The following is a 53,801-nucleotide window of genomic DNA, read 5'->3' on the forward strand; positions in this document are numbered from 1 at the left end:
ATGGTCTTCGTCTGCGTCCCGGCGGCCCTGTCGCCCGCCGCGAGATCGGCGCCGTCGGTCGTCGTGAGCGCGACGACCGTGGCCTGCTCCCCGGCCGCCGCGCCGCTGCGGCCGAGCTTCTGCCAGTCCGCGAGCGAGGTCCAGACGACCGGGGTGTGACTGTAGGAGGCGTCGCCCGAGACCGCCGCGACCCGCGCCTCCAGGGGCCCGAGCCGTACGGTGTCGCCCACCCCGACGCCCAGCTCGGCCGCGGCCGACTCGGCGAGGACGACCCGGCCGGGGCCCGGCTTCGGGCCGGCGGGCGCGATCCCCGCGTCCGGATCGGTGCCGAAGGCCGACACCGCCGCCGTACGGTCACCGGCGGTCGCGTTGGTCGTCCGGATGCCGAGCGGCGCGGCGCTCGTCACCCCCGGCCGCCCCTCCCACGCCCGCCAGGCGTCCTTCGTCACCACGGAACTGGTGAAGGAGACCCCCTGCCCCGAGGGCGGGGCGGCGAAGGCCAGGTGGTCGGCGGGCAGCCCGGTGATGGCCGAGATGTTCTCCCGCGCCAATCCCGCCGTCAGCCCGGACAGCAGCCCCACGAGCAGTGTGATCAACACGATCACCGTGCCCATCAGCGTGAACCGCCCCTTGGCGAATCTCAGATCTCTCCATGCCACGAACATGGTCACCAGAGTGCTGCGCACGGGCGGGCCCGGGCATCGCGCCACGGATGGCTCCGCAATCAATCTTTCGGTTGAGTGCGCGCCCTCAGGTCCCGCCTACGCTGGTCGGACCATGGATCCCCGTTCGCTCACCCCTGTCCTGCGCGCCCTGCGCCTGTGTCTGCATCTGCTGATGGCGGGCCTGCTGGCGCTGACGGTGATACGGGCCGTGGCCGACGGCTCCCCCCGAGCCGCGGCGATCGTCGTGGCCGCCGCGCTGATGGGCGCGGCCTACGCCGCGGGCTCCTTCCTCCCCTCCGTACGGGTCTCCCCGAGGGCGGCCGGACTGTGGCTGGGCGTCCTGTGCGCCGCCTGGCCGGCGCTGCTCTGGCTCACTCAGGACGCGCTGTGGGTGGCGTTCCCGCTCTACTTCCTCCAGCTGCATCTGCTGCCCGCGCGCTGGTCCCTGCCGGCCGTGGCGCTGACCGCGTGCGCGGCGATCCTCTCGTACGTACGCCATGGCCAGCCGCTCAATCCCGGCGTCTTCATCGGTCCGCTCCTCGGCGCGGCCGTCGCGGTGGCGACCGTGCTCGGTTACCAGGCGCTGTACCGGGAGAGCGAGCGGCGGCGCCGGCTGATCGAGGAGTTGATCGCGACGCGGGCCGAACTGGCGGCCGCCGAGCGCCACGCGGGCACACTCGCCGAGCGTGAGCGTCTGGCCCGGGAGATCCACGACACGCTGGCGCAGGGGCTGTCCTCGATCCAGCTCCTGCTGCGGGCGGCCGAGCGTGTGCTGCCGGACGGCTCCCCGGCGGGCGCCCATATCGACCGGGCCCGACGGGCGGCGCAGGACAATCTGGCGGAAGCCCGGCGTTTCGTCCGGGCACTGAGCCCGCCCGATCTGGAGCACGGGTCGCTCGCCGCCGCGCTGGAGCGGCTGTGCGAGCCGGGAGCGGGGCCTGATCCGGGGCCCCGCGTGAGGTTCTCGGTGAGCGGGACGCCGGCCGAGCTGCCGACGCCGTACGAGGTGGCGCTGCTCAGGACCGCCCAGTCGGCGCTGGCCAACACGGTCCGGCACGCGGGCGCCGAGCGCGTCGAGATCACCCTGACCTTCATGGACACCTCGGTGGCCCTGGACGTCGTCGACGACGGCAAGGGGTTCGACCCGGCGGCCGCCCGGCCCTCGTCGGACGGCGGGTTCGGGCTGCCGGCGATGCGCTCGCGCGCCGAGTCTCTGGGCGGCACGTTCGCCGTCGAGTCCGCGCCGGGCCAGGGCACCGCCGTGGCCGTCACCCTTCCCCTGCCCGCCACAGCCGCCGGAGGCGCCCTATGACCGTCCGACTCCTCCTCGCCGACGACCATCCCGTCGTTCGGGCGGGGCTGCGCGCGGTCCTCGACACCGAGGCCGACTTCGAGGTGGTCGCGGAGGCGGCCACGGCCGAGCGCGCGGTCGAGCGGGCCACCGCCGGGGGCGTCGACGTCGTGCTGATGGACCTCCAGTTCGGCGCCGGGATGCACGGCTCGGAGGCGACGGCCGCGATCACCGCGCTGCCGGGTGGGCCCCGGGTGCTGATCCTCACGACGTATGACACGGACGCCGACATTCTGGCGGCGGTCGAGGCCGGCGCGAGCGGCTACCTGCTCAAGGACGCCCCTCCGGAGGAGCTCGCGGCGGCGGTGCGCACGGCGGCGGCGGGCCAGTCCGCGCTGGCCCCGGCGGTGGCGCACCGGCTGATGGACCGGATGCGGACCCCCGCGGAGGCCCTGACGAAACGGGAGCTCGAAGTGCTCCAGCTCGTCGGCGAGGGGCTGTCCAACCAGCAGATCAGCAAGCGGCTGTTCCTCAGCCAGGCAACCGTGAAGTCGCATCTGGTGCATGTTTACGCCAAGCTGGGCGTCGACTCGCGCACGGCGGCGGTGGCGACAGCGACGGCCCGGCGGCTGATCCGGCGCTAGGGAGCGTCCGGTCCTTTGGATCAGGCCGGCGGAAACCGGGGCGGGGGCCCGCGCGGTCAGTCCCGGGGCAGGCGGCCCGTGCGGCCGGTCCCGCGGGTACAGCGGCCCGTGCGGCATGTCCCGCGGGTACGGTGGCCCGTGCGGCCGGTCCCCCAGGGCAGGCGGCCCGTGCAGTCAGTCCCGCGGGTACGGCGGCTCGCCGAAGAGTTCCACGGCGTTGCGCACCTCCGTGAGCGCCGCTCCGAGGGCGCTCACCGAGCCGATCGCCCCGGCGACGAGCAGCAGGGAACGGCGCAGCCGCCCTACCTCCGGAACCCCGCCGGCCGCCATCGCGGCGAGCGAGGCCAGTTCGTCCTCGGCGATGCCGCGGTCGGTGAACTCGGCGCGGTGACCGGCGAGTTCGCGGCGCAGCCGGGAGACGGCAGCGCTCAGCTCCGTCACTCTCGGGTCCTCGCCGCTGCCCGTCACACGCCTCTGCCCCATGCTCCGCAACACAGTTGTCTCCCCCACACGTTCTGGCGTCCGAACTGGCCCGTGGCGCGGTGGTCAGTCGCTGGGGGCCGCGGGCAAGTTACGCCATCTCGCGTCGTGGGCGCCACTTGGCGGACGGGTGGGGACCGGCAGGCGGCCGAAAAGCAGGGGCTGGTCAGGGGCCCGTGATGAGGTAAGCAGTGCTCATGACTTCTTTGACACCTCCCGTGGCCGGACTCCTGCTCGCGGCCGGCGGCGGCCGGCGGCTCGGGGGCCGCCCGAAGGCTCTCCTGGAACACCGCGGCCGCCCCTTGGTGGAGCACGCGGTCCGGGTGCTGCGGGAGGGCGGCTGCGAGGTGATCCATGTGGTCCTGGGAGCCTCGGCGGCGCTCGTCCGGGAGCGGGCCGCGCTGCCGGGCTGCGTCCTGGTCGACAACCCGCGGTGGGAGGAGGGCATGGGTTCGTCGCTGCGGGCGGGGCTCGCCTCGCTGGCGGGGACGGACGCCGGCGCGGCGCTCGTCAGCCTGGTGGACCAGCCGGGGATCGGAGCCGAGGCGGTGGCGAGGGTCAGGGCGGCGTACCGCTCGCGGGACGCGCTGGTGGCCGCCTCGTACGCCGGGAAGCGCGGGCATCCGGTGCTCTTCGGAGCGGACCGCTGGGAGGGGATCGTCGCGGGGGCGCTCGGCGACCGGGGCGCGCGGGACTATCTGGCCGAGCACCGGGATGCGATCACGCTGGTGGACTGTTCGGATGTGGCCGAGCCCTATGACATCGACACGCCGGAGGATCTGGAGCACCTTGAGTGAACGAGGTGGCACTCAGCGCCAGATTCTGTCGATCCAGAGAATCTCGATGTCAACAAACCATTGAACTTCCACTATGAGGAAACTAGTATCCACTGTTCAGAAGCGCCTGAGAGTCCTGACGGCGCCCGCGGCCGTATCTCGGCGCCTGCGGCACTGCGTGCCGCCTGAAGACGCTCGGCGGCCGCTCAGCACCGCCCGTGAAGTCCGCTGAAGGAAGTGACAGTTCATGTCCGCACCAGCGCCGTCCCCGTTGGCCGTCGTTGAAGCCGAGCCCCTGCCCCGCCAGGAGGAAGTGCTCACCGACGCGGCCCTGGCCTTCGTGGCCGAGCTGCACCGGCGGTTCACCCCTCGCCGGGACGAGCTCCTCGCCCGCCGGGCGGAGCGCCGCGCCGAGATCGCCCGCACGTCCACGCTCGACTTCCTCCCGGAGACCGCACAGCTCCGCGAGGACGACAGCTGGAAGGTCGCCCCGGCCCCGGCGGCCCTGAACGACCGCCGCGTCGAGATCACCGGCCCGACGGACCGCAAGATGACCATCAACGCGCTGAACTCGGGCGCGAAGGTCTGGCTCGCCGACTTCGAGGACGCCTCCGCGCCCACCTGGGAGAACGTGGTCCTGGGTCAGCTGAACCTGATCGACGCCTATGAGCGCAGGATCGACTTCACCGACGCCCGAACCGGCAAGTCGTACGCCCTCAAGCCGGCCGAGCAGCTCGCGACGGTCGTCATGCGCCCCCGCGGCTGGCACCTCGAGGAGCGCCACCTGCGCTTCGACGGCCGCCCGGTCCCCGGCGCGCTGGTCGACTTCGGTCTGTACTTCTTCCACAACGCCAAGCGTCTGATCGACCTCGGCAAGGGCCCGTACTTCTACCTCCCGAAGACGGAGTCGCACCTGGAGGCCCGCCTCTGGAACGACATCTTCGTCTTCGCGCAGGACTACGTCGGCATCCCGCAGGGCACCGTCCGCGCCACCGTGCTGATCGAGACGATCACGGCGGCGTACGAGATGGAGGAGATCCTCTACGAGCTCCGCGACCACGCCGCGGGCCTGAACGCCGGCCGCTGGGACTACCTCTTCTCCATCGTCAAGAACTTCCGTGACGGCGGCTCCAAGTTCGTCCTCCCGGACCGCAACGCGGTGACGATGACGGCCCCGTTCATGCGCGCGTACACCGAACTCCTGGTCCGTACGTGCCACAAGCGCGGCGCGCACGCCATCGGCGGCATGGCCGCGTTCATCCCGTCGCGCAAGGACGCCGAGGTGAACAAGGTCGCCTTCGAGAAGGTCAAGGCGGACAAGGACCGCGAGGCGGGCGACGGCTTCGACGGCTCGTGGGTCGCGCACCCGGACCTCGTCCCGATCGCGATGGCGTCGTTCGACGCGGTCCTCGGTGACAAGCCGAACCAGAAGGACCGCCTGCGCGAGGACGTCTCCGTGGCGCCGGGCGACCTGATCGCCATCGACTCCCTCGACGCGAGCCCCACCTACGAGGGCCTGCGCAACGCGGTCCAGGTCGGCACCCGCTACATCGAGGCGTGGCTGCGGGGCCTGGGCGCCGTCGCGATCTTCAACCTCATGGAGGACGCGGCCACGGCCGAGATCTCCCGCTCGCAGATCTGGCAGTGGATCAACGCGGGTGTGGTCTTCGAGAACGGCCAGAAGGCGACCCCCGAGCTGGCCCGCAAGGTCGCGGCGGAGGAGCTGGCCGCGATCCGCGCCGAGATCGGCGACGAGGCCTTCGAGTCGGGCAACTGGCAGCAGGCCCACGACCTGCTCCTGAAGGTCTCGCTGGACGAGAACTACGCGGACTTCCTCACCCTCCCCGCGTACGAGCAGCTGGTCGGCTGACGCACAGCAGCCGAGCAGAGGCTCGTTGACGGCTCCGCCCCCTGGCGCGCGCACAGCGCCAGGGGGCGGAGCCGTGTCCGGCGGAGGCCGGGGCGGGGCGGCGCGGGTGGCACGCCGGGCCGCGTGATGAAGAGCCGCGTGATGAAAACGAGACATGCAGCTACCTAGCGGTAACAAGGCCGTGGGTGCGAGATTCCGCATGCCACCGGCCGGCGGCCCGTCTCCCCCACGCGCATGTTTCCCCGCATGCCCTTCCGCAGGAGTACCGCCGTGCCCGGATTCCGCTTCAGACGCATGTCCCGCCTGCTCACCGCCGCTCTCGCCCTGCCCCTCGCGTTCACCCTGCCCGCCCCCGCCCACGCCGCGACCGCCGCCCGTCCCACCGCCGTGGTCACCATGGGCGACAGCTTCATCTCCGGCGAGGCCGGGCGGTGGCAGGGCAACAGCCTCACCAACACCGGAAGCCGTGACGGCACGGACCGCGCCTGGACCGGCAGCGGGTACGACCCGAGCCGTGTGTACGGCGCGACCGTCGCCAACGGCTGCCACCGCTCCGACTCCGCGCCGGTCACCGGGCTCACGGGGACCGCCGACGTCCTGGTCAACCTGGCCTGTTCCGGCGCCCGTACGGAGAACGTCTTCCGCGCCTCGCAGGGCGGCGTGGCGTACCGCGGCGAGGCCCCGCAGGCCGACCGGCTCGCCGCGCTCGCGGCGACGCACGACATCAGGCTGATATCCCTGTCGATCGGCGGCAACGACCTCGGCTTCAGCGAGATCATCACCAAGTGCGCCACGGACTACATCGTCTGGTACTCGTACTGCTACGACGACCAGCAGGCCGTGGTCGACTCCAGGATCGACGGGGCGATGAGCGGCGTCGCCAAGGCCGTCGACGAGATCCGCGCGGTCATGACCGCCGCCGGGCAGGCGCCTTCCACCTACCGCGTCGTGCTCCAGTCCTACCCGTCTCCGATCCCGCGCGGCTCCGAGAACCGCTACTCGGAGAGCGGCTGGTCCCGCGTCAACACCGGCGGCTGCCCCTTCTGGAACCGCGACTCGGACTGGGCGCGCACCTCCCTCGTCCCGCAACTCGCCGGACGCATCAAGAGCGTCGCGGCGACCAAGGGCACGCAGTTCCTGGACCTCCGTGACGCCCTCCAGGGGCGCGAGGTGTGCGCGAGCGCGAGCCGGCTGGTGACCGCCGGTCAGCCCCCGTCGGCCGCGGCGAGCGAGTGGGTGCGCTGGATCGACAGCAACGAGACCCAGGGGCCCGTCCAGGAATCCATGCACCCCAACTACTTCGGTCAGCTCGCCCTCGGCCGCTGCCTCGGCCTGATCGGTGCGACGGCCGGCGGTAACCACACCTGCCGCAACACGCCGGGCGCGGACGCGTCGGGGATGTTTCTGACCGCGGTGTCCTGACCCCTCGCCAGGCGGCTCCCCCCGGTCGTGCCCCGGCTCAGCGGACCACCACCACGGTCCGCTGGGCCGAGAAGTCCCCCCATGTCCCGTCCGGGAGCCTGGCGCGGATCTTGACGCTGTAGCGGGCGCCGGGCGGATCGGACACCGTGAAGGTGTAGGCCGCCCGGCCCGGCGGGGGCTGCGCGCCCCAGACGATGGTCGTCGCGAAGGTGCCGTTGAGGTAGAGCTGGTGTTCCTTGACCGGGGCTCCCGTCTTCGGCGGAGTCCAGGTCAGGGCGATCTCACCGGCGCGGGCCGTGGCTCTGAGGTCCGTCGGGGCGGTGCCAGGCGCGCTGCCCTGGGATCCGGTGGTGGTCAGGTCGGCGGGGTTGCTGTCCGGGGAGGCGTTCTCGGCGGCGTCGCGGGCGCGCACGGTGAACGAGTAGATGGTGCCGGCGCGCAGTCCGGTGACGCGGGCGCTCGTCGCCGTGCCGGGGACGGTGTGGATCCGGGAGTCCTCCTGGTAGATGTCGTACGCGGTGACGGCCCGGTTGTCCGTGGAGGGGCGCCAGGTGAGCGTGACGGCGGGACGTGCGGGATCCGCACTGCCCGTGAGGGCGGTGGGGCGCGAGGGAGGCGTGCGGTCGTCGGCGGTCGCGGCGAGGGTGGTGACGGGGACGGACGCGCTGTGCGGCGACCGGTTGCCGGCGGCGTCCCGGGCCCGGACCGTGAAGGCGTACGCCGACGCGGGGCTCAGCCCCACGACGTCGACCATCAAGGTGGTCGCGGGGACGTCCCTGACTTTCCGGCCCTTCGCATAGACCTCGTAGCCCGCGACACGGCGGTTGTCGGAGGACGCGCTCCACATGACGTGGACGGTGGTGGCGCTTCCGGAATGCGCGGTCACGCCGGTGGGGGCCGAGGGGCTCCGGGTGTCCTGGTCCTCCCCGCCGCAGCCGGCCAGCAGGAGCGCGGCGGCGCATGCCAACACGGCGTACACGGGCGGGCGTTGCACAGGAAAGCCTCCGTCCGACGGAATGGTCCAGACCTATATCGCACAGGCGCGGCCCGACATCAAGAGCCCGGCCACGGAACGGGGTTCGGGAGGCTGTTGTCAGTGCCGTGCGCTTCACTTGATTTCGTCACTCTCCGTAGATGACATCAGGGGGAATCATGACGGAACGTACGACCTATATGACGCTCACCGGGCTGCGGAAGCGCGGCTGGACCGACGCCATGGTGCGGGATCTGCTCGGCGAGCCGGATGTGCAGGGGCGCGATCCCCGGCGCCGTTCGTTCGCGCCGGTGCGGCTGTATCAGGTCGCCCGGGTCGAAGCGGTCGAGCGGACACCGGAGTTCAGCCGGGGTTACGGCGGCTCGGGGCGGGTCGCGGCCGAGCGGCGGCGGCTCGCGGTGCTGGCGGCGATCCGGGCCGAGCCGATCCGGGTGCCCCGGCTGCCGAGAGCGGAGCTCGAGCGGCGGGCCGTGCTGCACAGAAGGGCCCTGGGGGACGCGCGGGCACCGCTCACGGCGGAGGCGCTCGTGCGCTGGCAGGTCGGCTATCTGCTGTACGCACTGTCCCGGTACGACGCCCTGCTGGACGGGCTCTTCGGGTCCACGGGGCGCGCCGAGGCGGAGCGACTGCTGAGAAGAAGGCTGTGCGAGGCCATCGCCCAGGCATATCCGGCACTGGAGGAGGAGTGCCACAGGAGGGCGGGGGCCGGGGGCGCGTCATGACCGATGACTTTCCGGCCCTCCGCCAGTCTGCCCCGTATGGAGAATCCGCAGAACCCGCAGAATGTTCAGAAGCGTCAGAACCCGCCGGGCCGGAGCCCACAGCGCCCGCAGGCCGATCAGCGGGGCCCGATGGGGACGCTCGACCTCGGGACGCTCGCCGGCCAGGTCGCCCGGGTGGCCGCCGCCGTCGACGACGAGCGGCTCGGGGACCCGACCCCGTGTCCCGAGTACGCGGTACGAGAGCTGCTGGCGCACGTCCTCGGACTGAGCGTCTCCTTCCGGGAAGCGGCGCGCAAGGATCTCGGCCCGGCCACCAGTACTCCTCCGGGCTCGGTCAAGCCGGTCCTTCCCGACGACTGGCGGGCCGCTCTCCCCCAGAGGCTGGACGAACTGGCCGCCGCCTGGCGGGAACCGGCCGCCTGGGAGGGGGACACCCAGGCCGGAGGGCTCGCACTGCCCGCACCGGTCGCGGGACGGGTCGCGCTCAATGAACTGCTGATCCACGGCTGGGACCTGGCCCGTGCCACCGGGCAGCGGTACGAGGTGACGGACGGGGCCGCGCTGGAGTCCTCCTACGCCCTGCTCCTGCCGCCGGAGGACGGCTCCGACCAGGGAGGGCTGTTCGGCCCGGTCGTCCCGGTGCCGGACGACGCGCCCCTGCTCGACCGGGTCATCGGCCTAAGCGGACGCGACCCCGGGTGGTCGCCGAGGCCGTAGACGGGAACGCGGGCGTTCAACTCGCTTGCCTCCGACGGGTGTACGGCACGGCGTCGACTCTGATAGGAAAGCTTCCTAACAGAACACCGTTGTGACGCACTCCCCTTGGAGGCCAGGTGCCCACCCCCCGCATCGTTCCCCGCGTCCTGCTCGGTCTCGCCCTCGTCGCCCTCCCGGCGACCGCCGCAGTGGCGAACCCCGCTCCCGCCCCCGACTCCGCGCACGCCGCCGCCGCTCCGGCGCCGCGCGCCGTCGGACTCGACGACCCGGCGAAGAAGGAGATCGCCATGAAGCTCGTGTCCAGCGCCGAGAACTCCTCGCTCAACTGGAAGGCGCAGTACCCGTACATCGAGGACATCGACGACGGCCGGGGCTACACGGCCGGCATCATCGGCTTCTGTTCCGGCACCGGCGACATGCTGGATCTGGTCGAGCTCTACACCGCCCGCAAGCCGGGCAACGTCCTCGCCAAGTACCTGCCCGCCCTGCGCGAGGTGGACGGAAGCGACTCCCACGCGGGCCTCGACCCGAACTTCACCCGGGACTGGAAGCGGGCCGCCGAGGACCCCGACTTCCGCAAGGCACAGAACGACGAGCGCGACCGGGTGTACTTCAACCCGGCGGTCAAGCGCGGTAAGAGCGACGGCATCGGCGTCCTCGGGCAGTTCATCTACTACGACGCGATCGTCATGCACGGAGACGGAGGGGACAGCACCGGCTTCAGCAGCATCCGCCGCAAGGCGCTCGCGAAGGCGAAGCCGCCGGCCCAGGGTGGCGACGAGGTGGCCTACCTCAACGCCTTCCTCGACGCACGCGTCTGGGCCATGAAGCAGGAGGAGGCCCACGAGGACACCAGCAGGGTGGACACCGCCCAGCGCGTCTTCCTGCGGAAGGGCAACCTGGATCTGCACACCCCGCTGGACTGGAAGGTCTACGGCGACAGCTACCACATAGGCTGAGCGCCCGCCGGTACGGCGCTCCAGGGCGCCGTACCGGCAGTTGGACAGCTCAGCCGTTCACCAGCGCCCGTACGATCCGCCGGCACGCGGCCGGGACCGGCCCGACCACCGGCACGTCGAACCGCTCACGCAGCGCCTCGGCCGCCTCGCCCAGCGGCCCGCCGCCGATGACGACGGTCTGCGCGCCGTCCCGCTCGATGCACGCGGCCACCGCGCCCGCCAGTCGCTCCCGGAGCAACTCGGGATCCTCGGCGAGACGTTGAGGCTCCCCGCCCGACAGCCGGACACCGGTGTACTGCTCGGCGAGGCCGAGCCCGGCCACGCGGGACGCGATCGCCCCGGCCAGCTCCGGTGTCGTCGTCGCGACGCCGAACCGGACTCCCCCGGCCGCCGCCTCCCCGAGCGCGGCCTCGGCGAGTCCGACCACCGGCACATCGGTGAGCGCCCGGAGCTCCTCCACGCCCGGGTCGCCGAAGGCGCCGACCAGGATCGCGGCGCAGTCGCCACCGGCGGTCGCCTCACGTCCTGCCGCGAGCACCTGCGGCGCGGCTGCCCGCAGCGCGCTCTCGGTGACGATCATCCGGGGGCCTTCCGCCACCGTCACACCCCGGACGGCGAACCGATCGCCCAGGGTCCGGCGGGCGATCGCCGTCATCATCTCCGTGGTGGCCTGTGAGGTGTTGGGGTTGATGAGGACCACGACGGGCCGGTCCCCGCCTCGCGGGCGGGGACCGGCCATCGGGAGACGCACCGTACTCAGTGGACAGCCACCACCGTCGCCGGATCGGTGGCCGGGACGGATTCCGGGGTCCCGGCTTCGTCGCGCCGCCTGCCCAGGTGGTTGAAGACCAGGTTCAGGACGATGGCGACCACGCAGCCGGTGCTGATGCCCGAGTCGAGGACGACCAGCAGGTCCTTCGGGAAGGCGTGGTAGAACTCCGGCGCGGCGATCGGGATCAGGCCGATACCGACGGCGGCGGCCACGATCAGCGCGTTCTCGCCCTTCTCGAGCGCGGCGGTGGCCAGGGTCTGGATGCCGCTGGCCGCGACCGAGCCGAACAGGACGATGCCCGCGCCGCCGAGGACCGGCAGCGGAACCAGCGCGATCACGGAGGCCGCGATCGGGCACAGGCCGAGCAGGATCAGGATGCCGCCGCCGGCCGCGACGACGAAGCGGCTGCGCACCTTGGTCATGGCGACCAGGCCGATGTTCTGGGCGAAGGCGCTGCACATGAAGCCGTTGAAGAGCGGGCTGATGGCGCTGCCGAGGGTGTCGGCGCGCAGACCGCCCTCGATGGTCCGCTCGTCGGCCGGCCGGTCGACGATCTTGCCGAGGGCGAGCATGTCGGCGGTGGACTCGGTCATGCAGACGAGCATCACGATGCACATGGAGATGATCGCGGCGATCTCGAACTGCGGGGCGCCGAAGTGGAACGGCGTCGGGAAGCCGACGACGTCGGCGTTCTTGATAGCGTCGAAGTGGGTCATGCCCATCGGGATCGCGATGAGCGTGCCGGCGACGAGACCGAGCAGGATGGCGATCTGCTGCAGGAAGCCCCGCAGCAGTTTCCGCAGCGCGAGCACGATGACGAAGGTCAGCGCGGCGACGCCGATGTTCTTCATCGAGCCGTAGTCGGGGGCCGTCGGATTGCCGCCCTGGGACCAGTTGAAGGCCACCGGGAGCAGGGAGACGCCGATCAGCGTGATCACCGTGCCGGTGACGACGGGCGGGAAGAAGCGGACCAGCTTGGAGAAGTACGGCGTGAGGACGAATCCCAGCACGCTGGCGACGATGATCGCGCCGAAGATGACGGCGACGCCGTCGTATCCCCGGTCCTTGCCGATGGCGATCATGGGAGTCACACCGGCGAAGGAGACTCCGTTGACGAAGGGCAGGCGGGCTCCGACCCGCCAGAATCCCAGGGTCTGGAGAAGGGTGGCTATGCCCGCGGTGAAGAGGCTCGCGCCCATCAGGAACGCGGTGTCCTTGGCGTCGAGGCCCACGGCGGGCCCCACGATCATGGGCGGGGCCACCACGCCCGCGTACATCGCGGCCACGTGTTGGAGACCGCTGGTGAACATCTTCAGGGGTGGGAGCGTCTCGTCGACCGGGTGCTTCCGGTCGTCGGGCGCTGCGGCGTCTGCATCATTGTGAAACCTGGGCTTGGCGGCCACGGCGGTTCCTCCGGTCGGTTACACGTCGGCGGTGACGCGGATATCAGGGAGGTGGTGCGAAGTGGTGCGTGGTGCAGGTGGTGCAGTACTGCTGGCGCGCGCCGTGGGGGTGCCGCGCGGTCGTGCTCGGTGAAGCTGCCCAGTGCCGTGTCCGGTCAACGGACACGAGTCACCGTGCGGGGGGTGCCGTACCTCTTTTCGTACGGTCACCCCCCGAACGGCTGCCACGGACCCCGCTCGGGTCCATGGCCGCCGGCCGGGGGCCGTCCCCCCCAGCCGGACTATCAGGGGGTTCAGGCCTGCGCGGTGATCCGCGCCAGGCGCTGCGCCTCGTCCCGCGCGGAGCGGGCGATGGCGTCCTCGTCGACGGTCAGCAGACGGTTGTTCTCGACGATCTGCTTGCCGTTGACGAACGACGCGGTGACCGGGGCCGCCGCGCCGAAGACGATGGCGGTGACCGGGTCGGCGATGGAGGAGTGGCCGAGGCCGTCGATCTTCCAGAGGACGAGGTCGGCGAGCTTGCCGGCCTCCAGCGAGCCGATCTGGTCGGCGCGGCCGAGGACCTGGGCGCCGCCGTACGTACCGAGGCGCAGGGCCTGACGCGCGTTCAGGGCGGCCTCGCGGTGGGCGCCGAGACGATTGATCAGCAGGGCGTTGCGCAGCTCGGTGTGGAGCTCACCGGACTCGTTGGACGCGGTGCCGTCGACGCCGAGGCCGACCGGGACGCCGGCCTTCAGCATGTCCGGGACGCGGGCGATGCCGGCGGCCAGACGGGCGTTGGAGGACGGGCAGTGGGCGACACCGGTCTTCGTACGGGCGAAGGCGGCGATGTCCGAGTCGTTCATGTGGACGCAGTGGGCCATCCACACGTCCTCGCCGAGCCAGCCGGTCGACTCGAAGTAGTCGGTCGGGCCCATGCCGAACAGCTCCTTGCAGAACTGCTCCTCCTCGACGGTCTCCGAGCCGTGCGTGTGCAGGCGCACACCGAGGCGTCGGGCCAGCTCCGCACCCTGCTTGAGCAGTTCGGTGGAGACGGAGAACGGGGAGCACGGCGCGACGGCGACCTGGGTCATCGCGTCGAAGGAGGCGTCGTGGTGCTTCTTGACGGTCTCCTCGGTCGCGGCGAGCGCGCCCTCGAGGGTCTCGACGGCGAAGTCCGGCGGCAGGCCGCCGTCCTTCACGCTGCGGTCCATGGAGCCACGGGCCAGCGTGAAGCGGACACCCATCTCCGAGGCGGCACCGATGATGGCGCCGGACAGGTCGCCGGAGCCCTGCGGGTAGACGTAGTGGTGGTCCATCGCGGTGGTGACACCGCCGCGGGCCATCATGGCGAGCGAGCCCTGCGCGGCGGCGCGGGCCATCGGCTCGTCGATGCGCGCCCACGTCGGGTAGAGCGCGACCAGCCAGTTGAAGAGGTTGTGGTCGGTGGCCAGACCCCGGGTGATCCACTGGTAGAAGTGGTGGTGGGTGTTGACCAGGCCGGGCGTGACCAGGTGGCCGGTGCCGTCGATGCGGCGTACGACGTTCTCCAGGCCCTCGGGCGCCTTGCCGGCCCCGATGGACTCGATCTTGTTGTCGGCGACGACGATGTAGCCGGAGGCGTACTCGGTGTCGTTGGCGTCTACGGTCGCGATCGCACAGTTCTCGATGACGATGCGCTGGGCTGCCGATGCTGCCATGGTGCTTCCTTGTCTGTCTGTGGCTGGGGGAACCCCCCGGACCGGGCGAAGTCCTCGGGGGCGGGGCACGGCAGGACCCTAGGGGGATTTGAGTGCCGGAACCGTGTGACGGGCCCGGGTGCCGAGATGGTGGAAGAAAAGGTTGAGCGTGACCGCGACAAGCGCTCCGGCGCTGATGCCGGAGCCGAGCACGGTCTGTGCCCAGGCCGGGAAGTCCGCGTAGAAGGTGGGCGCGGCGAGCGGGATGATGCCCGCTCCGAGGGCGACGGCCACCAGGATGATGTTGGAGCTGTCGTCGAGCCCGGCTTCCGAGAGTGTACGGATGCCACTGACGGCGATGGAACCGAAGAGGACGATTCCGGCGCCGCCCAGTACGGGCATCGGCACCAGCGAGACGACGGCGCCGAGCATCGGGAAGGCCCCGAGGACCAGGAGCGCGCCGCCGGCGACGGCGACGACGTAGCGGCTGCGTACGCGGGTCAGGGTGACGACACCGACGTTCTGTGCGAACGCGCTGGTGGGAAAGCCGCCGAAGACGGGTCCCAGCAGCGTGGCGATGCCGTCGGTGCGCAGGCCCCTGGTGATGGTCCCGCCGTCGGTCCGGCGCTCGCAGATCTCGCCGAGGGCGAGCATCCCGGCGCTGGACTCCGTCATCAGGACCAGCATGACGATGCACAGGGAGAGGATCGCCGCGGGCTGGAACTCCGGGGCGCCGAAGGCGAAGGGCGCCGGCAGCGCGGCGACGGGCGCCTCGCGCAGGGCCGAGAAGTCGGCCATGCCGAAGGGGATCGCCGCGAGGGTGCCGATGAACAGGCCGAGCAGCAGGGCGATCTGCTTGAGGAAGCCTTTGGCGAAGCGCTGGAAGAGAAGGATCACGACCAGGGTGAAGCCGGCAAGCGCCAGGTACTTCATGGCGCCGAAGTCGGCGGCTTCCTCGGCGCCGCCCTGGGCCCAGCTCACGGGCACGGGCATCAGGGTGACCCCGATGAGGGTGATGACGACGCCGGTGACGAGCGGCGGGAAGAAGCGCAGGAGCCGGCCGAAGAACGGGCCGACGGCGAGGCAGAAGACACCGGCGACCATCACCGCGCCGTAGATGGCGGGGAGTTGGTGGCCCGGAGCACTGGTCTCGGCGATCGCGAGCATCGGGGCGATGCCGGCCGAGGAGGCGGCGTTGACGAACGGCAGCCGGTTTCCGGCGAACCCGCCGGCACCGAGGGTCTGCAGGAGGGTCGCGAGTCCCGCGATGAGCAGGCTCGCGGCGATCAGCCGGGTCATCCCGGCCGCGTCCAGGCCGACGGCCTGGCCGATGATGAGCGGAGGGGTGACCACGCCCGCGTACATGGCGGCGATGTGCTGGAGCGCGGCGGGCACGAGCCGCGAGCCGGGAAGCTTCTCGTCCACCGGGTGGACGGAGGGGGCCACCGGATGCGCCGGTGGGGAGGAACACGGGCCTTCTGCTACCGGCCCCGATGCAGGCGATGCCATGGGAGTTCCCTCCGGTCTGGTACGTCCCCGCCCTGCTTCGGACGGGCGGGGACGTACTCAGTCCCGCGTCAGAGGTTGGTCATGTCGACCGGGATCTGCGGCTCGACGCCGTCCCGAAGGATGGTGGCCTCGATCAGACCGTAGGGACGGTCCGCCGCGAAGTAGACCTCGTTGTCGTTCTTGAGACCGAACGGCTCGAGGTCCACCAGGAAGTGGTGCTTGTTCGGGAGCGAGAAGCGGACCTCGTCGATCTCCGAACGGTGGTTGATGATGCGCGAGCCCATCTGGTACAGGGTCTGCTGCAGCGAGAGGGAGTACGTCTCGGCGAAGGCCTCGAGCATGTGCCTGCGGACCTGCGCGTACGACTTCTCCCAGTTGGGCATGCGCTGCTCGTCGTCGGTCCAGTTGAACCGCCACCGGCTGGACACCTGGGTCGCCAGGATGCGGTCGTACGCCTCCTGGAGGGTGGTGTACTTGTCCTTGACATAGCCCCAGAACTCCGAGTTGGTGGAGTTCATGACGATGAGGTCCTTGAGGCCGGAGATGACCTCCCACTTCTCACCGTCGTAGGTGATCTGCGAAACGCGCGTCTCCTGGCCCTTGCGGACGAAGGAGTGCTTGACCTCGTCGGAGCCGATGAACTGGGAGTTGGCCTCGGAGGTCTCGATGCGCTCCCAGGCGTACTCCTCGATGCGGATGCGCGCACGGTGGATCGGCTCCTGGCTCGTCACGAAGTGACGGGCGAGGTGGATGCCGAACTGCTCGGCGGACTCGATGCCGTACTCCTTGGCGAACGCGTACACCGTGTTCTTGGTGGTGTCGGTCGGAAGGCAGTTGGCGTTGGAGCCCGAGAGGTGCACGTCCTCCATGTCGCCGGAGAGGGCGACGGAGACGTTCAGGTCCTTGATGTGGTGGGTGTCGCCGTCCCGCGTGATCTTGACGACGCGGTTCTCTGCTTTGCCGTACTGGTTCTGGCCGAGAATCGTGGGCATGTCTGCTAGCTCCCTCGGTAAACGGAGTAGCCGAACGGGTTGAGCAGCAGCGGTACGTGGTAGTGCTCGCCCGGCTTGACGGCGAACGTGATCGCCACCTCCGGGAAGAACGCACCGCTGTCCCTTACGCGGGGGGCGTCCTGCTGCGCCTCGGCTTGCTTCTTGGAGAAGTACGCCTCGGTCTCGAAGTCGAGACGTACATGGGTGGTGTCCTCCGGCAGCGCCGGCAGGTCTTTGCAACGCCCGTCCGCGTCGGTGGCCGAGCCACCGAGCGCGACCCACTCGCCGTCGAAGCCACTGCGGGCCTCGAGCGAGATGGCCACGCCTTCGGCGGGGCGTCCGATGCTGGTGTCCAGGATGTGCGTGGACACCGAGGCGGTCGTTTCCGTGCTCATGCGCTCTCTTCCTCTACGAGACGGGTCAGCCGGATGCGGTTGATCTTGCCCAGCTCGGTGCGGACGATCTCCCGCTCCTGCTCGGGCGTGTGCTCGATCCGCTCACGGACCGCGTCACGCATCTGCTCGCCGGTCCTGCCGGTGGCGCAGATGAGGAAGACATGGCCGAACTTGTCCTGGTAGGCCAGGTTGAGTTCGAGCATTTCCGCCTTGAGCTCCTCGGAGGCTCCGGCCATCCCGCTCTGCTCGCGGGAGGAGGTCGGGTCCCCGGCCTTCGGGCGACCGATCGGCGGGTGGCCCGCCATCGCGTCGGCCAGGTCCTCGGCGGACAGCTCGGCCATGGCGGCGTCGCTGGCGAGGAAGAGAGCCTCTGCGGTGGTGTACGGGCGCTGGGCGAGAATCTTGCTCCCCCACGCCGAGCTGGAACACACCTCGTGGAGCGCGGCGACAGCGTCGCTGTCCTCCGAGGTGTTGAACCGGGTGAGGCCCGGTGTCGTGCCTGAAGTCACGGGAAGCCTCCGTGGCTGTTTTTCGCTGTGCGTCGGACGGGCTGCGGATAGCTAACGCCCTCCCGCAACACCACGTCAACACTTTGTTGAAAAATCGGGCTACGCAAAAGCCGCCGTCCCGACATCTGGACGACGACTCTTGGCCAACACGATCTACTAGCCGCCCTTGGCGGGATTCTCCCTGTTCAAGTAGTTGTAGACGGTGAAGCGGCTGACCCCGAGGGCCCCCGCCACGGTCTCCACACCGTGCCGTACGGAGAACGCGCCCCTGGCCTCCAGTGTGCGCACGATCTCCTGCTTCACCCGGCGGTCCAGCTCGGCCAGTGGCATCCCGTGCCGCCGCTCCATGGCGGCGAGGATGTGGTCGAGGGAGTCCGACAGCTGCGGCAGGCGTACGGCGAGCACGTCCTCGCCCTCCCAGGCGAGGACGACGTCGTCGGGCTGGGCCAGCTCGGGGACGAGTATCTCCGCCCCCATGGCGTCGACGAGCGGCTTCACGGCGGTGACCAGCGGGTGGTGGTCTCTGGGCTCGCTCACTTCTCGCCCTCCTCGATCACGTTGACCTGGAGGGAGACGCGAGTGGCGCCCGCGCCCAGGGCCTGGCGCAGCAGCGCGTCGACCGCGTCCAGGACGGCTTCGGCGCGGCCCTCCGCCGTGTTGCCGAAGGGACCGACGTCGACCGCGTCCAGCTGGGCCGCCTGGATGACCTCGCGCGCGACCACCGCGTGGGCGGGCGCCTCGTCGAGGTCGAAGGGCTCGGTCGTGAACTCCACTCTCAATCGCACCATGCCCCCACGCTACTGGCAGGCGGCCGGGCTCCGGCAGGCCCGGCTCCCCCCGGGGGCGGTACGGCGTCAGCCGGCCGCCAGCGCCACCGTCGGGGAGACCCGGGCCGCGCGCATCGCCGGATACAGCCCGGCCACCGCCCCGATGACCAGCGTGCCCGCCGCCGCGGCCACGACGGCCACCGCGGGCAGGGCGACCGGCCAGCCCCGGTGCTGCGCGTACAGCGTCGTGATCAGCAGCCCGAGGACCGCGCCGCCGCAGCCGCCGAGCCCGGAGAGCACCAGGGACTCGGTGAAGAACTGGTTGCGGACCTGGCCGCGGGTGGCACCCAGTGCCCTGCGCAGTCCGATCTCACCGCGCCGTTCGAGGACGGCGATGACCATGGTGTTGGCGACACCGATGCCACCGACCAGCAGGGCGACCGCTCCGATGCCGAGCAGCAGCCCGGTGAACGCCTCGTCGGCGGCGAGTTTCGCGGCGAGCGCGTCCGAGGGGCGGGCCACGCGTACCGCGTCGGGCTGTTCCGGATTGGCCGTACGGGCGAGCACCGCGCGGACGTCGTTCACCGCGTGCTCCTCGGCCCGGACGTAGACGGCCGTGGGATGGCCGTCGAAGTCCAGGGTCCGCCGGGCGGCCTCGAAACCGATCAGCGCGGAGCTGTTCAGCTCGGGAGCGAGCACCACCGGTTCCAGGATGCCGATCACCGTGAACGGACGGCCCCCGATCAGGACCTGCACGTCCGGGTCCGCCCGGACGACACCGAGTCTGCGAGCCGCGGCGGACCCGAGCACGACCGCCGGGTACCTCCCTGTGGCCCCGTTGAGCCAGACGCCGTGGGAGGTGCGTACGCCCAGGGTGGTCAGCAGGTCGGGCTGGCTGGCGAAGACCTCCAGGGCGTTGGTCTCCTCCTTGGGGATCAGGTCGGAGCGGTAGACCTTGGCGTCGACCGCGCCGACGGCGCTGGCGTCGGTGACCGGGGGGACCCGGCGCACCATGCCGGTCACGCCGGTGGGCAGCTTCGCCTCGCCGCCGGTCAGGGACTCCCCCGCCTCCACGTGCAGCAGGTTGGTCCCGAGGGTGTCGAGCGTGGCCTGGAGCTCCGCGCGGCTGGAGGTGGAGATGCCCATCACCGCCACCATCGCCGCGATGCCGATGGAGATCCCGGCGGCCGACAGCACGGCCCGCAGGGGTTTCGCCCGGAGCCCGGACAGGCTCAGGCGCAGGACGTCGAGCGGGCCGAGGCGGGCCGGGCGCAGGGCGGGACGGGAGCTTCGGGACCCGGAAGCGCGGGTGGGGTTCGGGGTGCGCGAGGGGGTCATCGGGCGGCCTCCCCGCCGGTGGGACCGGTGTACGGCGAGCTGCGGGGCCGGCCGGCGTCCTCGGCCATCCGGCCGTCGCGCATGGAGACCCGGCGCGGCAGTTGGGCGGCCAGTTCCGTGTCGTGGGTGATGACCACGATGGTCGTGCCGTCGGCGTTGAGTTCCCGGAGCAGTGCGACGACGCTCGCGCCGGACGCCGTGTCGAGCGACCCGGTGGGTTCGTCCGCGAGCAGCACGGAGGGCCGCCCCGCCACCGCGCGGGCCAGCGCGACCCGCTGCCGTTCACCGCCGGACAGCTCGTGCGGGCGATGGTGCAGCCGGTGTCCGAGGCCGACCCGGCGCAGGCTCTCGACGGCCGCGGCGTTCCTGGCCCGCCGGGAGAGCCCCGCGTAGAGCAGGCCTTCGGCCACGTTGTCGACGGCGCTCACTCCGGAGGTGAGGAAGAACTGCTGGAAGACGAAGCCGATGTGCTCGGCCCGCAGCGCCGAGAGCTCACGGTCGGAGAGCCGTTCCACGGCGTATCCGGCGATGGCGACCCGGCCGGCTGTCGGCCGGTCCAGCGTGCCCATCAGGTTGAGGAGGGTCGATTTCCCTGACCCCGAGGGGCCGACCACGGCGAGCAGTTCGCCGGGCATGACCCGCAGGGACAGGTCGCGTACGGCGTGGACGGGCGGGCTGCCGGGGTAGCTGCGGGTGACTCCGGTGAGCTCGATGACGGGGCCGTCGGGCGGAGCCGTCGCGTCGGCCGGTGCGTCGGTCACCTCGCTGATGGCGTTCACAGGGCGGGGGTCCCGACCTTGAGACCCTCGGTGACGCCGGTGCCCGACACCTCGACCCTGCCGCCGCTGAACAGGCCGGTCGTGACCGGGATGATCCGCGTCCTGTCGCCCTCGACGACCTGGAGGCCGTAACCGCCCTCGCGCAGGGCGAGAAGCGCGGCGACCGGCACGGACAGGACGTTTCTGCGGCGCTCGCTCTCGACGGCGACGCGGACCGGGGCGTACGTGAGGGTGCCGGCCGCCTTCTGGTCGAGCAGGGCGATCCGTACGACCACCGTCCGGTCGCCTCCCTGGGGGTTCTTCCCGCCGTCCTTGTCGCCGTCGTCGCCGTCCTTGTCACCGCCCCCTCCGCCGCCGATCACCGTGCCGACCGAGGTGACCTTGCCGGGAACCGGCTTCTCGTGGCCGGGCACAGTGACCAGGACCTGCTTGCCGACGGGCAGGAGCTGCTGCTGGGACATCGTGGCCTTCACGGTCACCGAGCGCTCCGCCCTGGTGGTGGCGAGGACGGGGCTGCCGCTCTGTGCCGCGTCACCGGGTTTGCGGTCGGCGGCGCCGGCCCGCACCGCCTGGGGTGCGAACAGCACCCGGCCGAGTTCCAGCTGCCCGGTCTTCGGCAGCCCGAGGTCGCGCTGCCAGCGCTTGACCGCGCGGGCGGTGTTCTCGGTGAACTCCTCGTCGACGGTGAAGCCGGTGTAGCCGAGGGCGGCGAGGTTGCTCTCCAGCTGGCGTACGTCGCCTCCGTCGGACATGTCCGGCCCGAAGGCCCGGTAGGCGGGGATGCTCCCGTACAGGAGCACCACGGGTTTCTCGTCGAGGCGGTAGAGGACACCGCCTCTGGAGACGGTGTCCCCCGGCCCGGCCACCCAGGTCACCGTCCCGGCGAGGCGGTTGGGCAGGTACACCTCGTCGGTGTACTCCAGGGTGCCGTCGAGCTTGTCCGTCGCGGCGAGGTCGCCACGGGTGACGGGTGTCGTCGCCGCCGTCTCCGCGAGCGGGGCGGGGGGGTTGCCGCCCGGTCGGTCACGGAGGACGACGGCGACGACGGTTCCGGCGGCGAGCACGACGGCGATGGAGACCAGCAGGGCGCGGGTGCGACGGGCGCGGGGGGCGTGGGGTGCGTGGTCGTCGGGATGGGTCACGGTGTCGTGGTCGCCGCCGTGCGGGGGGCCGACCACGGTGCTTGCCGCCGGGCCGGCCCCGGGAGTGCTCGCGGGACCGCTGGTGGCCGGATCGCCGGTGGTGGGGTGCTCACCGGTGGCGTGCTTCACTGCCCCTCACCCGGAACCGGGCCGGCCTCCTTGTAGCAGTCCTTCGACGCCTTCTCGTGCGCCGCCTGCTGGCCCTCCTTGATGTCGCCCATCTCGAAGCCCTTGGCGCGCAGGCACTTCTCGACCTTGAGGCGCCAGACCTTGTGCTCCTCGGTCTCCTTTCCCCCGGGGGCCGCGCCGCCGCCACTGCTGCCGCCCTGGTCCATGAACTGCTTGCAGGCCTTCTGCGCCTTGTCGATCTTCGCCTGGTCCTGGGTGTCGGTGACCTGGATGGAGACATTGCCGTTCGTCTCGGGGTCGTCGACCTTGAGGCCGTTGTCGCGCAGGCACCGTACGAACTTCAGCACGGAGGCGTCCGGGTCACCGCCGCCCGGCTTCTGCGTCGAGGGGCTGGAGGACTTCGTGCCGCCGGCGGAAGGGACATCGCTCTTCTCGCCGGACCCGCACCCTGTGAGCACGACGGCCGGAAGCAACACGGCGACGGACGTCATCGCAATTCGGCTTAGCGGCTGCAGTTTCAACGCGAACTCCTCATCGAATCTCTGGAATTTTCCGCACCGTGGGTGCGTCAATCATGATTCCGGCAGCGCACCGAGAGACCGATGAGAGGTTCATGAAATTAAGCTGAGAAGAACGGGAGCAGATCATTCCGTCGGGGAACGCGGACAGACCGAATCCGTGGGCTGTCCGGACAGTCCACGGATTCGGTCTTCAGCAGTGACGTTCCGCCGCGATCGGTCGGCCGGACACGGCCGGGCCGGTCCGTTCGGCGGGGACGAGCGGGCCCGGATCAGCCGCCGATCGAGCCGCCCCAGATGGCGTACGTACCGGAGGGGCAGGTCAGCGTGTGGTTCCAGGTGCCGTAGTAGTACGTGCCGAACGTGTAGCGGTAGCCGTTGGAGCAGTCCACGTAGACGCGGTAGCCGTTGCCGGAACACGTCATGTAGAAGTTCCGGCCGGAGGTCCAGCCGTTCCAGCAGTTCGCCATGGCGCTGATCTCGCCCTTGGCGGCGGCCTTGCTGCCGAGCGACTTGTCCTGCGACTTCGAGGCCACGCCGGTCTTGACCTGACCCTGGGCCGACTGCGAGTTGGAGACCGCCTGGCCCGTGCCCGTGGACGCCGCGGTCGCGGCCGGCGCGAGCGCCACCCCCGAGCCGAGCATCAGCAGGGCGCCGGCTCCGACGAGACCCATGCTCTTTCGAATGTTCATCTCTCCCCCAATTCAGGCGTTTGGTTTGTACCAATGCCCACTCGTCGAGCGAACGCCGTGATTCTTGCCAGCGTGACATAAGCGTGTCAATTCTCATGACGCTTTCATGATCACGCGCCGTACGGCGAATCAGTCATTCCGCACAATCGCCGGGCTCCCGGCCGAACGGCGCCCGAAAACGCATATGCGCCGGTCACACCACGGGGCCGAAATATTGAACTGTGTGTTCCCTGTGAGGCTTTGTCATTTATCAGCCATTGCGAAAGAGACCCGCCCCGCGGACGGGTCCGTGAGGCCGCCCCGCCCACCCCCCGGGCCACCGCGGGCACCGATCCGCCACTGGCCCCGCGCGCCGCCCTCGCGCCGGGGCGGGGGGATCCGGGACCGGAGGGGCCGTCCGGCCCCCGACCTGCGCGCGTCGACCACGGGCCGCGCGGGCACCCCCTTGACACACCTCGACACGACCATGCAATATTCCGACAGACAGAAACTGACTTCCGCAATACGGAAGGAGCGCCGCCCCTCATGGGATACACGGACCAGCGCTTCGATGTGAACCTGTCGATCCTCTTCACGGAACTCCCGCTTCTGGAGCGCCCTGCGGCCGCCGCCGCCGCGGGCTTCACGGCGGTCGAGCTGTGGTGGCCCTGGATCGACACCGCCACGCCCGCCCAGAGCGAGCTCGACGCCCTCAAGAAGGCGCTCGACGACGCCGGCACCCAGCTGGTGGGCCTGAACTTCTACGCCGGGCAGCTGCCCGGTCCGGACCGCGGGGCCCTCTCCGTACCCGGTGAGGCGTCGGACCGCTTCCGCGCCAACATCGACCTCGTCGCCGACTTCGCCGCGTCGGTGGGCTGCAAGGCCCTCAACGCGCTGTACGGCAACCGCGTCGAGGGAGTCGACCCGGAGGTCCAGGACGCACTCGCCCTGGAGAACCTGGTCCTGGCGGCCCGCGCGGCCGACCGGGTCGGGGCCATCCTCCTGATCGAGGCCCTCAACAAGCCGGAGTCGCCGCTCTACCCGCTGGTGAGCGCCCCCTCCGCGATCGAGATCGTGGACAAGGTGAACGCGGCCACCGGCCTCGGCAACGCCAAGTTCCTGATGGACCTGTACCACCTGTCGATGAACGGTGAGGACCTCGTCGAGGTCATCACGAAGTACACCGACAAGACCGGTCACGTCCAGATCGCGGACAACCCGGGCCGCGGCGCGCCGGGCACCGGCGACCTCGACCTCGCCGACCTGCTCGACCGCCTGAAGAAGGCCGGTTACGACGGCTGGATCGGCCTGGAGTACAAGGCCGGCGACCGCCCGAGCGCGGATTCCTTCGAGTGGCTCCCGGAGCCGCTGCGCGCGGCCAACTGACGCGCGAACTGACTTTACGCACCACGTTTTGAGAGAGGTACCCTCATGAGCACCAACCTCCCGAAGGTCGCATGGATCGGTCTCGGCATCATGGGTTCGCCCATGTCCGAGAACCTGCTGAAGGCCGGTTACCAGGTCACCGGCTTCACGCTGGAGCAGGACAAGCTGGACCGTCTGGCCAAGGCCGGCGGCACGGCCGCCGCTTCGATCGCGGAGGCCGTCAAGGACGCCGACGTCGTGATCACGATGGTGCCCGCCTCCCCGCAGGTCGAGGCCATCGCCTACGGCCCCGACGGCATCCTCGAGAACGCCAAGCAGGGTGCGCTGCTGATCGACATGTCGTCGATCACCCCGCAGACCTCGGTCGACCTGGCCAAGGCCGCCGCCGAGAAGGGCATCCGCGTCCTGGACTGCCCCGTCTCCGGTGGCGAGGCCGGCGCCATCGAGGCCGTACTGTCGATCATGGTCGGTGGCGAGCAGGCGGACTTCGACACCGCCAAGCCGATCCTCGAGACGCTGGGCAAGACCATCGTCCTGTGTGGCCCGCACGGCTCCGGCCAGACGGTCAAGGCCGCCAACCAGCTGATCGTCGCGGTCAACATCCAGGCGTGCGCCGAGGCCGTGGTCTTCCTCGAGAAGTCCGGTGTGGACCTCAAGGCGGCCCTGGACGTCCTCAACGGCGGTCTGGCCGGCTCGACCGTGCTGACCCGCAAGAAGGACAACTTCCTCAACCGCGACTTCGCGCCGGGCTTCCGGATCGACCTGCACCACAAGGACATGGGCATCGTCACCGACGCCGCCCGCAATGTCGGTGCCGCGCTTCCGGTCGGCGCCGTCGTCGCCCAGCTCGTCGCCTCCCTGCGTGCGCAGGGTGACGGCGGCCTGGACCACTCCGCCCTGCTGCGCGCCGTCGAGCGCCTCTCCGGCCAGCAGGTCTGAGTACGAGGGCCGCTCCTCGACTGAGCGGTCCCCCCGGAATTCCGGGTGGCGGTGGCGCTGACACCTGTCCTGTCGCGCCCAGGCGCCGCCGCCACCCGGAACATCAAACTTCATTTTCAACAAACTGTTGACGTTCCGTTCCGGGCGAATTTACGCTCCAGGTCCGTCCCCAGTGCAGCTCCAGTACGGAAGGTCACGATGTCGAAGCGCGTGCTTACGACCGAGTCCGGCGCCCCCGTCGCCGACAACCAGAACTCCGCCACCGCCGGCGTCGGTGGCCCCATCCTCCTGCAGGACCAGCACCTGCTCGAGAAGCTGGCGCGCTTCAACCGTGAGCGCATCCCGGAGCGTGTGGTGCACGCCCGCGGCTCCGGCGCGTACGGCCACTTCGAGGTGACCGACGACGTCACCGGCTTCACGAAGGCCGCCTTCCTCTCCGAGGTCGGCAAGCGGACCGAGACGTTCATCCGTTTCTCGACGGTCGCCGACTCGCTCGGTGGCGCGGACGCGGTGCGTGACCCGCGCGGTTTCGCCCTGAAGTTCTACACCGAAGAGGGCAACTACGACCTCGTCGGCAACAACACCCCGGTGTTCTTCATCAAGGACCCGATCAAGTTCCCCGACTTCATCCACTCGCAGAAGCGCGACCCCTTCACGGGCAAGCAGGAGCCGGACAACGTCTGGGACTTCTGGGCGCACGCCCCCGAGGCGACGCACCAGATCACCTGGCTGATGGGCGACCGCGGCATCCCCGCGTCGTACCGTCACATGAACGGCTACGGCTCGCACACCTACCAGTGGACGAACGAGGCGGGCGAGGCCTTCTTCGTCAAGTACCACTTCAAGACGAACCAGGGTGTCCGCTCCCTGTCGTCGGAGCAGGCCGCCGAGCTCGTCGGCAAGGACGCCAACTCCCACCAGACGGACCTGCTGCAGGCCATCGAGCGCGGTGTGAACCCCTCGTGGACCCTGTACGTCCAGGTCATGCCGGCCGCCGAGGCCGCGAACTACCGCTTCAACCCGTTCGACCTCACCAAGGTGTGGCCGCACGCGGACTACCCGCTGCAGCGCGTGGGCCGTCTGGTCCTCGACCGCAACCCGGACAACGTCTTCGCCGAGGTCGAGCAGGCCGCGTTCTCCCCGAACAACTTCGTGCCCGGCATCGGTCCCTCGCCGGACAAGATGCTCCAGGGCCGCCTGTTCGCCTACGCGGACGCCCACCGCTACCGCCTCGGTGTGAACCACACCCAGCTGCCGGTGAACGCGCCCAAGGCGACGGTCGCGGAGAACTACGGCCGCGACGGTCTGCACGCGACCCGCTACGGCTCGCGCCACGACAAGAACTACGAGCCCAACTCCTACGCGGGCCCGGCCCAGACGGACGCCGCGCTGTCCGCCCCGCTGGCGATCCACGGCTACACGGGCACCCACGAGGCCCCGGCCCACGTCAAGGACGACGACTTCTTCCAGGCGGGCGAGCTCTTCCGCCTGATGTCGGAGGACGAGAAGGGCCGTCTGGTCGCCAACATCGCCGGTGGCCTCTCCCAGGTCAGCCGCGAGGACGTGATCGAGAAGAACCTCGCCCACTTCCACGCCGCGGACCCGGAGTACGGCAAGCGCGTCGAGGAAGCGGTCCGCGCCCTGCGCGAGGACTAGAACACCGAGACGGCGTACGGGTGATGACGGGAGGTCATGACCCGTGCGCAGTCCGGACCGGCGGCCCGGATGAGGGGTGGTCGGCGGTGCGGACAGCGTGAGGACCGCGGCGGTGTGCGAGCCAGTGCGGTGGTAAGGGCGCCCGGCCCCCTTCTTGACCTGAAGGAAGGGACCTCCGGAACCCCGTCGCCGCTGCCGCGGTCCCAGCGCGGCCCCCACGGGGGCCACTTGAGCCCCGCCCGGCGGCGCGAACGTCCTGTCGCGCCAGCCTCGCACCGTCGGGCGGCAACAACTTCACAAGCCAGAGCGCAGAGTCGGTTTACGGTCCCGACTCTGCGCTCTACTTTGTGGCCCCGGGGCTCCGCTTCGCGGTCCCGGGCCGGCACGTCACGTACCTCTGAGCGCGCGTCACGTACCCCTGGGCGCGAGGAGCCGGCGGGCGCCGTCGAGGGCGAGCCGCCACGGGTACGCCGCCGGGTCGCCCTCGCCCGGGGAGTGCGGGACGAACCCGCTCTCCCCGTAGAGCACCGTCACGCCCGCGCTCCTCAGCGTCTCCACCGACCGGTCGAACTGCGGATGCCGCGCGTATGCCGCGTTCACGCACGGCATCACCGCGATCGGAACGCCCTTGCCCATTCCCTCCGCCACGACGCCGACCACGAACCGATCGGTCAGTCCGAGCGCCCACGCGTTGACGGTGTTGAAGGTGGCCGGCGCGACGAGGACCGCGTCCGCCCGCGGCCACACGTCCGGCTGCCCAGGAAGCTTGTACTCCCACCGCACCGGGTGACCGGTGAGCGCCGCGAGGCCGTCCAGGGACTCGGCGAGCCATCTCGCGGCGGTCGGGGTCAGCCCGAGGCAGACGTCCCAGCCGTCGGCCTGCGCACCCTCGATGACGCGCGCGACGTCGAAGACGGGCGGGGCGGCGGAGCAGAACAGGTACAGGGTCCGAGAATCCATGGGCCTATCGGATCACATGTGATCACTTCTGCCCGGTGGACCTCTCAATAGCGGCTGTTCATGGCCCTCCGCACCTTCTCGAGAGTGGCCTCGGCGATCGTGTTCGCCCGCTCGTTGCCCTCACGCAGCACCTGGCGCAGATGGCCACGGTCCTGCGCGTACTGGCGACGGCGGACGCGGATCGGCGCGAGGTGTTCGTTCACCGCCTCGGTGACGTACTTCTTGAGCGCCCCGGCCCCCGCCGGGCCGATGTCGTCGGCGACCTGCTCCGGTGCCCGGCCCTGGCAGAGTGCGGCCAGCAGGACGAGGGAGGACACCTCCGGGCGGGTCTCCGGGTCGTAGGTGATGTGTCGCTCCGCGTCGGTCTTCGCACCCCGGATCAGGCGCGCCGTCTCGTCGGCGCTGGCGGCCAGCGCGACGGCGTTGCCCCGGCTCTTGCTCATCTTGGTCCCGTCGGTGCCGAGGAGAAGTGGCGCGCTCGACAGCAGGGCTTCCGGCTCGGGAAACAACGCGGCCCCCCGGCCGTAGCGGTCGTTGAAGCGACGGGCGATGGTCCGGGTGACCTCCAGGTGGGGAAGCTGGTCCTGGCCCACCGGGACGAGGTTGGCCCCGCAGAACAGGATGTCGGCCGCCTGGTGGACGGGGTAGGTGAACATCAGCCCGCTGACGGACGCCTGCCGCGAATGGGCGATCTCGTCCTTGACCGTGGGGTTGCGGTTCAGCTCGGCGACGGAGACCAGGCTGAGGAACGGCAGCAGCAGCTGGTTCAGCGCGGGAACCGCACTGTGGGTGAAGACCGTTGCCCGGGCGGGGTCGATCCCGACGGCGAGGTGGTCCAGTACGAGCTCCTCGACGTACCCGGTCAGGTCGTCGGCCACATCCCGGTCCGTCAGGACCTGGTAGTCCGCGATGAGCACGAACATCTCGACGCCGAGGTCCTGCAGACGGACACGGTTGTGGAGCGTGCCGAAGTAGTGGCCGAGGTGCAGCCGTCCGGTCGGACGGTCGCCTGTCAGCACGCGGAACCGTCCGGGGTCTTCGTGGATCAGCTTCTCCAGCACCGCGCCGCGGGCCCGCGCGGGGGACAGTCCGAGGGCGTCGGCCCGGGCCGCGTCCGTCGCGCGGACAGTGCTTTCGGGGGCGTACGGCATGAGGTTCACGGGTTCTCCTGGGTGGGTGACTGCCGCCGTCGGGACGGCAGCGGCACCCGGTCCAGGGAACGCGCAAGAGGGCCGTCCATCCGAACGGCCCGGTCGTGCGTGAAAAGGTGGCCGCTCCTACGGGGAGCGCCACCAGCTCAGACACGACGAACGATGCATGCGCCCAACGATAGTCCGCCGCACGCCCTCTCCGCAGCCGACAAACGGCGCTCCGCCAGGACCCGGCGGGTCGAGGGTTCCCCGGTTCACCCCGACCGGCGGTCTTGATCGCCGGGAGGCGCCACGCGTAGATTCCGGGCTACGGCGTCATGATCGTCACTGGGGGGGTAGCCGTGGACTGGGGCACGCTCGTCGCGACGGTCAGTGGGGCGTCCATCGCCATTTCAGGGACGGTCCTCGCCGACCATCTGCGGCGCCGCCATGAGAAGGACAGCGGGCTCGGGGAACGGCGGCGGGCGGTCTACATCGAGTTCATCTCCGCCGCCGAGGCGTGCCACGCCCGCCTGCGCCAGATCGCGCAGGCGCCCCGTGCCGAGGTCGACCTCGACGCGGCCACGCGGGCGGCGCTGAGCGAGGGCGGGATCTACGAGGCGCGGGAGCGGCTGTTCATCGACGCCGGCACGCCCGTCGCCAGTGCCGGCCAGGCGATGTTCGAGGGGCTGCGCGCGCTGCAACGGGCCGTCGCCGCGGGGGCGGAGCCGGCCGGGCCGGCCTTCCACGACGCCTACCACCCCTACATCGCCACGGTCTGGGCCTATCGGGTCGCGGTGCGCGAGGAGTTGGAGGGGCAGTCGCTCTCGCCTGCGGCGTTCGGCTGGGACCAGTGGGACGGCAAGGACCGGTGCCCGATGTGCCGGGGCGCGGGAGTCAGAGGGGCGTGACAACGCCGGGCGGGGCGGCCCCTCCCCTCAGGGATGGACCGCCCCGCCCGCTGTGCGCGGCTGTGACTCGAACGGGTCTGACGGGTCAGACCTTCAGTGCCTTGATCGCCGTGGGCGCGTGGCCGGGCTCCGTCGCGAGCTCCTCGAACTCGGTGACGTCGCTCATGTCCACCGTCTTGCTCATCGCGATGTTGGTGATCCGCTCCAGGATGGCCTCGACGACCACCGGGACCTGGTGCTCGACGGCCAGCTTCTTGGCCTGCTCGAAGGCCTCGCCCAGCTTCTCCGGGTCGGTGACGCGGATCGCCTTGACGCCCAGACCCTCGGCGACCTTGACGTGGTCGACGCCGTAGGCGCCGATCTCCGGGGTGTTGATGTTCTCGAACTCGAGGTTGACCTCGAAGTTGATGCCCAGACCGCCCTGCGCCTGACGGATCAGGCCCAGGTAGGCGTTGTTCACCAGGACGTGGACGTAGGGGACCTTGTGCTGGGCGGCGACCGCCAGCTCCTCGATCATGAACTGGAAGTCGTAGTCGCCGGAGAGGGCGACGATCGGGGTCTCCGGCTCGGCCGTGGCGGCGCCGATCGCGGCCGGGATGGTCCAGCCGAGCGGGCCGGCCTGGCCGCAGTTGATCCAGTTGCGCGGCTTGTAGACGTGCAGCATCTGCGCGCCGGCGATCTGGGAGAGGCCGATGGTGGTGACGTAGCGCGTCTCCGGGCCGAAGGCCTTGTTCATCTCCTCGTACACGCGCTGCGGCTTCATGGGGATGTTCTCGAAGTGCGTACGGCGCTGCAGGGTGGCCTTGCGCTCCTGCGCGGAGGCGGCCCAGGCGCTGAAGTCCGGGAGCTTGCCCTCGGCCTTGAGCTCCTTGGCGATCTCGATGAAGAGCTCGAGCGCGGCCTTGGCGTCGGAGGCGAAGCCGTAGTCCGGGGCGAAGATCTTCCCGATCTGGGTGGGCTCGATGTCGACGTGGACGAACTTGCGGCCCTTGGTGTAGGCGTCCAGGTTGTAGCCGGTGTGGCGGTTGGCCCAGCGGTTGCCGATGCCGAGGACGAAGTCCGACTCCAGGAAGGTCGCGTTGCCGTAGCGGTGCGAGGTCTGCACACCGACCATGCCGGCGCTCAGCTCGTGGTCGTCGGGGATGGTGCCCCAGCCCATCAGCGTGGAGATGACCGGAACGCCGGTCAGCTCGGCGAACTCGACCAGCAGGTCGGAGGCGTCGGCGTTGATGATTCCGCCACCGGAGACGATCAGCGGGCGCTCGGACTCCAGCAGGAACCGGAGGGCCTTCTCGGCCTGGGCGCGGGTGGCGCGCGGCTTGTAGACCGGCAGCGGCTCGTAGGTCTCCGGGTCGAACTCGATCTCGGTCAGCTGGACGTCGATCGGCAGGTCGATGAGGACCGGGCCCGGACGGCCGGAGCGCATCAGGTGGAAGGCCTCCTGGAAGACACCCGGGACCTGGGCGGCCTCCAGAACGGTCGTGGCCTTCTTGGTGACGGGCTTGGCGATCGAGGCGATGTCGACGGCCTGGAAGTCCTCCTTGTGGAGCTTCGAGACCGGGGCCTGGCCGGTGATGCACAGGATCGGGATCGAGTCCGCGATCGCGGAGTACAGGCCGGTGATCATGTCCGTGCCGGCGGGGCCGGAGGTACCGATGCAGACACCGATGTTGCCGGCCTTGGCGCGCGTGTAGCCCTCGGCCATGTGGGAGGCGCCCTCGACGTGGCGGGCCAGCGTGTGGGCGATGCCGCCGACGTTCTTGAGCTCTCGGTAGAAGGGGTTGATCGCCGCGCCGGGCACACCGAACGCGTTGGTGACGCCTTCGCGCTTGAGGATCTCAACGGCCGCTGCGGCGGCGGTCATACGAGGCATGGAGTGCTCCTGCTCGGCCAGCGGAGTCAAGCTCTGTGCGCCCGGCGAGGGCGACCTGCGACTTGATTCCGTAATGCGGAAGTATTGTTCTGCTATACGGAAGCAATGTAGGCGGGCGCCGTCGCGGTCGTCAAGGGAGGGCCGAAAAGGGGATGGCCGAACTCCCTCGCCCGCGGCGCCCGCTTGGTGGACGATGGGGCGGGACAAAGGGGGACCGTTGTGGGAGAGAACGTGTCGGTGCGCTGCCCGGAGTGCCGACGGACGCACGCGTACGCGCCACCCGTCTTTCCGTGCGCGTGCGGGGCGCCGATCGTTCCGCCGGTGCTCCGGGGCGCGCCCGCGGAGCCGATCACGCACCGTAACTGGACGGACGAATGGGTGACGGTCCGCTGTGAGGAGTGCGGACGGCAGGATCAGTGGCCCCAGCCGGAGCTCGGCTGCGCGTGCGGGGCGGTGCTGCGGATCGCGGTACGACCCGTGTCCGCCCTGCCGGCGCCCCGTACGCCCCAGCCGTCACTCCCGGCGCCGCCCTCCCCCGCGCGGGACGGAGGCGCGCCTCACTCCGGGGAGAGCACCCGTCAAGCCCAGTCGCCCCAGACTTCGCAGACGGCCCCGTCTTCGCAGGCGCCCCCGCACGCGCAGCCCTCGACGGGCCCCCAGGCTCCCCCGCAGGCGTCCGCCCGGCGCAGGCGCCCCTCCGCCGCGCTCCGCCCGCCCTCGCACATCCCGCTGCCGCCGACCGCCGCTCCCGCCCGGCCCACCTTCCACCCGGTGACCATCAGGACCGGGCGCGACGCGGTCACCGCGGCCGCCCTCTATCTGCGCTGGCTCGGCTTCCGCGACGTCGTACAACCGGAGGAGCGATCCGTCTCCGGGATCGATCTGCGCGGTCCCGGGCTGGTCGCCCAGGTGGACCCCACCACCCGCCCCACCTCACTGCGCGCCGTCGAGTGCCTGTGGCTCAACGGGCTCAGCGCCTCCTCGACCAGCGTCTTCTTCTCACTCGCCGGATACGCCCCCGATGCCCGGGGCCGCGCCGACGACCTCGGCATCCCGCTGTTCACCCTGGACCTCACGGGCACGCCCCAGCCGGTCAACGGCCCCGCCGACGATCTCGTCGCGCGCGGGGCGTGACGGCAGGGAATCGTCCCCGGACGCGCCGCGGACGTCGCGGGCGGCTCCAACTCGCCACAGGGGGAGCGGTTTTCGGCCGTTCCGCAGCACCGCCCGCCGTGCCCGCGGCACGCACCGCGCACGCACGGGCCTGACGGCGCCCCTCGCATTCAAAGCCGAGGGCCCTGCGGACGTGAACCGCGTCCGCAGGTCCCTCGGCGGGCAGACCCCCGGTCACCCCTCCCCGTACCGCTGCCTCAGCTCCACCTTCCTGACCTTGCCGCTCACCGTCATCGGGAAGCCGTCCATGATCTCCAGCCTGCGCGGGATCTTGTAGTGCGCGAGCTGCTCACGGCAGTACGCGGCGATCTCCTCCAGGGTCGGCGCGTCGCCCGGATCGCGGGGGATCACACAGGCCAGGATCTCCTCGCCGTACCGCTCGTCGGGCACGCCGACCACCTGGACGTCGGCGATCTTCGGGTGGCCGTAGAGGAACTCCTCGATCTCCCGGGGATAGACGTTCTCACCACCCCTGATGATCATGTCCTTGATGCGGCCGACGATCTGGACGTAGCCGTCCTCACGGATCAGGGCCAGGTCGCCGGTATGCATCCAGCGGCCCGCGTCGATCACCTCGGCGGTCTTCTCCGGCTCGCCCCAGTAGCCGAGCATCACGCTGTAGCCGCGGGTGCACAGCTCCCCCGGCTCGCCGCGGGGCACGGTGACCCCGCTGACCGGGTCGACGACCTTCACCTCCACGTGCGGCAGCGCCCGCCCGACCGTGCCCGTGCGCCGCTCCAGATCGTCGTCGCGCCGGGTCTGGGTGGACACCGGGGAGGTCTCCGTCATGCCGTAGCAGATCGACACCTCCGCCATGTTCATCTCGGCGACGACCCGCTTCATCACCTCCACCGGGCACGGAGAGCCCGCCATGATCCCGGTGCGCAGCGAGGAGAGGTCGTACGAGGCGAAGTCGGCGAGGTTCAGTTCGGCGATGAACATGGTCGGGACGCCGTAGAGCGACGTGCACCGCTCCTCGGCCACCGCGCGCAGGGTCGCCGCCGGATCGAAGGACGGTGCCGGAATCACGATGCACGCGCCGTGCGAGGTGGCGGCGAGATTCCCCATGACCATGCCGAAGCAGTGGTAGAAGGGAACGGGAAGGCAGATCCTGTCCTGCTCGCTGTAGCCGATCATCTCGCCCACGAAGTATCCGTTGTTGAGGATGTTGTGGTGGGAGAGGGTGGCGCCCTTGGGGAAGCCGGTCGTCCCCGAGGTGTACTGGATGTTGATCGGGTCGTCGCAGGACAACTCCGCCTGGCGCGCCGCTAGTTGAGCGGGAGTGACACGCTGGGCGGCGTCCAGGAGCAGGTCCCAGGAGCCGTCCTCGATGTAGTGGACGGCCCTCAGCCCGGGGCAGTTGGGGCGCACCCGGTCGACCAGGGCGCGGTAGTCGCTGGTCTTGTGGAACTGCGAGGCGATGAGGACCGAGACCCCGGCCTGGTTGAGGACGTACTCCAGCTCATGGGCCCGGTACGCCGGGTTGATGTTCACCATGACGGCGCCGATCCGGGCGGTCGCGTACTGGATGAGCACCCACTCCGCGCAGTTCACCGCCCAGATGCCGACCCGGTCCCCCTTCTCGACCCCGGAGCCGAGCAGCCCGCACGCCAACTGGTCGACGGCGAGCCCGAATTCGGCGTACGTCCAGCGGCCGCCCGACCCGAGGTCGACCAGCGCCTCCCGGTCGGGGTGGGCGGCGATCGCCCGGTCGAGGTTGCGGCCGATCGTGTCACCGAGCAGCGGGGTCGTCCCCGTGCCGTGCGTGTAGGACAGGTTCATCGCAGATCCCCCTCGTCGTACTCCGCTCCCGACCCGGCCGCCGTACGCTCGCGCAGCTCGATCCTGCGGATCTTGCCCGAGACCGTCTTGGGCAGCTCGGCGAACTCGATCCGGCGGATCCGCTTGTACGGGGCGAGCACCGCCCGTGAGTGCGCGAACAGCACCTTCGCCGTGTCCGGTCCCGGCTCCCAGCCCTCCGCGAGAACCACATAGGCCTTCGGAACGGCGAGCCGCAGCGGGTCCGGCGCCGGGACCACCGCCGCCTCCGCCACCGCCTCGTGCTCGAGCAGCGCGCTCTCCAACTCGAACGGCGAGATCTTGTAGTCCGACGCCTTGAAGACGTCGTCATGCGCAGGTGACTGATCTTCGCTAACGAACAGGCGTGGGTCGATGCGGCCCTCAATCCTCAGTGACGGAAGCTCGATCTCGTCGCGCACCGGGACGCCAGGAACGTTGGCAAGAGCTTCCATCAGCTCCTCCCAGAGCCCCGACTTGACCCACCGAGCCCAGACGCTGGCGACGTTGCCGTACGGCACCTCGCCCCAGGCGCAACCCGAGCGAGCTTTGATCAGCATCGCATCGAGAAGCGCTCGGGGGTCCGCCGGCTTGCGCCCAGGCCGGGCAGAGAGGATGGGCTCTACTCGCGCCCACGCTTCATCCGTCAGCTCTGGCACCACTCGTTCCCGCTGACGGAACCAGGCGCTCAACTGGTCGTCCCTTCGAACCTTCCGGGAGACCTCGCCAAGGATGGTGACGCGCAAGTCCAGTAGATCCATCACGTCCTCCTTCTGGCGGTCGTTCATGGAATGGAGCCGGGTCCGCGCCGTCTCTGCGAGGCGGCGAAGATCTTCCGCCCTGTTGATAGTGCTGTCGGCTTCTCGCTGCCATGCATTGGCCTCATCCTTCAGCTTCTCCAGATTGGAGAGATTCGCTTCCAGATCGCGGGTCGCCCGCTCGATCGCCTCTTGCGTGGCGCGCCGGTCAAGCCCCTTCCGCTTCGACCTCCGAGCAACCGCCTCCGTGGTGGCGTCGATCGTGGCTTCCTGCTCCTCGATCAGCTCGTCCAGTTCGCGGACGCGGGCGGCGTAGTCGACCCCATTACCCTTCGCCATATCGCGCCAGTCGTCTGCCATCCTCTGCAAACGCTCCGGGTCCTCAAGCAGCCGGCACACCTCCGACCAGACTCGGTTCTCCAGAGCCTCGGCGTCCACCTGCGTGCAGGCGCACTTCGTTTCGCCGAACTTCGGGCTCTTCCCCGTGCATCGATAGACGCGCGCCTGGGCCCTACCAGTGTTGCTGGCCCCTGTGCACGGCTTTCCGCATGGGCTGATGACGTGCTTGCTCAGCGGGTGAACTGTCTCCTCATCCTTGCGTCGCCCGCGGCGAGATGTCCGGGCCAGAGCGGCATTCAGCACCTTCAATTGCTGTGGGGTGAAGACGGAGGGAAGCTTGATGATCACCGTCTCTCCGAAGACAGGGTTACCGTTCGCGTCGAGCCTGACCTTCTGTCCCTTGGGGTTACGGAACACGCGAACGGATTCCTGGACGGCCTGGCTTGTCAGTACGTGCCGCAGAGACGCCCTCGGCCAGTAATCCAGCGTGGGTCCGGGGATGCGCTCCGCATTGAACATGTCTTCGACTTCCGCGGGGTCCATGCCCTCCTCGGTGATGAGCCGGAACGCCCGGTGAAGCATGGGGTATCCCTCGTAACCGTTGCCCGTGTCGAGAACAAGCCGGCTCTCGCCCTTGATGCCCTTGTTCTCGATGCGATAGCCGTACGGAGCGACGCCTCCGGGGTGCCCGCCATCGGCAGCCTTTTCTTGAACGCCGCCTTGCGTGCGGTCCCGGATGGTGACCAGCTCGTCTTCCGCACGGTCCTGCGCCTTACGCATTCGCGACCGGCCTTCGTCGGTCGTGTTGTCGTAGTCGCCCCTGACGACAGCGGTGAAGATGCCGAGCTCTTCGAGCCTCCATACCCAGGGCCAGAACGCTCTTCCGGCGCGCCCGATGGCGCGGTCCTCGTATACAGCCACAACATCAAATGGCCTCGGCGTCTGGTGTGCCAAGGCCATCAGTTCTCGAAGGTCCGGACGCCGAGTGTGGTCCAGGCTTCCGGGGTACCCCTCGTCGGCGAACACGTCGACGAGAGCCCAGCCCTTGCTCGTGACGTGCTTCACCACGCGCTTGCCGGTGTACGAGATGCCGTACCCCTTCCGCTGCTCCTCGGTGGAGATACGGAGGTAGCCGACGGCGCGCAGCTGGCCAGGCTCGGCAACCTCCAGCACGGCGTTGATCGCGAGGAGAAGATTCTCCTTCTCGCGCGTGAGAGTCTTGTTCATGTCAGCCCCTTTGCGACTGGCCGGGCCCCGGAGCGTTGCAGCGCTGCCGGGGTCATCCATGCAGCGGATTATGCCGCCTTGTCGCCCGCCTTGGGGGAGAACAGGATCTCCAACAGCCGTTCGTAGGCGCCCTGATCAGGTGTCGCGTCACGCGACCATGTGATGTCGATCTCCGCCTCTGAGGCTCCGGCGAAGTGCTCGCGCAGCCATGCACTGGCGTCGTCTCCGGATATCGATGCTCCGTCCCGCATCGCTCCTCCGTCCCGCCCCGCAAGGGCGAGGTCATCCCGCCGCAGAGCAGCGGTGGATCTCTGCTCCCGGCTCGTGCAGGGGGCAGTGGTGCTCGGTCGCCCGGCCGCAGAAGCGGCAGGCGGGGCGGGCGCGCAGCCCGCAGGTGCAGACAGGGGTGATGCTGCGGGGCAGGCGCTCGACCACTTCGGCCACGTGCTCCGCGGGGCCTTCGCCCCGGTAGAAGTCCCAGGCGTCGCGGGGCTTCCAGAACATCGGGGCGAGCAGGAAGCGGCCCTTGCCCTTGCCGGTCTTCACGTCCCAGGCGAGGTGCTGGCCGACTTCCCGGGCGGCTGTACCGCCCTCTGTGGCCTTGAGGAACTTCTCCTGGCTGTCCAGGATGCCCCGGGACGAGAAAGGCCCCAGGACGACCGTGTGGACCGGTCCTGAGGCCTCGTGCTGTACCTGGCCAACTACAGCCAGGCGATGGGATCTTGCGCGGACGTCATCGAGCGCTTCTATGCAGAGCGCGGCGATCTCATCCCCCGTTCGAGATGAGTTCTCGGGGTCTGTCAGGATCGCCTCCAGCGCGGAGACCTCGCTCTTCCTCACGACGGCGGTACGCCTCCTCACCCTGCCGACGCCACTTGCTGACGGCGGTCTGGGATACGTTCATCCGATCGGCAATTTCCTGGGTGGTCAGACCCTGCTCGACAGCAAGGTAGATCCTGATCTTGTCGCGCTCGTCAGCCTCGATCGCAGCCTCATGCGTCAGCAGCACATCCCCGAGGACTGCTTCTCTTACGTTGTCGGGCAAGTCGATCCTCTTCTTAGGCGGCACTGGGTTCCCCTCGGTTTGGCGCGGTCGGTGGCAGCACGGACAGTGTGGGGCAGAGACGGCGGTTATCGTCGCTGCTGGCGTCAGGTTGCCGAAAAATTAACCGAGCGCGGCCGGTCCGATTCGAACCGCGATGAACACGGTCACCGCAGGTCACCAGCCGTACCACCACCGTCGTGGCCGTCTGGTCCTGCGGTGCTTGCCCCGCCGGCGCCCGGTGAGGCGCCTACGCGGAGTGGCGTAGCAGGTGCCCTTAGTGCGGCCCCCGCTGTCTGCGGTAATCAGTACGTGAACGATGTGGGGGGTGGCCTTTACGACCATGGCGTAGGTGGGGCCGCCCCACCCCTTGCGGGGTGGGAGCAGCACCGCCATGCCGCGGTGGGGGGTCACGGCTTGATTTCGCCCTTCCGTTCCTTGAGGATCTTCTCGCCCTTGGAGTCCTTGGCGGCGATCCCGGATGACGAGCGATCCTTGATCATGTACGCGATGTCGGCCTGGGTCAGGCCGTCCTTGCGGGCCTCGTGGACGCCCACCAGCACGTCTTCAGCAGTCCTCTGGGCTGCCTTGATCAGCCGGTCGAACTTCTGCTCCCAGGCCCGTTTCTTCTGTGGGGAGGCAGTCACGCGGCCTTCTCCTTGGAGAAGGAGAAGCCTGCGACCGACGGCAGCAACTCGGTGGTGGCGTGCCGCAGCACGGAGAGCTGGGTACCGGTGGCGTAGGCGTTCCAGGCCTTCACGATCAGCGCGTAAGCGTGGTCCCGCTTGCCCCTGCCGGTCGGCAGGCCGGCGAGGAATCGCTTGCGCAGCATCAGCCGCGGGTCAATGCCCGACAGGTTCTCACCAGACCTGACGCCAGCTGCCCAGTCGTGGAGCAGATCGCGGTACTCGGTGCGGGCGGCCTGCGCCAGAACGGCGACGTGCGGACCAATCGGAATGCCCGTTTCGATGTTCGCGGCGTGGACTTCCTTGGCGTACCAGGTCAGCTCCGGCCAGGCGTGGAAGGTCTCCACGATCTCGGGCGTGGTGATCCGCGAGAAGCGCGGCATCCCCCAGCGGTCACCGTCGGCCAGGGCCGCCAGGTGCCGGGCACCAGCCCCGAGGCTGGTGGCGTACGGGGCCTGGATCAGGTGCGCCGCGGTGCGCTTGTACCCCTGGTCCACGACCTCAAAGATCTCCCGGGGCTGGTCGGGGAAGACCCACATCCTGAGTTCCACGTTGGCGTTGGCCTGCGCCTTCATGCGGTGCTGGCCAGAGATGATGTAGCCCTCGGTGTCGAAGATGTACCCCTCGGGCGTGGCTTCCGCCCACCGCCCCGCCTCCATGTCCGTCTGGTACCGGCCGGACACGCTCTTAGAGAGCGGGCGGTTGTTGGGGTGGTTGCGGTAGCTCAGCCAGTCGGACGCCATCTCGGGCGTCACGGCCACGACCTGAGGCGTGCTCGGCAGCCTGAACTTGCTCCCCGACGGAGTCAGTTCGGTCGCATAGTCTCGGATGATCTCCACGTCTCTCCCTCTCCTTGGATGGGGGCGGCCATTTGGTTTGGGTTCAGGCTGGCCAGACCCTTACGGCTCCTCCTGGCAGATCTCACTTAGTTGGAGCAAAACTCACCGGAAGCTAGAGGGCTCAGGGCCCGCGCGAGGCGATGGCCGCACCCGTCTGGGCTCGCTGCCCCGAAGGGCAGCAGCGGCGTTCCTCGTAGCGTCTGCCACGCTTCCGTCCGCAGTGGAGGAGTCGAACCTCCGTCTCCGGTCCCGTGACCGGTGTCCTCACCAGCGCCATCCAGCTCATGCCGGGTATTCAGGGCCCCCCGGGCGAGGTGTTGCCAGTGCCCGCCGAGACGGGCCGTTGGACGAACTGCGGATTACGTCCCGTCCCACAAGGGCGGGGGTTCCTGGCGACGGCACTTGACCGTCACGGCAGTGCGGCACCAGCATGACTACTGGACCAGTCCACTAGTCGAGTAAGGGCCTGACCATGGCACTGCCGAAGTACGAACTGATTGCTGCCGATCTCCGCGGGCAGATCGTCCGTGGGGATCTGAAGCCCGGCGATACTGTCCCGCCGGAGCGTGAGCTCACCGAGCGTTGGGGCGTGGCGCGCGCCACCGTCGTCAAGGCGCTGGACGTCCTGCGCCAAGAGGAGTTGATCGAGACCCAGCAGGGGCTGGGGTCCCGCGTCCGCGAGCGGATGCCGCTCGCCCGGACCGCCGGGGAGCGTTACCGGGCGGCCGTGGACACCGGCCACATCTACACGGCCGGCGAGTACGCCGAGATCGTCTCTGCGGAGACGGTTCCGGCGCCGGAGACCGTGGCCACCGCGCTCGACATCGAGCCGGGCAGCCCTGTTGCGCGGCGTCAGCGCGTCACTTTTGAGGGCGAGACCCCCACCGCTACCAGCATGAGTTGGTTTGCCGCGGACGTTGCCGAGGCTGCACCTCGTCTACTGCTGCGCGAGCGGGTACGCGAAGGCACCACCCGCTATGTCGAGATGCAGACCGGTCGGCGCCCGCACAGCGGGCGTGACTGGTGGACGGCGCGCCTTGCGTCCGAGGAGGAGCTGACGCTCCTGCGCCTGGAGGGCCCGCTGGCCGTAAGCGAGGTCCGCCACGTGGCGTATGACGCGCAGGGCAAGCCCCTCGTGTACGAGGTCGGCGTCAACCCGTCGGGACGCTGGACGCGGACTGACGAGTATTCAATGAACGCCTGATCAGAGGTACTTGAGCCCCCACCTTCGGGTGGGGGCTTTCTCGTAGCCCTTGACATGACTAGTCCACCGGTCGACTATGCATGTGACGGACAGCTACAGCTGGTCACGCCAGCGTTGCGCACCGTCCGCCATTCCCTGCCGATGAGAGGCGGCATGCATGACCAAGGCACTTGAGATCGGACAGTACGCCCTTGACACGAGGGATCGCCGTGTGGGTGAGGTGATCGACATCCACGCCGGCGTGGTGAAGCTCCTGTCGCTCGACCATCACAAGGAGTGGGAAGCCCCCGCACTGGTGGTCCAGCGAGCGACCACCGCACAGGAGCTGACTGCCAAGCTCGCCGTACGCAACGCCGGTAGCAGGTACGGGAGGTCGGTGTGATCCGCCGAACCTTCCGGTTCGCCAACTGGCGCTTCCAGGCCCTGAGCACCGCTGACGGGCATCCGCCCACATATTCGGCTGTATGCCGCGAGTGCCTTGAGGCATCTGTGGGGTATCCGGTCTTCACGGACGCCCAGACCTGGACCCAGAAGCACGCCGCTGAGCAGCACGGCAAGGGCCAGAGTCACACGGTCTACCGCATGGTCATCGAATCCTGGGCCGTAGTGCGGCCCGCATAGTCGCCCGTCCCGGTCGGGGTCACCCCTCGTGGTGGCAGCAAGCCCCGCCGGGGCGGGTCTCCCGCCCACTGACAGACTGGCAACCATGTCGAAGAAGAACCTCCCGGTCCGGTGCATCAAGTGCGGCGGGACCGCCGTGATCCTGTCGCAGGCAAAGCACCCGGAGAGCGGCGAACTGCAATGGCGTCTCACGTGCCTGGACTGCCGCGTTGCGTGGCCCCAGGATCAACACGGTGGCGCTCCAGACGAGTACATGTAATCGACGGGAGAACCCCATGTTCGTGAAGGTCCGGAAGCTCGTTCAAAGGCTCGCTCGCATGGGCAACTGCCAGTGCGGGTCAGCTGCCGTCTACATGACCCCAGACGGCAGGCAGCACTGCATGGACTGCGGAGCCTCTTGGTAGCCCGCCCGTGAAGGACTGACGCACAGAAGCCCCCGGTTCTGCCGGGGGCTTCGTCATGCCGGCCACCACGTCTTGCGTATGTCCTCGCGGACTTCCTGACGGGCTCTCTCGCCATCCTCCTGGTCCCGCCCGGCCCGCTTGTCGGCGGGCTTGCTGACGGGCTTCTGTACCCGCTGCTGAGGCATCGCTCCCTCTCCAAGGATTGCCCCGGCCCACCCGCGCAGAGCGAATCATGCGCGGGCAGGGGGAATCTGTGGTCAGGCGCTGGTCAGCTCCTGGACGATGCGCTCCAAGTCGTCCAGCTCGGCCTCGGCATGAAACAGTCGGTACATCTCGTCCCCGTCGTTATCTAGGGCGAGGAGCTCACGCGCAGTGCTGGAGATTTCGTCGATCTCCGCCCCTGCGTCGTCAAGAAGGATCGACCGCGTGTGGTCACAGCAGGCCGAGCCGCAGTCGTACGGCTTCCCGCCCTCCGTCACGTTCGGCATGCCCAGGCGGACGGTCCAGCCGGCGAAGCAGTTGGTCCACTTGCCTTGGTCCCACTGTTCGGGGTTGGCCTTGATGTGCGCCAGCACTCGGTGCATCAATTCGGTGTTGACCATGAGACACGTCCTCTCTTCCGTTCCATGGCTGGTGGCCCGTGCCACCAAGAACCGCACGCTTCGACGCCGGAGAGGTAGCGGAGCGTGCGGCACTTGGCCGCAGGGACAAGGAGAGGCCCCCTGTGGGGGTTTCAGGGGGCCTCTCGGACCCGGCCATCCCCACGGCCGGGAGTCGGTCAGTCGACAGCGGGAGCGATGTACAGCCCCTCATGCGACTCGCTGCCGTCGTCCCAGAGAACGTGCATGGGACGGGGGCACACGGCGGCATGGCAACCGCACTCCTGGCCGGCGATCTCCGGCTGGTAGACGTGCCGCTTGCACAGGCACACGACCACGCGCCCGTGGTACCAGCCGAAGTACGGGTCGTCGTAGACGACGCGCGTGCCGGGCGGGTAGATGGTGATCCGGTCAGCCATTCTCACTCGCCCCCGCCCTGTGTGAGTTCCTCGGCAAGCTTGCCCATGAGTTCTTCCATGTGCCGCAGGGCGTCTTCCGGGGTGTCGGCGACCACGCCGCCGATGAAGTGGAAGACCGCGTGCCCGTCTACGGACGCGGAGTGCAGATACGCGTCATGCCCGGTGACCAGCTCGTACTGATCGTTGAGGTCCACCATGGCCCGCAAGATGTCCTGCTGAGAGAGCTTGGCCCTGCCCTTGTTCTCGGTGATCTCGTACGCCGAGAAGACCTGGCCGGCGTGCTTGCCTGCCACCCATACGACGACCAGTGGGTCGCCCTTGCGGGTCTCGCCCGTCCACATGTGGACCGGCTGGCCGCTGCGGCCCGCGAAGATCATGTCCTCGTGGAACTCGGTGGTGCTGACTTCCTGGTCCCTGCGCCACGCGCATTCTCGGATCACGGGGTTGGTGATGCCGTACATGGTGTGCCCCTCTCCATGGGCAGTACTGCGCCGCCGGGGATCAATCCGGCGGTGTGGTCCCTGTGGAACCAAAAGAGCCCACGTACGAGACGTGGGCTCGATGGCTCAGCAGAGTGTCAGGCCGCGTTGTCGTCGATCCACTCATCGCACCGGGCTTCAAACTCCTCCTGGGTGGGGGCGATGGTCGAGACGTCGCTCTCGTAGTCCCAGACGTTGATGTTTTCTCGCGGGTACTCCTCGTCACCCGAGAAGATGTCGATGTACGCGCCGCCCTCCCAGGCGAACGTCAGGTAGTCGTGCTCTTCGGGGGTGTACGTGAACTTGGCGTCACGGGTAGGCATGATCGATCCTCTCCAAGTCGGTCATGGGATTCTCTCAGGTCAAGCTGATCTGCAAGACCAAGGGAGTGCACCCCGTGGGGGGGGCGGGATGCACTCGGCTTGGGCCGACAGGGTCAGCTGTTCAGCGTGGACGTGCGGCGCTCGGCCCTCTCGGCCACCTGCCGGGCGAACGCGCTGCCCGACTCGATGCCCACGATGCCGGTGAACGTGCCGTCCTTGGGGTCATAGGTGATCTGCACTCCGCGGCCCGCGCGGAGTTCCTGCACCACGTACTGCGTGTACTCGTCCAGGGTGGACGGCTGGTACTGAAATGCCATGCTCACTCACCACCCAGCGTGAGCCAGGAGCTGCCATGGTCCACGTTGAGCACGGGCACGCCCGTGCCGTCGCTCCACACGCACACACTCTGCGTGGAGCCGTCTTCCTCCTGACACTGCGGCAGTTCGCCACAGAGCAGGAAGAGCAGCGCGATCAGGAAGGCCATGACTCAGACCTCCTTGAGAGCGTCATTGCGTGGCGCTCGCCGTGCAAGTACGAGCCGCATCCCGCGCACTGGGAGGTGCTGAAGGTGTTCGTCTCGCAGTCGCACTCGCCCCGCCACTCACGCTCGATGCGGGTCTGGCAGTCTTCCGCGTGCTCCTCGTAGTCCATGCCCATGGCCACGTAGAAACCGTCCCCAATGGCACTCAGGGGCTCTTCGTCGTGACCCTCATGGCATCCGCCGCACTCGCCGTTGGCGTGGTGCAGCATGCAGTCCATGCAGACCCAGATGGTGCCGTAGGTCTCGCTCATGATGATCTCCCTCTCCAAGAGATCGTCAGCTCAATGATCAGTCGAGCCGTGCTCTCATCCGTAAGAGCAAGAGGGCGCACCCCGGAGGATGCGCCCGATGCTGCGGCGGATGGGTCAGAGGACTTCCAGGTGTTCCGGGCGGAACTTGCGCACGCGCCCGGAACGATCCATCTTGACGTGAATGAGCTGCCGCCCTGCCTTCGTGACGGTGCCGTACCGGTCGCCCTGCATCCATGCGTCGGTAGCGGGATGCGTCTGCACGCGGAGTTCCATGCCCGCCGCAAGACGTCGGCGCGTTGTCTCAAGATCCATGCTCAGCACTCCCCGTACGCATCGTCGCGCTGGCACTCGTACCCGAGCCCGTATCCGGCGATAAAGCCGGGCAGGTTGTTGTGGTTCGTGCAGCCTGCCTCACGGCAGTCCTCGCACAGCTCCGGCTTGCTCATGTCGCTGGACACGGTGACGTCCATGCAGTCACGGCATGCGCAGGGGGTGTATCCGCTCATCGCGCGCTCGATGCGCTCAATGGTGTGGCGGGCACCCAGGTACCCCACGGGGTCGCTGAGCTTGTCCAGGGACACGACCGAGACGCTGCCGTACGAGCCGTGCGCAGTAAGGCGGTAGGCCTCGGCCCCCGGGACCGCGATCTCATCCCCGATGGCGGGACGGTGGTCCCGCGTCAGCAAACGCATGGTCATCGTGTCGCCGTTGTCTCGCGTCCACTCTCGGTACGCAATGGCGTGCGTGTACACGAGCTTGCACGGCGTGTCGTCGGAGTACGTAACCTCGTACGCCCGGACGGTAAACGTACCGTCGCCGTTGCTCCAGTACTGCATGGTGTCGTTCATGATCTTTCCCTCTCCTTGGAAGATCACTGACGCTCGGGGATCAACCGAGCGCGGTTCCTGTGGAACCAAGAGGGCCCACGTACGAGACGTGGGCCCGATGGCTCTTGCAGGGACTGCTCAGACCGGCCTCAAGTCGTTCACGTGGTAGTCAGCACCCTTTGGGGGCATGCCCTCGAATGATTCGCTGGCTACCACGTAGCTGTCCAGGTCTTCCTGTTCCACGATGTGGTGAGCCAGCGCAAGACCCCACGCCATTGCCCACGACTGGGCACTCACCACGTACGTGTACGGCGACTCTTGGTCGTGCCTCTCGGACCCCGCCACGGTGACCGTGAAGTCCCGTTCGTCGGCCGTGAAGTCATCGTGGTCAAAGTCGTACAGCGGGGCGTCGAAACGCTCCGGCGTGCAGCTCGCGTCCATGATCCCTCTCCAAGAATCACGTGAACCGTAGTGATCAGCTACGGCGGTTCCTGCGGAACCAAGAGGGTGCCCGTACGAGACGGGCACCCGATGGCTCTTACAGGCTCAGTTGACGGGGATCACGCGGAACGCGGTGCCATTCTCCGCCGTGAGGACGTGCCCCTTGGCAAGGTCGCGGCAGTGGTCCATGAGTTCGCCGTGACGCAGCCCCACCGTGAGCATCGCGTTCCGGAGCGTCTCAGCCGCCTGGAAGGCGGTGGCGTCTCCGCCGACGGTCAGCCACTCTCCTCCGATGGACACCTGACCCACGTACCTCTGGGGCCAGGTGGGGAGTTCGGCTGTGTAGTGCCGAGCCGCGCGAGTCAGTACGGCGGTGCCCCCGCCGGGAACGTCGTCGACGTCTGCCATGTGGAGCAGATCCGCCACAAGGTCTTCCAGGAGAGACCCCGGAAGATCCTTCACGTAGGCCTTGAACACCTCCCGGGCGCGGTCCGCGCGGTCGGGCGTGGTGAGCTCACTCTCGAATGCAATGTCGTCCATGATCCCTCTCCTTGGATCGGGTTCCGTGATCTGCGGAACCAACAGGGCCCACGGCGCATGTCCGTGGGCCCGATGGCTCTTACAGCTCCTTGAACTTCTCCGCATGCTCCGGGCAGAACTTCCAGCGCCACGTGCCGCCATCCAGCTCGTCGAGCCGAGAGAAGGAGGTCAGATTCTCCGTCTCCTGGCACCCGCGCATGCTGCACTCGTTGTCGTTGCGGTCTTCCATCACGACTCCATCAGCTCGGGGAAGGCCATGCGGGCGTGATGCTCGCAGTAGTACCCAAGGAAGCCGATGTGGTCCGAGATGGACCACGTGGCGTGGTCGCTGTCGCCGTACGCGCACCGCCTGTTGCGTACCGGGCGGGCGGTGTAGTCCAGCAAGCCAATGCGTGCGGTGCGGTTCGGGATGTGCCAAGCAAACACCGACTGCACAACGCCACGGGCGTTGTGCACAGTCACGACGTTCATCGGCCGCTTATCCCAGTCGCACACGTCGTACTCGTGATACGTGAACGTGCCGGTCTCGCTCGCGATCCTGGACGTCATCTCCGGGTCGCTGCTCTCCAGCACGTACGTCCGGCGCGGCTGCACCAGGATGTCGTAATGAAGCTTCATGATCCCTCTCCAAAGATCAGTGACTCATCAAGCGGGCAGGGATACCGGTGCGTCCAGCGCCCCGGATCAAGGGGCTTGGCAGCCCTGCCCGCATGACGAGTGACGGGCAACCTGAATGCCCGTCATCGTCGTTGCTCCGTCCTATTGCGTGCCGGTCATCGCGGGGGTAACCCGCTCGGGAACACGCTCTCAGTGCCTTGCACTCACCCGCCTGACGCCTCAAAGCGCCTACGGGTGGACGTTGCTGTGGATTGTTCGCACCGGATCTGATGGCCGACGGGCCACAACTGCCGCTCTGCTCCGGACCGCATGTAAGCGGGCCGTGCAGTGGTGCTGAAGTTCATGAACGGCCGGTGAACACAGGCGTGTTCGAGCCGTTCTACTCCTCCCGGTTGCTCCCGTTTCCGGGGCTCCGTGGTGGCGTGGTCACAGACTGCTCCCTAAGCACGATCGCGGTCAAGCCGTTCGCGGCATCTTTCTCAAGATTCTTTTTGATAGCCCTCTGACCTGCACTGATGAGGGTTGCCTTAGCTCGTACACATGTCTGTTGAGACTTGGAATAAGCACGATCATGCTCGTGGGGGTTGATCGTTCCGCCTGTGTCGGCGGTGTGCAGACATGGCCGGGACGCACGGTCATGGACCAGCCGCGCATAGATATATGCGCAGGTCAGCACAGGCGAGAGGCATATGCGCAGCCGTCAGGCGCGTGGGGCCTGAGACGCATGGGGCGGGTTAGGGACGGCCGTTCTGCGGCCGGGCGAGGGTGCTCGCGCGTACGCGTGCTGTCCGGCTCTGCCGGACGCATCACCACGGCCCGTCAGGGGCCGTACGGCTGCGGCGGAGTGAGCGAGGGGCTCATGCCCCGATGCTCACGGGCAAGGGCAGCAGCAGGGCGTACAGCCCTGCGCATGCGGGGGCACAGCTGTGCCCACTGTGGTGGGCACGCATGGGTGTACGGCTGGGCGTGTCCAGCCGTACGGCATGGGGTGCGCAGCACCCCTGCTGGTGGCCAGCATGTGGGCCGCAGGCCCACTGCATGTGTGCACCTGGTGGTGCACAGCTCTTGCTCTACAGCTGTGTGCCGAAGGCACACCCATGCAGGGGGACACAGCCTGAGCGAAGCTCGGGGTGGGTTGTCCCCCTCGCTTGATCGCGCTCGGCCCCCTCTTTGGGGGCCTGAGCTGCATGTTTGCTCCGTGTGCATGCATTTGCATGCCTTTGACCCCCGGTGTTTAAACCGGGGGCCGAGCGCGATCGATGGTGCCAACCCATCGATCGAAGCTAGACCCCCCAGTGCTTTGCCGGCCCTCATTGGCCGGCAATCCCGGGCCCATTGGGCCCGCTTTCTCCGCGGCATTGCGGACTCGCTGGGGCGGTCCGCGCCGCGGTGCTCTGTGCGCGCCTGGCGGCGCGCATGCTGGTCCCCGCGTGAGCGGGGGCAGGGGAGCCCCTGTCAGGGGAGGACTCAGGGCATTACTCCTGGTCAGCGCGGCTGTGTGCAACAGGTCTTGTGTGTGTCCGCCACGGCGCTCCTGCCTCCGGATCGCCTGTTGCTCGTGGGTGCCCCGGCCGAATCCGGGCGCGTTTGCGCGGCGCCCTCTGACGGCCTGCGTCGGATTCCAGATCCGGCGACCGGGGAGCGTGCTCAACCCGGCGCGGCGAAAGGTACATCGCCTGCCGCCGAGAACAAAGCAGAACCTTTATTGAGGTTCTTATGAGACTGCTTGTCAATAACGTCAGGGGGGCCGTTGGCGCAATTCCGGAGCCGGATGTACCTTCCCCGGCTGCTGGGCCCCCTGATGGGCCCCTTGGACTGGGGAGCAGGGCGCATGGAGGACCGTGACGTGAAGGTGCCCTTCATGGGCTTCGTCGCCGCTTGCCTGGAGGAGCGCTCCCCGGACCGGGTCCTTGTGGTGGTCGCGACGCCCGAGCGGCGCCGTGAAGTTCTGGACCGCTTCGCCGCCCAGGGCGACGCCTTGCGTGTGGTCACACCTGGCGCACCGATGTACGGCGAGCGCTACGACCGGATCATTGCGGAGTTGAACGGGCCGGAGATGCTCGACGGCTGGCGGGATCACATGCTCTGTCGCCTCGCCCCCATGGGCGCCTGGGTCAGCTTCCGGCCGGAGTTCTGATGGCCAAGCTCATCGTCAACAAGGACGAGCTGCCGGCCCTCAAGCCCAGGGACCGGCGCAACTCCACGCTCTCCTCCGCGGAGAAGAAGCAGACCATCATCGCGACCGTCCGCATGGGCGGGACGATCGAGGAGGGCTGCCGCCAGGCTGGCTGCTCGCGCAAGACGCACGAGTACTACCGCAAGTCCGACCCGGACTACCGGGACCTGATCGACCGGGCCTTGCAGGCGAAGGCCGAGGGCGCGGAGGCCGCGCGCAAGGAGGTCCCGGACTTCCCGGAGTTCTCCGAGAAGTACCTGGATACGCGGCTGGCCGCGCACCACCTCCAGTGGTACGACCTCCTTGAGGGTCGACCGCCGCGGGATCTGCACCCCGCGCAGCGGTACGTGAAGGGCGACTCGGACACGATCCTGGTCAACACCCCCCCGGAGCACGCGAAGAGCACGGTCATCACCACGAACTACGTGGTGTGGCGCATCTGCCAGGACCCCTCGATCCGTGTACTGATCATCTCGAAGACTCAGTCGCTCGCCGCCAAGTTCCTCTTCGCGATCAAGCAGAGGCTGGCCGAGTCGAAGGCGTACGCCGAACTCCAGCGGGACTTCGGACCGCCCGGGGGATGGGCCGAGGGCGCGAGCACCTGGACGAACACGCAGATCCGTGTCGCCGGCGTCGACTCCGGCGAGAAGGACTACACCGTGGAGGCCGTGGGCCTCGGGGGCCAGATCTACGGCACGCGTACTGATCTCGTGATCATGGACGACTGCGTGGACAACACGAACCACCAGCAGTTCGAAGCACAGATCGACTGGATCCAGAACATCGTCGGCTCCCGTGTCGCCGACATGGGCGGCCGGATGCTGTTGGTCGGAACGCGCATGGCGACGGTCGATCTGTACTCGGAGATCCTGAACGCCAAGTACTACTCCGACGGCAAGTCGCCGTGGACGTACCTGACCCAGCCGGCGGTGCTGTCCTTCGCCGACGACCCGAAGGACTGGGTCACCCTGTGGCCGGAGACCAACCGGCCGCCGGTCTCGAAGGCGGCCCGCAACCAGGCGATGGCGGAGGGCTGGCCGCGGAACGGCATGTGGCCGGCGTGGCCCGGCCCGGCGCTTGCGCGCAAGCGCTCCCGCATGGCACCGCGGAACTGGTCCATGGTCTACATGCAGGACCAGGTGGCGGACGACGCCATCTTCAAGGCGGAGGACGTCCAGGGCTGCATCGACCGGGCCCGGTACCCGGGCCGGATGTTCGACGGGCAGTCGGACCACCGCCCGTACGGCATGGACGGGCTGCTTGTGGTCGCCGGCCTGGACCCGGCCGCCTCCGGGTGCACGGCGATGGTGGTGGTCGGCCTCGACCGGCGCACCGGTCAGCGCTGGGTGCTGGACGTGGTGAACCAGCGCGGCATGCCTCCGCACGAGATGCGGGCCGAGATCAAGCGCCTGACGGAGCGGTACGGCATCTCGGAGTGGCGGATCGAGAAGAACGCCTATCAGGCGTCCATCACGCAGGACGCCGAGATCCGTACGTACCTCAACGCCCGCGGCTGCCTGATCTCGCCGCACCACACCAACAGCAACAAGTGGGACTCCGACTTCGGCGTTGCCTCCATGGCGCTGCTCTTCGAGGGCTGGCAGCAGGGGCGGAACCTGATCCGCCTGCCGTCGCAGACGCAGTCCGAGGCCGTGAGGCAGTTCATTGAGCAGCTGTGCGCCTGGTTCCCCGAGACGAAGGGCCTGACGGACATCGTCATGGCCTTCTGGTTCGCGGAGATCCGCTGCCGCGAGCTGATGCTCTCGGACTTCTCCGGCTGGCACGTGAACAACAGCGAGTTCACCTCGGAGCGGGACCAGTCCGGACAGATGGTCGTCGACATTGACTTCGCCTTGCAGCAGCAGGGCGCCGGGGCCTGGGACGGCTCCATGAACTGGTGAGGGAGTAGACGTGGAGCAGAAGCCGAGCGTGGGCCGGGTGGTCCACTACGTGAGCTACGGGACATCCGGAGGCGAGCACACCTCAGAGTGCCGGGCGGCCGTGATCACCGCTGTGCGCGGGGGGCCGTTCCTCGTGGATCTCGCGGTACTGAACCCGGAGGGCATGTTCTTCAACCGCGGAGTGACCCATGGTGAGCCGAAGGCCGACGGCTCGTACGAGGGTGGCTCGTGGCACTGGCCGGAGCGTGTCTGATGGCGTGGTACCCCGGGGCGAAGAAACTGGAGCTTCAGCCCGAGTCCGACAACCAGGCGGCTATCAGGCCGACGCAGCTCATCCTCCACAGCATCGCCGCGCCGTGGGACGAACAGCGCATCTACGAGTACTGGCGTGACTCCACCAATCTGGAGAGCCACTTCGGGCTCGACTACGACGGCAGCATCGGCCAGTTCATCGGCACGGAGACGCGCGCCGATGCGAACTATGCCGCCAACCGGCGGCCCGACGGCACTGGTGCCATCAGTCTGGAGTCGGCCTCGAATCTCAAGCACACCGACGCGTGGACGCCGGAGCAGATTGAGCAGCTGATTCGGCTCGGGGTCTGGGTGCACGAGACGCACGGGATTCCGCTGCGCATCTGCCGTTCGGCGGATGACCCGGGCTTTGGCTATCACCGGATGTACGCGGACTGGTCCTCGGGCGGGACTGACTGCCCGGGTGACGCGCGGGTCCGGCAGTTCCACGACATCGTCTTCCCGGGCATCGTCGCCCGAGCTTCCGGCCAGACCACCCCACCCGCCTCCGAGGAGGGCCCCATGCCCGAAACCCCGGTCGAGTCCAAGCCCACAATCAGCGCCCTGCCGGCCGGCGAGTGGATCACGTTGGCCATGGCCAACGACTCTGCGATCGTGGCCGGGCCCTGCTACGTGGACGAGCTGGCCCAGCTCAAGCTGGCCAATGCCACGAACGGCTCGATCGTCCAGGCCCGCTTCTTCACGGTGGACCTGACCTCGGGCGCCGAGTCCGACAGTCTCATCGTCACTCGGCCCGTCCTGGTCGACGCCGACGGGTTCGCGTACGTCGACTTCCCCATGAAGCGGACCGTACCGGCGAACGCCCACTTCAAGGTTGAGGTTCGCGCCTCTGCCCCGGCCACCATCGTCCACCGCGTCTCCAGCCCTGAGGTCTGGCGCTGACGTTCTGTACAGGACGTACACTGCGCGCCCGGGAGGTGGCCATGCGGGACATTCGACAGATCGCGATGCGCGTTGAGGCCCTGCGCCGTGACGCCCAGGAGCGGGACGCGCGTCACCAGACGATCTATGACGCCCGCTCCCAGAAGATCAACAACATTGCCCCGGGCAGCCTCCCGGACGCGTGGCCCAGGCCCATCGTGGCCAACGCCATCGATACGGCCGCCAGGCAGCTTGCCGAGAACCTGGCGCCGCTCCCGTCGATCAACTGCGCCACGGGCGTGATGACTTCGGAGCGCGGCAAGAAGTTCGTCGCGAAGAAGACCAAGATTGCGTACTCGTACGTGGCGGACTCCAAGCTCCGCAAGCACATGCCCACCGGTGCGGACTGGTACCTGACGTACGGCGGGCTGCCGTTCGTCGTCGAGCCGGACTTTGAGGCCGGCAAGCCTCGCATCCGGCTCGACAACCCGATGAAGTCGTACGTGGAGTACGACCTGGCGGGCAACGTCCGCTCGTACAGCAGGGTGTGGCGCGAGAAGGTGCGCCAGCTTGTGGCGAAGTTCCCCGAGCATGCCGCCGTGATCACGGGTGGAGACCAGCCGTACGGCCAGCAGACCAGCGGGGACACTGAGCTTGAACTGATCAAGTTCTGCGACAAGGACTCTTACGTCCTGTACATGCCGGAGCGCTCGAACCTGGTCCTGATGATCACGGACAACGCGTTCGGCAAGGTGGCCGTCGCCGTCGCCGAGAAGCCGAAGTGGGACGACCAGGAGCGCGGCCAGTTCGACGACGTGGTCTGGCCGATGCTGGCCAGGAACCGCATGGCCATGCTTGGCCTCCAGGCCACGCAGCAGACCGTCCGGGCGCCGCTTGCAATTCCGCCGGACGTGCAGCGCATCCCCATGGGGGACGACGCCGTCATTCGTACCAACTCGCCGGAGAAGATCCGGCGCGTGGGCACGGACATGCCGCAGGCGGCCTGGCAGCAGGAGGCCATGCTGGCCCAGGAGGTGATGCGCGGTACGCGTACGCCGGCCAGCGCCACGGGCGACGTGGACGCCTCGATCATTACCGGCCGTGGCGTGGACGCTCTCAACGGCGGTTACGACATCCAGATCGCAACGGGCCAGCTGATGATCGGCTTCGCTCTGGAGCAGGCCATCGAGCTGGCCTTCGAGATGGACGAGAAGTTCTGGCCGGACACGAAGAAGACGATCTCTGGCACGGTGAACGGAACACCGTTTGAGGAGACGTACACCCCCGCGAAGGACATCAAGGGGAACTACACCGTCTCCGTTTCGTACGGCTTCGCCTCCGGGATGAACCCGAATCAGGCGTTGGTCTTCCTCCTCCAGCTCCGCGGAGACCAGCTGGTCTCGCGGGACTTCGTCCAGCGACAGCTTCCCTTTGAGATTGACGTCA

At 69.0% G+C, this 53,801-nt stretch carries 60 protein-coding genes and 2 pseudogenes (2 of these 62 cut by a window edge); 21 read left to right on the forward strand and 41 right to left on the reverse strand.

The window, feature by feature from the left end:
* Window positions 1–665: the 5' portion of an ABC transporter permease gene (locus ACZ7J0_RS02785; RefSeq protein ID WP_470883320.1), read on the reverse strand. 421 nt of this gene lie to the left of the window's left edge; the window shows 665 of its 1,086 coding nt (coding positions 1–665); it begins with the start codon at window positions 663–665; its stop codon lies beyond the left edge, outside the window.
* A gap of 112 nt (window positions 666–777) precedes the next feature.
* On the opposite strand from ACZ7J0_RS02785, the gene ACZ7J0_RS02790 reads away from it, so the two are divergent.
* Both ACZ7J0_RS02790 and ACZ7J0_RS02795 read left to right on the forward strand, forming a co-directional pair.
* Window positions 778–1,977 carry a sensor histidine kinase gene (locus ACZ7J0_RS02790; protein ID WP_470883322.1) on the forward strand — a complete coding sequence of 400 codons (1,200 nt, stop codon included), beginning with the start codon at window positions 778–780 and terminating at the stop codon, window positions 1,975–1,977.
* Window positions 1,974–2,600, forward strand: coding sequence for a response regulator (locus tag ACZ7J0_RS02795; RefSeq protein WP_470883324.1), 627 nt, complete (start codon window positions 1,974–1,976; stop codon window positions 2,598–2,600). The genes ACZ7J0_RS02790 and ACZ7J0_RS02795 overlap by 4 nt, the downstream gene beginning before the upstream one ends.
* A gap of 174 nt (window positions 2,601–2,774) precedes the next feature.
* On the opposite strand, the gene ACZ7J0_RS02800 is transcribed toward ACZ7J0_RS02795, so the two are convergent.
* Complete coding sequence (locus tag ACZ7J0_RS02800) at window positions 2,775–3,083, reverse strand: DUF5955 family protein (RefSeq protein ID WP_470883325.1); 309 nt, start codon at window positions 3,081–3,083, stop codon at window positions 2,775–2,777.
* 194 nt (window positions 3,084–3,277) lie between these two features.
* On the opposite strand from ACZ7J0_RS02800, the gene ACZ7J0_RS02805 reads away from it, so the two are divergent.
* The 3 genes from ACZ7J0_RS02805 (at window position 3,278) to ACZ7J0_RS02815 (ending at window position 7,148) form a co-directional block, all read left to right on the forward strand.
* The gene (locus ACZ7J0_RS02805) at window positions 3,278–3,877 is read left to right on the forward strand and encodes a nucleotidyltransferase family protein (RefSeq protein ID WP_470883326.1); all 600 of its coding nucleotides are present in this window, start codon (window positions 3,278–3,280) and stop codon (window positions 3,875–3,877) included.
* Between the two features lie 226 nt (window positions 3,878–4,103).
* The gene (gene aceB / locus ACZ7J0_RS02810; protein ID WP_470883328.1) at window positions 4,104–5,726 is read left to right on the forward strand and encodes a malate synthase A; all 1,623 of its coding nucleotides are present in this window, start codon (window positions 4,104–4,106) and stop codon (window positions 5,724–5,726) included.
* A gap of 246 nt (window positions 5,727–5,972) precedes the next feature.
* Window positions 5,973–7,148, forward strand: a complete 1,176-nt coding sequence (locus ACZ7J0_RS02815; protein ID WP_470883330.1) for a GDSL-type esterase/lipase family protein — start codon at window positions 5,973–5,975, stop codon at window positions 7,146–7,148.
* Window positions 7,149–7,185: 37 nt separating this feature from the next.
* On the opposite strand, the gene ACZ7J0_RS02820 is transcribed toward ACZ7J0_RS02815, so the two are convergent.
* Entirely contained in the window at window positions 7,186–8,142 is a 957-nt protein-coding gene (locus tag ACZ7J0_RS02820; RefSeq protein ID WP_470883332.1) for a fibronectin type III domain-containing protein, read from the reverse strand.
* Between the two features lie 158 nt (window positions 8,143–8,300).
* Between ACZ7J0_RS02820 and ACZ7J0_RS02825 the strand changes: the two genes are divergently transcribed.
* The 3 genes from ACZ7J0_RS02825 to ACZ7J0_RS02835 all read left to right on the forward strand — a co-directional run bounded on the left by ACZ7J0_RS02825 (window position 8,301) and on the right by ACZ7J0_RS02835 (window position 10,540).
* On the forward strand, window positions 8,301–8,864 hold the full coding sequence (locus ACZ7J0_RS02825; protein ID WP_470883334.1) for a hypothetical protein: 564 nt from the start codon (window positions 8,301–8,303) through the stop codon (window positions 8,862–8,864).
* A 129-nt stretch (window positions 8,865–8,993) separates the two neighbouring features.
* Complete coding sequence (locus tag ACZ7J0_RS02830) at window positions 8,994–9,581, forward strand: TIGR03086 family metal-binding protein (RefSeq protein WP_470884105.1); 588 nt, start codon at window positions 8,994–8,996, stop codon at window positions 9,579–9,581.
* Window positions 9,582–9,697: 116 nt separating this feature from the next.
* Window positions 9,698–10,540, forward strand: coding sequence for a chitosanase (locus ACZ7J0_RS02835; RefSeq protein ID WP_470883336.1), 843 nt, complete (start codon window positions 9,698–9,700; stop codon window positions 10,538–10,540).
* A 49-nt stretch (window positions 10,541–10,589) separates the two neighbouring features.
* Here ACZ7J0_RS02835 and ACZ7J0_RS02840 read toward each other — a convergent pair whose 3' ends face one another.
* The 14 genes from ACZ7J0_RS02840 to ACZ7J0_RS02905 all read right to left on the reverse strand — a co-directional run bounded on the left by ACZ7J0_RS02840 (window position 10,590) and on the right by ACZ7J0_RS02905 (window position 23,143).
* Window positions 10,590–11,279 (reverse strand): aspartate/glutamate racemase family protein, encoded by a 690-nt coding sequence (locus tag ACZ7J0_RS02840; RefSeq protein WP_470883337.1) that lies wholly within the window; start codon window positions 11,277–11,279, stop codon window positions 10,590–10,592.
* 17 nt (window positions 11,280–11,296) lie between these two features.
* Window positions 11,297–12,715, reverse strand: coding sequence for a nucleobase:cation symporter-2 family protein (locus ACZ7J0_RS02845; RefSeq protein WP_470883339.1), 1,419 nt, complete (start codon window positions 12,713–12,715; stop codon window positions 11,297–11,299).
* 293 nt (window positions 12,716–13,008) lie between these two features.
* On the reverse strand, window positions 13,009–14,394 hold the full coding sequence (locus tag ACZ7J0_RS02850; protein WP_470883341.1) for an 8-oxoguanine deaminase: 1,386 nt from the start codon (window positions 14,392–14,394) through the stop codon (window positions 13,009–13,011).
* A gap of 78 nt (window positions 14,395–14,472) precedes the next feature.
* Window positions 14,473–15,882 (reverse strand): nucleobase:cation symporter-2 family protein, encoded by a 1,410-nt coding sequence (locus tag ACZ7J0_RS02855; RefSeq protein WP_470883343.1) that lies wholly within the window; start codon window positions 15,880–15,882, stop codon window positions 14,473–14,475.
* A 68-nt stretch (window positions 15,883–15,950) separates the two neighbouring features.
* A complete protein-coding gene (pucL, locus tag ACZ7J0_RS02860) occupies window positions 15,951–16,874 on the reverse strand; it encodes a factor-independent urate hydroxylase (protein WP_470883345.1) in 924 nt (307 codons plus the stop codon).
* Between the two features lie 5 nt (window positions 16,875–16,879).
* On the reverse strand, window positions 16,880–17,269 hold the full coding sequence (uraH, locus tag ACZ7J0_RS02865; protein ID WP_470883347.1) for a hydroxyisourate hydrolase: 390 nt from the start codon (window positions 17,267–17,269) through the stop codon (window positions 16,880–16,882).
* Window positions 17,266–17,778, reverse strand: coding sequence for a 2-oxo-4-hydroxy-4-carboxy-5-ureidoimidazoline decarboxylase (uraD, locus tag ACZ7J0_RS02870; protein ID WP_470883349.1), 513 nt, complete (start codon window positions 17,776–17,778; stop codon window positions 17,266–17,268). Before uraD ends, uraH begins: the two co-directional genes overlap by 4 nt.
* A 156-nt stretch (window positions 17,779–17,934) precedes the next feature.
* A complete protein-coding gene (locus ACZ7J0_RS02875) occupies window positions 17,935–18,255 on the reverse strand; it encodes a helix-turn-helix domain-containing protein (RefSeq protein ID WP_468704820.1) in 321 nt (106 codons plus the stop codon).
* 56 nt (window positions 18,256–18,311) lie between these two features.
* Window positions 18,312–18,563 (reverse strand): thiamine-binding protein, encoded by a 252-nt coding sequence (locus ACZ7J0_RS02880; RefSeq protein WP_470884107.1) that lies wholly within the window; start codon window positions 18,561–18,563, stop codon window positions 18,312–18,314.
* A 69-nt stretch (window positions 18,564–18,632) separates the two neighbouring features.
* Window positions 18,633–19,883 (reverse strand): ABC transporter permease, encoded by a 1,251-nt coding sequence (locus ACZ7J0_RS02885; protein WP_470883351.1) that lies wholly within the window; start codon window positions 19,881–19,883, stop codon window positions 18,633–18,635.
* On the reverse strand, window positions 19,880–20,653 hold the full coding sequence (locus tag ACZ7J0_RS02890) for an ABC transporter ATP-binding protein (RefSeq protein WP_470884109.1): 774 nt from the start codon (window positions 20,651–20,653) through the stop codon (window positions 19,880–19,882). The genes ACZ7J0_RS02885 and ACZ7J0_RS02890 overlap by 4 nt, the downstream gene beginning before the upstream one ends.
* 5 nt (window positions 20,654–20,658) lie before the next feature.
* The gene (locus ACZ7J0_RS02895) at window positions 20,659–21,933 is read right to left on the reverse strand and encodes an efflux RND transporter periplasmic adaptor subunit (protein ID WP_470883353.1); all 1,275 of its coding nucleotides are present in this window, start codon (window positions 21,931–21,933) and stop codon (window positions 20,659–20,661) included.
* Complete coding sequence (locus tag ACZ7J0_RS02900) at window positions 21,930–22,424, reverse strand: hypothetical protein (protein ID WP_470883355.1); 495 nt, start codon at window positions 22,422–22,424, stop codon at window positions 21,930–21,932. Before ACZ7J0_RS02900 ends, ACZ7J0_RS02895 begins: the two co-directional genes overlap by 4 nt.
* 299 nt (window positions 22,425–22,723) lie before the next feature.
* Window positions 22,724–23,143 (reverse strand): hypothetical protein, encoded by a 420-nt coding sequence (locus tag ACZ7J0_RS02905; protein ID WP_470883357.1) that lies wholly within the window; start codon window positions 23,141–23,143, stop codon window positions 22,724–22,726.
* Window positions 23,144–23,668: 525 nt separating this feature from the next.
* Here ACZ7J0_RS02905 and ACZ7J0_RS02910 point away from each other — a divergent pair.
* The 3 genes from ACZ7J0_RS02910 (at window position 23,669) to ACZ7J0_RS02920 (ending at window position 27,103) form a co-directional block, all read left to right on the forward strand.
* The gene (locus ACZ7J0_RS02910; protein ID WP_469121122.1) at window positions 23,669–24,508 is read left to right on the forward strand and encodes a TIM barrel protein; all 840 of its coding nucleotides are present in this window, start codon (window positions 23,669–23,671) and stop codon (window positions 24,506–24,508) included.
* Between the two features lie 45 nt (window positions 24,509–24,553).
* Window positions 24,554–25,447 carry a 2-hydroxy-3-oxopropionate reductase gene (locus ACZ7J0_RS02915; protein ID WP_470883359.1) on the forward strand — a complete coding sequence of 298 codons (894 nt, stop codon included), beginning with the start codon at window positions 24,554–24,556 and terminating at the stop codon, window positions 25,445–25,447.
* Between the two features lie 198 nt (window positions 25,448–25,645).
* Window positions 25,646–27,103: a catalase gene (locus tag ACZ7J0_RS02920; protein WP_470883360.1), complete on the forward strand. Its 1,458-nt coding sequence runs from the start codon at window positions 25,646–25,648 to the stop codon at window positions 27,101–27,103.
* A gap of 408 nt (window positions 27,104–27,511) precedes the next feature.
* Here the strand turns inward: ACZ7J0_RS02920 and ACZ7J0_RS02925 are convergent, their stop codons facing one another.
* Window positions 27,512–28,063 (reverse strand): flavoprotein, encoded by a 552-nt coding sequence (locus ACZ7J0_RS02925; RefSeq protein WP_470883362.1) that lies wholly within the window; start codon window positions 28,061–28,063, stop codon window positions 27,512–27,514.
* Window positions 28,064–28,107: 44 nt separating this feature from the next.
* On the reverse strand, window positions 28,108–29,214 hold the full coding sequence (gene trpS, locus ACZ7J0_RS02930; RefSeq protein ID WP_470884111.1) for a tryptophan--tRNA ligase: 1,107 nt from the start codon (window positions 29,212–29,214) through the stop codon (window positions 28,108–28,110).
* 341 nt (window positions 29,215–29,555) lie between these two features.
* Between trpS and ACZ7J0_RS02935 the strand changes: the two genes are divergently transcribed.
* Window positions 29,556–30,104 carry a CchlQ gene (locus tag ACZ7J0_RS02935; protein ID WP_470883364.1) on the forward strand — a complete coding sequence of 183 codons (549 nt, stop codon included), beginning with the start codon at window positions 29,556–29,558 and terminating at the stop codon, window positions 30,102–30,104.
* Window positions 30,105–30,189: 85 nt separating this feature from the next.
* Here the strand turns inward: ACZ7J0_RS02935 and gcl are convergent, their stop codons facing one another.
* Window positions 30,190–31,968 carry a glyoxylate carboligase gene (gene gcl / locus ACZ7J0_RS02940; RefSeq protein WP_468704827.1) on the reverse strand — a complete coding sequence of 593 codons (1,779 nt, stop codon included), beginning with the start codon at window positions 31,966–31,968 and terminating at the stop codon, window positions 30,190–30,192.
* A 228-nt stretch (window positions 31,969–32,196) separates the two neighbouring features.
* On the opposite strand from gcl, the gene ACZ7J0_RS02945 reads away from it, so the two are divergent.
* Window positions 32,197–33,111: a hypothetical protein gene (locus ACZ7J0_RS02945; RefSeq protein ID WP_470883365.1), complete on the forward strand. Its 915-nt coding sequence runs from the start codon at window positions 32,197–32,199 to the stop codon at window positions 33,109–33,111.
* A gap of 213 nt (window positions 33,112–33,324) precedes the next feature.
* Here the strand turns inward: ACZ7J0_RS02945 and ACZ7J0_RS02950 are convergent, their stop codons facing one another.
* From ACZ7J0_RS02950 to ACZ7J0_RS02985, 8 genes and pseudogenes are all read right to left on the reverse strand, one after another.
* Entirely contained in the window at window positions 33,325–34,932 is a 1,608-nt protein-coding gene (locus ACZ7J0_RS02950) for an AMP-binding protein (protein WP_470883367.1), read from the reverse strand.
* A pseudogene (locus ACZ7J0_RS02955) lies at window positions 34,929–35,279 on the reverse strand (AMP-binding enzyme); the annotation flags it as partial. The gene ACZ7J0_RS02950 and the pseudogene ACZ7J0_RS02955, both read right to left, overlap by 4 nt.
* Before the next feature lie 132 nt (window positions 35,280–35,411).
* Window positions 35,412–37,331: pseudogene (locus ACZ7J0_RS02960) on the reverse strand (recombinase family protein); the annotation flags it as partial.
* Window positions 37,332–37,339: 8 nt separating this feature from the next.
* The gene (locus ACZ7J0_RS02965) at window positions 37,340–37,522 is read right to left on the reverse strand and encodes a hypothetical protein (protein ID WP_470883368.1); all 183 of its coding nucleotides are present in this window, start codon (window positions 37,520–37,522) and stop codon (window positions 37,340–37,342) included.
* Window positions 37,523–37,553: 31 nt separating this feature from the next.
* Window positions 37,554–38,111, reverse strand: coding sequence for a hypothetical protein (locus ACZ7J0_RS02970; protein ID WP_470883370.1), 558 nt, complete (start codon window positions 38,109–38,111; stop codon window positions 37,554–37,556).
* Window positions 38,038–38,340, reverse strand: coding sequence for a helix-turn-helix domain-containing protein (locus ACZ7J0_RS02975; protein ID WP_470883372.1), 303 nt, complete (start codon window positions 38,338–38,340; stop codon window positions 38,038–38,040). Before ACZ7J0_RS02975 ends, ACZ7J0_RS02970 begins: the two co-directional genes overlap by 74 nt.
* A 383-nt stretch (window positions 38,341–38,723) precedes the next feature.
* Window positions 38,724–38,960, reverse strand: a complete 237-nt coding sequence (locus ACZ7J0_RS02980) for a hypothetical protein (protein WP_470883373.1) — start codon at window positions 38,958–38,960, stop codon at window positions 38,724–38,726.
* On the reverse strand, window positions 38,957–39,838 hold the full coding sequence (locus ACZ7J0_RS02985; RefSeq protein WP_470883375.1) for a hypothetical protein: 882 nt from the start codon (window positions 39,836–39,838) through the stop codon (window positions 38,957–38,959). The genes ACZ7J0_RS02980 and ACZ7J0_RS02985 overlap by 4 nt, the downstream gene beginning before the upstream one ends.
* Window positions 39,839–40,310: 472 nt before the next feature.
* Between ACZ7J0_RS02985 and ACZ7J0_RS02990 the strand changes: the two genes are divergently transcribed.
* From ACZ7J0_RS02990 to ACZ7J0_RS03000, 3 genes are all read left to right on the forward strand, one after another.
* Window positions 40,311–41,042, forward strand: a complete 732-nt coding sequence (locus ACZ7J0_RS02990) for a GntR family transcriptional regulator (RefSeq protein ID WP_470883376.1) — start codon at window positions 40,311–40,313, stop codon at window positions 41,040–41,042.
* Window positions 41,043–41,199: 157 nt separating this feature from the next.
* Window positions 41,200–41,424: a hypothetical protein gene (locus ACZ7J0_RS02995; protein WP_470883378.1), complete on the forward strand. Its 225-nt coding sequence runs from the start codon at window positions 41,200–41,202 to the stop codon at window positions 41,422–41,424.
* A complete protein-coding gene (locus ACZ7J0_RS03000) occupies window positions 41,421–41,663 on the forward strand; it encodes a DUF7848 domain-containing protein (RefSeq protein ID WP_470883380.1) in 243 nt (80 codons plus the stop codon). Before ACZ7J0_RS02995 ends, ACZ7J0_RS03000 begins: the two co-directional genes overlap by 4 nt.
* A 661-nt stretch (window positions 41,664–42,324) precedes the next feature.
* On the opposite strand, the gene ACZ7J0_RS03005 is transcribed toward ACZ7J0_RS03000, so the two are convergent.
* The 13 genes from ACZ7J0_RS03005 to ACZ7J0_RS03065 form a co-directional block, all read right to left on the reverse strand.
* Complete coding sequence (locus ACZ7J0_RS03005; RefSeq protein WP_470883382.1) at window positions 42,325–42,669, reverse strand: hypothetical protein; 345 nt, start codon at window positions 42,667–42,669, stop codon at window positions 42,325–42,327.
* A gap of 176 nt (window positions 42,670–42,845) precedes the next feature.
* Window positions 42,846–43,085, reverse strand: coding sequence for a hypothetical protein (locus ACZ7J0_RS03010; protein ID WP_470883383.1), 240 nt, complete (start codon window positions 43,083–43,085; stop codon window positions 42,846–42,848).
* Window positions 43,086–43,087: 2 nt separating this feature from the next.
* On the reverse strand, window positions 43,088–43,546 hold the full coding sequence (locus tag ACZ7J0_RS03015) for a hypothetical protein (protein WP_470883385.1): 459 nt from the start codon (window positions 43,544–43,546) through the stop codon (window positions 43,088–43,090).
* 116 nt (window positions 43,547–43,662) lie between these two features.
* The gene (locus tag ACZ7J0_RS03020; RefSeq protein ID WP_470883386.1) at window positions 43,663–43,887 is read right to left on the reverse strand and encodes a hypothetical protein; all 225 of its coding nucleotides are present in this window, start codon (window positions 43,885–43,887) and stop codon (window positions 43,663–43,665) included.
* Between the two features lie 113 nt (window positions 43,888–44,000).
* Complete coding sequence (locus ACZ7J0_RS03025; protein WP_470883388.1) at window positions 44,001–44,204, reverse strand: hypothetical protein; 204 nt, start codon at window positions 44,202–44,204, stop codon at window positions 44,001–44,003.
* A gap of 2 nt (window positions 44,205–44,206) precedes the next feature.
* Window positions 44,207–44,371, reverse strand: coding sequence for a hypothetical protein (locus ACZ7J0_RS03030; RefSeq protein ID WP_470883390.1), 165 nt, complete (start codon window positions 44,369–44,371; stop codon window positions 44,207–44,209).
* Window positions 44,359–44,679, reverse strand: coding sequence for a hypothetical protein (locus ACZ7J0_RS03035; RefSeq protein WP_470883392.1), 321 nt, complete (start codon window positions 44,677–44,679; stop codon window positions 44,359–44,361). Before ACZ7J0_RS03035 ends, ACZ7J0_RS03030 begins: the two co-directional genes overlap by 13 nt.
* Window positions 44,680–44,793: 114 nt before the next feature.
* On the reverse strand, window positions 44,794–44,991 hold the full coding sequence (locus ACZ7J0_RS03040; protein WP_470883393.1) for a hypothetical protein: 198 nt from the start codon (window positions 44,989–44,991) through the stop codon (window positions 44,794–44,796).
* Window positions 44,992–44,993: 2 nt separating this feature from the next.
* Window positions 44,994–45,527, reverse strand: a complete 534-nt coding sequence (locus tag ACZ7J0_RS03045) for a hypothetical protein (RefSeq protein ID WP_470883395.1) — start codon at window positions 45,525–45,527, stop codon at window positions 44,994–44,996.
* 117 nt (window positions 45,528–45,644) lie between these two features.
* Window positions 45,645–45,947, reverse strand: coding sequence for a hypothetical protein (locus ACZ7J0_RS03050; RefSeq protein ID WP_470883396.1), 303 nt, complete (start codon window positions 45,945–45,947; stop codon window positions 45,645–45,647).
* A gap of 105 nt (window positions 45,948–46,052) precedes the next feature.
* A complete protein-coding gene (locus ACZ7J0_RS03055) occupies window positions 46,053–46,487 on the reverse strand; it encodes a hypothetical protein (RefSeq protein WP_470883398.1) in 435 nt (144 codons plus the stop codon).
* A gap of 79 nt (window positions 46,488–46,566) precedes the next feature.
* On the reverse strand, window positions 46,567–46,716 hold the full coding sequence (locus ACZ7J0_RS03060) for a hypothetical protein (protein ID WP_470883400.1): 150 nt from the start codon (window positions 46,714–46,716) through the stop codon (window positions 46,567–46,569).
* On the reverse strand, window positions 46,716–47,105 hold the full coding sequence (locus ACZ7J0_RS03065) for a hypothetical protein (RefSeq protein ID WP_470883402.1): 390 nt from the start codon (window positions 47,103–47,105) through the stop codon (window positions 46,716–46,718). Before ACZ7J0_RS03065 ends, ACZ7J0_RS03060 begins: the two co-directional genes overlap by 1 nt.
* Before the next feature lie 1,831 nt (window positions 47,106–48,936).
* On the opposite strand from ACZ7J0_RS03065, the gene ACZ7J0_RS03070 reads away from it, so the two are divergent.
* The 5 genes in view from ACZ7J0_RS03070 to ACZ7J0_RS03090 are tightly spaced (at most 41 nt apart) and all read left to right on the forward strand, a layout consistent with a single transcriptional unit that may run on beyond the window.
* Window positions 48,937–49,242: a hypothetical protein gene (locus ACZ7J0_RS03070; protein ID WP_470883404.1), complete on the forward strand. Its 306-nt coding sequence runs from the start codon at window positions 48,937–48,939 to the stop codon at window positions 49,240–49,242.
* Complete coding sequence (locus ACZ7J0_RS03075) at window positions 49,242–51,182, forward strand: phage terminase large subunit family protein (RefSeq protein WP_470883406.1); 1,941 nt, start codon at window positions 49,242–49,244, stop codon at window positions 51,180–51,182. The genes ACZ7J0_RS03070 and ACZ7J0_RS03075 overlap by 1 nt, the downstream gene beginning before the upstream one ends.
* Window positions 51,183–51,192: 10 nt before the next feature.
* Complete coding sequence (locus tag ACZ7J0_RS03080; protein WP_470883407.1) at window positions 51,193–51,435, forward strand: hypothetical protein; 243 nt, start codon at window positions 51,193–51,195, stop codon at window positions 51,433–51,435.
* Window positions 51,435–52,376, forward strand: coding sequence for a peptidoglycan recognition protein family protein (locus ACZ7J0_RS03085; RefSeq protein WP_470883409.1), 942 nt, complete (start codon window positions 51,435–51,437; stop codon window positions 52,374–52,376). The genes ACZ7J0_RS03080 and ACZ7J0_RS03085 overlap by 1 nt, the downstream gene beginning before the upstream one ends.
* Before the next feature lie 41 nt (window positions 52,377–52,417).
* Window positions 52,418–53,801, forward strand: the 5' portion of a protein-coding gene (locus ACZ7J0_RS03090; protein ID WP_470883411.1) for a hypothetical protein. Its footprint extends 437 nt past the window's final position; the window shows 1,384 of its 1,821 coding nt (coding positions 1–1,384); its start codon is at window positions 52,418–52,420; its stop codon lies off the right edge, out of view.

This window comes from Streptomyces sp. NPDC038280 (genome assembly GCF_055600045.1).

Bases quoted from the DNA above. Each gene is read 5' to 3' on its own strand.
- ACZ7J0_RS02790 (WP_470883322.1), top strand. From the start codon at position 778: ATGGATCCCCGTTCGCTCACCCCTGTCCTGCGCGCCCTGCGCCTGTGT.
- ACZ7J0_RS02795 (WP_470883324.1), top strand. From the start codon at position 1,974: ATGACCGTCCGACTCCTCCTCGCCGACGACCATCCCGTCGTTCGGGCG.
- ACZ7J0_RS02800 (WP_470883325.1), bottom strand. From the start codon at position 3,083: ATGGGGCAGAGGCGTGTGACGGGCAGCGGCGAGGACCCGAGAGTGACG.
- ACZ7J0_RS02805 (WP_470883326.1), top strand. From the start codon at position 3,278: ATGACTTCTTTGACACCTCCCGTGGCCGGACTCCTGCTCGCGGCCGGC.
- aceB (WP_470883328.1), top strand. From the start codon at position 4,104: ATGTCCGCACCAGCGCCGTCCCCGTTGGCCGTCGTTGAAGCCGAGCCC.
- ACZ7J0_RS02815 (WP_470883330.1), top strand. From the start codon at position 5,973: ATGCCCTTCCGCAGGAGTACCGCCGTGCCCGGATTCCGCTTCAGACGC.
- ACZ7J0_RS02825 (WP_470883334.1), top strand. From the start codon at position 8,301: ATGACGGAACGTACGACCTATATGACGCTCACCGGGCTGCGGAAGCGC.
- ACZ7J0_RS02830 (WP_470884105.1), top strand. From the start codon at position 8,994: ATGGGGACGCTCGACCTCGGGACGCTCGCCGGCCAGGTCGCCCGGGTG.
- ACZ7J0_RS02840 (WP_470883337.1), bottom strand. From the start codon at position 11,279: ATGGCCGGTCCCCGCCCGCGAGGCGGGGACCGGCCCGTCGTGGTCCTC.
- ACZ7J0_RS02850 (WP_470883341.1), bottom strand. From the start codon at position 14,394: ATGGCAGCATCGGCAGCCCAGCGCATCGTCATCGAGAACTGTGCGATC.
- ACZ7J0_RS02855 (WP_470883343.1), bottom strand. From the start codon at position 15,882: ATGGCATCGCCTGCATCGGGGCCGGTAGCAGAAGGCCCGTGTTCCTCC.
- pucL (WP_470883345.1), bottom strand. From the start codon at position 16,874: ATGCCCACGATTCTCGGCCAGAACCAGTACGGCAAAGCAGAGAACCGC.
- uraH (WP_470883347.1), bottom strand. From the start codon at position 17,269: ATGAGCACGGAAACGACCGCCTCGGTGTCCACGCACATCCTGGACACC.
- ACZ7J0_RS02875 (WP_468704820.1), bottom strand. From the start codon at position 18,255: ATGGGGGCGGAGATACTCGTCCCCGAGCTGGCCCAGCCCGACGACGTC.
- ACZ7J0_RS02885 (WP_470883351.1), bottom strand. From the start codon at position 19,883: ATGACCCCCTCGCGCACCCCGAACCCCACCCGCGCTTCCGGGTCCCGA.
- ACZ7J0_RS02900 (WP_470883355.1), bottom strand. From the start codon at position 22,424: ATGACGTCCGTCGCCGTGTTGCTTCCGGCCGTCGTGCTCACAGGGTGC.
- ACZ7J0_RS02905 (WP_470883357.1), bottom strand. From the start codon at position 23,143: ATGAACATTCGAAAGAGCATGGGTCTCGTCGGAGCCGGCGCCCTGCTG.
- ACZ7J0_RS02910 (WP_469121122.1), top strand. From the start codon at position 23,669: ATGGGATACACGGACCAGCGCTTCGATGTGAACCTGTCGATCCTCTTC.
- ACZ7J0_RS02915 (WP_470883359.1), top strand. From the start codon at position 24,554: ATGAGCACCAACCTCCCGAAGGTCGCATGGATCGGTCTCGGCATCATG.
- ACZ7J0_RS02920 (WP_470883360.1), top strand. From the start codon at position 25,646: ATGTCGAAGCGCGTGCTTACGACCGAGTCCGGCGCCCCCGTCGCCGAC.
- ACZ7J0_RS02925 (WP_470883362.1), bottom strand. From the start codon at position 28,063: ATGGATTCTCGGACCCTGTACCTGTTCTGCTCCGCCGCCCCGCCCGTC.
- trpS (WP_470884111.1), bottom strand. From the start codon at position 29,214: ATGCCGTACGCCCCCGAAAGCACTGTCCGCGCGACGGACGCGGCCCGG.
- gcl (WP_468704827.1), bottom strand. From the start codon at position 31,968: ATGACCGCCGCCGCAGCGGCCGTTGAGATCCTCAAGCGCGAAGGCGTC.
- ACZ7J0_RS02950 (WP_470883367.1), bottom strand. From the start codon at position 34,932: ATGAACCTGTCCTACACGCACGGCACGGGGACGACCCCGCTGCTCGGT.
- ACZ7J0_RS02965 (WP_470883368.1), bottom strand. From the start codon at position 37,522: ATGCGGGACGGAGCATCGATATCCGGAGACGACGCCAGTGCATGGCTG.
- ACZ7J0_RS02990 (WP_470883376.1), top strand. From the start codon at position 40,311: ATGGCACTGCCGAAGTACGAACTGATTGCTGCCGATCTCCGCGGGCAG.
- ACZ7J0_RS02995 (WP_470883378.1), top strand. From the start codon at position 41,200: ATGACCAAGGCACTTGAGATCGGACAGTACGCCCTTGACACGAGGGAT.
- ACZ7J0_RS03005 (WP_470883382.1), bottom strand. From the start codon at position 42,669: ATGGTCAACACCGAATTGATGCACCGAGTGCTGGCGCACATCAAGGCC.
- ACZ7J0_RS03010 (WP_470883383.1), bottom strand. From the start codon at position 43,085: ATGGCTGACCGGATCACCATCTACCCGCCCGGCACGCGCGTCGTCTAC.
- ACZ7J0_RS03015 (WP_470883385.1), bottom strand. From the start codon at position 43,546: ATGTACGGCATCACCAACCCCGTGATCCGAGAATGCGCGTGGCGCAGG.
- ACZ7J0_RS03020 (WP_470883386.1), bottom strand. From the start codon at position 43,887: ATGCCTACCCGTGACGCCAAGTTCACGTACACCCCCGAAGAGCACGAC.
- ACZ7J0_RS03025 (WP_470883388.1), bottom strand. From the start codon at position 44,204: ATGGCATTTCAGTACCAGCCGTCCACCCTGGACGAGTACACGCAGTAC.
- ACZ7J0_RS03030 (WP_470883390.1), bottom strand. From the start codon at position 44,371: ATGGCCTTCCTGATCGCGCTGCTCTTCCTGCTCTGTGGCGAACTGCCG.
- ACZ7J0_RS03035 (WP_470883392.1), bottom strand. From the start codon at position 44,679: ATGAGCGAGACCTACGGCACCATCTGGGTCTGCATGGACTGCATGCTG.
- ACZ7J0_RS03040 (WP_470883393.1), bottom strand. From the start codon at position 44,991: ATGGATCTTGAGACAACGCGCCGACGTCTTGCGGCGGGCATGGAACTC.
- ACZ7J0_RS03045 (WP_470883395.1), bottom strand. From the start codon at position 45,527: ATGAACGACACCATGCAGTACTGGAGCAACGGCGACGGTACGTTTACC.
- ACZ7J0_RS03050 (WP_470883396.1), bottom strand. From the start codon at position 45,947: ATGGACGCGAGCTGCACGCCGGAGCGTTTCGACGCCCCGCTGTACGAC.
- ACZ7J0_RS03055 (WP_470883398.1), bottom strand. From the start codon at position 46,487: ATGGACGACATTGCATTCGAGAGTGAGCTCACCACGCCCGACCGCGCG.
- ACZ7J0_RS03060 (WP_470883400.1), bottom strand. From the start codon at position 46,716: ATGGAAGACCGCAACGACAACGAGTGCAGCATGCGCGGGTGCCAGGAG.
- ACZ7J0_RS03065 (WP_470883402.1), bottom strand. From the start codon at position 47,105: ATGAAGCTTCATTACGACATCCTGGTGCAGCCGCGCCGGACGTACGTG.
- ACZ7J0_RS03070 (WP_470883404.1), top strand. From the start codon at position 48,937: ATGGAGGACCGTGACGTGAAGGTGCCCTTCATGGGCTTCGTCGCCGCT.
- ACZ7J0_RS03075 (WP_470883406.1), top strand. From the start codon at position 49,242: ATGGCCAAGCTCATCGTCAACAAGGACGAGCTGCCGGCCCTCAAGCCC.
- ACZ7J0_RS03085 (WP_470883409.1), top strand. From the start codon at position 51,435: ATGGCGTGGTACCCCGGGGCGAAGAAACTGGAGCTTCAGCCCGAGTCC.